We start from the raw sequence: 57,671 nt of genomic DNA, 5'->3' as shown, positions 1-57,671 counted from the left end.
AATCCGAAGCGATAAAAAACTCATAGGGATTTCCATCGCTATTTATTCAACGTCGGATAATAAGAAGGATTTGGAAGAAACCTTCCTCAATGGGGCGAATATATACATTATCAAGCCAAGTAGCTTTAGTAAGCTCAAGACCGTATTGGAAAAAGCAGTAATGACCGCTTTTCAATATCAGGACGAGAAATTGAAAAGAGAAAACTTTTTGCTCCTGGTCTAAAAACGCCAAAAGGAAGGCCATTCCGACGGAGCAGATAGGTGTCTTTAGAGGCTATCCACAATATCGTAGAGTTTCTGTGAGGTAATTGGTTTAAAAATAAAATCAGAAACTTCACTGATGGATTTTGCCCGGGCCACGTCGTCCGGAGAAATAGAGGAAGAGCAGATATAAATCGTGATTTTTTTACTAAGGTCCAGTTTTAACCTGCTAAACTCATCCAAAAATTGCCAGCCATCCATGATGGGCATGCTTAGGTCCAAAAAGATTACTTCCGGTAAATTATCCTGATTGCCCAGGTTATTCTTAATGAAGTTCAATGCATCCAAACCATTTTCAAAGACCCTAATATGGTCTACCAAGTTGGTTTTATTCAAAGTTTTTCGGGTTAGGTAAACAAAGACTTCGTCGTCATCAATCAGGGTTAGGTTTTTAATATTGTTCATGCTTCTCCATTTAAAATTTTTACAAAAAATGTACTCCCTTTATCGGGTTGGCTTTCCACCCAAATGTCTCCTCCCATCGCCTCAACCTGCGTTTTTATCATAAAAAGACCAAAACCTTTGGCATCGGGATGCTTATGGAATGTCTTGCGGATTTTAAACAGATGCTGTTTGTGCAAGTCCAGGTCAATGCCCATACCGTTGTCGGCAAAAGAAATCACTGTTGCCCCGGACACCGGGGTAGATTCGATGTAAATTTCCGGATTTCGTTTGGGGGATTTGTATTTTAAGGCGTTGCTTATCAGGTTAGCAAAAATACTTTCCAGGTATTTTTGAGGAAAAATGACTAATGGCGCTTTACTGAAATCTGCCCCTATATTTGCCTGGTACTTTTTGATTTGAGTTTCAAAACCCACCTTGATTCTTTCGAGGCAATCTTCCAGGCATACCTTATCAGCGGCAATACCCGTATCCTGTTTAACCTGAATGGACTCTACCAGCTCGTTAAAGACTTCCATCAAGTGGTTTACCACCGGTTTCATTTTAGACTGAATCTCATTTTTTTCTTCCTCGGACTCGCTATTATCCGTGAAGTCGATTAACATGGAAATGTTAATCAACGGACCTCTAAGGTTATGGGAAACAATATTGCAAAAATCCACCAATTGCCTGTTTTTGGATTCCAGGGCTCTGCCGTGTTCAATAGCTTGATGATTGATCTTTTTTATGTGCGCTTCCCCTTTTTTCCTTTCCGTGATATCGGAGCGAATGGCTACGTATTGGTAGGGTTTACCGTCTGCTTTCAGAAAAGGCACAATGGTGGTATCCACCCAGTAGTAGGTTCCATCTTTAGCTCTGTTTTTCAGCTCTCCTTTCCACACCCTGCCATTGGCGATGGTGGTCCACAATTCACGTATATAGGCTTTAGAATGATATCCGGAGTTGATAATGCGGTGATCCTTGCCGATTAGTTCCTGTGCACTGTATTTTGAAATCTTACAAAAATTTTCATTTACATGCCTGATAATGCCCTTTTGATCGGTGATGGCAACGATTGCCGATACATCCAGGGCATATTTATAATCGGAAATCTCCTTTAGCGATCGGTTCAAGTCCGCTTCGCCTTTTTTCCGATCGGTAATATCAAAGCGAATGGCTACGTATTGGTATGGTTTGCCCTCTTTATTAAGAAAGGGTACGATGGTGGTGTCCACCCAGTAATAGGCACCGTCTTTAGCCCTGTTTTTTATTTCACCTTTCCACACCTTGCCGTTAGCAATGCTGGTCCAAAGGTTTCGAATAAAAGATTTTGGATGGTAACCTGAATTAATGAGACGGTGATCCTGACCGATAAGCTCCTTTCTGTTGTATTTTGAAATTTTGCAAAAATTATCATTCACATAGGTGATTATGCCTTTTTGGTCCGTAATGGCGACGATTGCCGACTCGTCAAGGGCGTACATATAATCAGCTATTTTTTCCATAGTAACCGTTTGGATTTTGGAGCTGTTTATTTCAATACCAAAATAGTAAAAAGCGATTAACTCCTGAATGCCTCCCATAGCTGCTGCAAACTACTTGGAACGAAGGCAAAAAATTAACCGTCCCCTTACTCGCTTATACAACGAATGGTACAAATATAGGTTTAAAATAAATTATTAAAGGTATAAGTGAAATAAATTACTACTATTTTAGGACATTAGGAAGAGTCATTCCCCATTTTTAGCCTATAGGGTTTAACCTAAACTCAGGGAGGGGTTAGGGAGCTTTCTTCCCGATGCTGGATGCCGCTGCATTTATGGTAATACCCTGCCTGGAAATTCGAATGCTATCAAATCTAAATTAAAGAGAGAATTAGGTCAAGTTCATAGTGGGCTTTCGCAGGAATCCGGAAAGAACGCGTACGGATAAGTAAGTGAATACATAAAAAATATTTATGTTTTTCATGCTAAATCAAAATGAAAACTTATGGAAAAACTTTTTAAAATTTGCATCCACATTCAATTCTTAAGGAAGATAGCATGGCCTATCAACATGCTTACTTGAATTCATTTAAAGAAACCATTCATGTCAGAAAACTTTCTAACCTTACTTGCCACGCTTTCGCCTGCTGTGTTTGTAGCCACCGCCGTAGCCTCATGGTTTCAGCCAGGATGTAAGCCAAAACAAATCATCGCCATAAGCAAAACCGCAACGATAGTTAGCATATTAGTTGTCGTTTTGAGTAGTATTTATGTAACAAAGCAAGGCCTGTTAGAATCCGGGTTATTAGGCATTAGCGGGATTGGTTTCAGTATTCGCCTGGATGCACTGAGCATTCTTATGTTGGGGATGATCGCGCTCCTGGGTTTTATCATTATCAAATTCAGTAGTAATTACCTGGATGGTGATCAAAGACAGGGGGCATTTATTGGAAAGCTCGCTGCCACCATCGCTTCAGTACAGTTGCTGGTAATTTCAGGGAACATCGGTTTGCTATTTATTTCCTGGGTTTTGACCAGTATTTCGCTGCACCGTTTGTTGGTTTTTTACCACGAACGACCGGGTGCGCAAGTTGCCGCAAAAAAGAAATTTATTTTGGCCAGGTTGGGCGATGGCTGCTTATTGGTAGCCATTGCCTTGCTCTACAACCAATTCGGATCCGGGAACCTTGAGGTGATTTTCTCGGCTATCAAAGGGGGATTATCTGCAGAAAGCAGCTCCCTTCCCCTGGAACTTTCAGCATTGTTTTTAGCCCTGGCAGCAATCCTGAAATCCGCCCAATTCCCCACTCATGGCTGGTTGATTGAGGTGATGGAAACGCCCACCCCCGTATCAGCCTTGTTGCATGCAGGCCTGCTTAACGCGGGCCCCTTCCTGATTATCCGCATGGCTTTTGTAATGGATGCCAGCACGGTGGCTCCCATTTTGTTGCTGAGCCTGGGAGGATTTACGGCACTCTTCGCTTCGGTGGCTTACCTGACACAAACGTCCATCAAAACTGCTTTGGGGTATTCAAGTGTCGGCCATATGGGTTTTAGTTTAATGGTTTGTGGATTGGGTGTATACCCGGCGGCCATGTTGCATCTGGTAGCACACTCGTTTTATAAAGCGCATGCTTTTCTTTCTTCCGGAAGTGTGATTGATTTGGTACGCGCATCAAAGATAGCAGAACAGGCTCAAACACTTAGCCCAATAAAAGTAACATCTGGCATTGCAATGGCCCTTCTGTTGTACACTGGCTTCGCACTGCTTTGGGGGATCGATCCGCAGAGAGAACTGTCTCTTTTGTTTATCGGTGCCGTTATTGTCATGGGCTTATCCCGCATTTTTACAGCAGCGATTGCCCGCTCATGGAACCCGGGATTGATGGCTCGGGCAGTGCTTCTGGCGTTGACGGTTACTGCGGCCTTTTTTGCGCTGGAATCTGGGACCCACCTGCTGCTTGGATCGCAAGTTCCGGAGCTAAGGGTCCCGGGATTAGGCAAAATGCTGTTAGTAAGCGTCATTTTACTGGGATTCGGGCTGGTTGTTTTCATGCAGATCATAGCGCCACAGCTTTCAAAAAAACCATTCTATCAGGAGCTGGCCATTCATGTTCGAAACGGTTTTTACGCCAATGCCTGGTTTGACAGGTTGATACAGGCCTTAACCATTCTATCTCCGGAAAGCAGGCAGGAATTGGTTGTTATTGCACCCACCAATTCCCATTCGGGATCAGGGCTAACAACGAGAAAAAAATAACAGCCCCCAAAAAACCTTTAGAAATTTTAAAGAAAAACGAATTGTTGATTTTATGAAAATAGAAGATCAAGTTTTAGTACGACCTAAGGAAGTAAACAAAACCACGCTTGCAGACACACTTCGCAAGGCCTGTAAAAAAATTGCACCTGTTTGGCCCTTGGAAAATTTTGTGGCCGTGAACCCTTACCTCGGTCTTACCGACCGGAATTTTGAAACAGTGGCCCAGCAGTTGGCTACCGTGGGCGGTATTCAAATGACCTTGCCGGTATCGTTTTACAGAAATAAAATCAAGGAAGGGAAAATCACGCCCAAGGACCTGAAGGCTGCATTCGAAAAGAAATTTATTTATGAAGCAGATGTAGACCTATTTATTAATCAGTTGGAAAATAGGGAGGATGTGGAGCAAAAAGGCACTACCATCGCTTCCGTTAGCGACGTAGCCATGCAGGTTTCGAAACAAGACTGGACGCGTTTTGTAACGGGCAGAATTTCAACCTGGGCGGCATCCTATTTTGACAATGACCAGGCTATTTGGAAGGCAGCAAATCAACAAGCCGGGGTTTTTGAATCCTGGAAAGCAGAGGCCGAAGTGGATTTAACGAGCGAAATCATGGGATTGAAGGGCTTTAGGAAAACGGTAAAAGCCTTACCGAATCATCCACTGAAGGCAGCTCAAAAAGCCTTGGATATACTTGCGGTCCCCGAAGAAGCCCTGCCTACCTACTTGCATCGGTTGCTGTTGGGGGTAGGTGGCTGGTCGGCTTATGCCGCGCGATTGGACTGGGACAACGAATTGTATGGCAAAAAAGGAGGAGCGTCCATCGAGTTTCTGGCGGTTCTTATTTGCTGGGAAGCCTGTTTGCTTCTATGCCTGGACGGGCAGCAACTTCGGTCCCTTTGGTTAAAGGCAAGAAATGACCTTGTGGAAGCAAGTGGGAATACCGAAATAAGCCAGGAGCTATCTGAAAAACTGGTCTTACAAGAGGCATTCGATCTAGCTGTTCAACGAGAAATCATCGAAAAATTTCAGGTTTCTAAAACCAATCCACCGCAAAAACCAGATCGGCCAAACGCACAGGCCATTTTCTGTATCGACGTGCGCTCCGAAGTTTATCGAAGAAATTTGGAACAAGTAGACCGGCGAATAGAGACCATTGGGTTTGCCGGATTTTTTGCTTTCCCTATTCATTTTGTCCCTATTGCCCATAATAAAGGAGAGGCACAGTGCCCGGTGCTCATACCAGCAGGTCCGACCATCCTGGAAGAAATTGCAGATAAGGTGGCCAATAAGGCCGCGTATAACAAACGCGTCCTTGGCCATCAGGTATCGGAGGTTTGGAAATCCTTTAAATCCGGAGCCGTGACTTGTTTCAGTTTTGTGAGCCCCATTGGTTTGTCCTACCTCCCGAAACTCTTCACCGATTCGTTTGGACTCACGCGCCCTGTTCCTCATCCCGATCAGGCTGGACTGAACGCCAAGGTGTCGAAGCAAAAAGGTATTTCGCTGAATGTGGCCAATCATCACCGCGAAACAGTGGGCATACCGCTGGAAAAACAGGTTGAAATGGCTAAAAACGCATTGAATGCCATGTCGCTTACCGATAATTTCGCTGGTTTCGTGTTGATAGTAGGTCATGGGGCTACCACTGTCAACAATCCCCATGCCACCGGACTTGATTGTGGCGCTTGCGGAGGCCGTTCCGGAGAGGCAATGCCAAAGTAGCCGCAGCTGTATTGAATGCCAAAGCAGTGCGTAAGCACTTACAGGACGAAGGAATCGCTATTCCGGAGGATACGGTATTTTTAGCCTGCCTGCACGATACGACCACGGACACAATCCACATCTATAACGAACAAGAGGTCCCTGCTACGCAATTTGAAGCACTAGCAGACCTTAAAAGTTCTTTGGCAAAAGCAGGGAAGACCGCCCGCGCAGAAAGATCCTTGAGAATGGCCATCCATAAAAATGAAGACAAGGCGATCATCGCCCGAAGTAAGGACTGGTCGCAAGTCCGGCCGGAATGGGGATTGGCGGGTTGTTCCGCCTTTGTGGTGGCTCCGCGTGAGCGTACAAAAAACCTGAACTTTAGCGGCCAATCTTTCTTACATTCTTATCAGTGGAAAAAGGACAAGGGGTTTTCCGTTCTTGAATTGATTATGACCGCCCCCATGGTGGTGACAAGCTGGATTAACCTTCAATATTATGGATCGACGGTTGATAACAAGAATTTTGGTTCCGGAAACAAAACCCTACATAACGTAACCTCCGGGCTAGGCGTGCTGGAAGGGTATTCCGGAGACTTACGGGTAGGATTGCCCATGCAGTCGGTGCACGATGGCGAAAAATACCAACACGAACCGCTGAGGCTCAATGTGATTATCGAAGCACCCATTGATGCCATGAATGCCATCCTAGAAAAGCATCGGTCAGTGAAGGAACTGTGCGACAACGGGTGGATTTACCTGCTTGCCATGGATGAGCATGGTGAAGTTGCCTATCGGTACGTAGGAAATTTACATTGGGAAGCACTTTAATACGCTCGATTTTTTTTGACATTCCTGGTAGGGCGGCTGCCGAAGGCAGAAGCCGCCTCATCACTACCAATACATGGCAAAAGAATAGTGATTTCAGCAAAAGTAGTCTGCGATCTGAGAGTAAAGCCTTTTATTTAGACTGGATTGCGGGGTATCAATGGTGCACTGAGTCCGATAGTTATGCCTCAAACGTTTTCAGTAATCATCTATACTTGTATTGAATTGTTTGCCGGAGGAAAAGAAAACTAGTAATCATACAACTTATCAAAGAAAACCATGAAGGAATGTCACCGTTATTTTCTACCCATTTTAGTCCTATTTCTACTATCTTCTTGCGGCGATTTAAGAAAAAAAGCTGAGGATAGGCTTAACGACCTACAAAACAAAGCGGCATCTTTAGATTCGTTGGTGAATAAAGAAATTGATAAGGTTTTGACGCTTGACTCAATCGTTAATAGGGAGGGTGAAAAAGTTAAAAAACTGGATTCGCTACTAAATAGAGCTTCATCAAAAATGGATTCGATTTCAAGCGAGAAGCTGAGACTTTTGGAAAAAATCATCCAATAAAAGGGAGTAGGGTCTCTTTATTTTGGTAGTTGAAGATGATTGTATTGACCTTTATGCCTGCTTTTTAAACCAACCTTTTTCAGGCTGAAATGGATAAATACAGACAGGGAAAGCAATATGAAGAATGGCTGGGTTTTTCTTACAGGACTTTGCCCGCTGCTCTCATGATGCGGCAGGCAGATAATAGCAAAGGTGTATAACCAATAAAGGTGACCTGAAAGCAAGTCACCTTTATTGATTGTATTTGGTATGGAAAGACGGTTAGTTTTTCAGTTCGAAGCGATCCAGGTTCATGACCTTGTCCCAGGCAGCTACAAAATCCCGAACAAATTTTTCCTTGCCATCATGGCAGCCGTACACCTCTGAAATCGCCCTTAATTCAGAATTAGAACCGAAAATAAGGTCCGCGCGGGTTCCGGTCCATTTGCGTTCCCCCGTATGGCGATCCCTTCCTTCAAATACTTTGTCTGAATCGTCCACGGCTTTCCAACTTGTACCCATGTCCAACAGGTTGACAAAGAAATCATTGGTAAGCACACCGGGCTGTTTGGTGAATACACCGTGTCCGGATTGGTCAAAATTCGTATCAAGCACGCGCATTCCGCCTACCAGTGCGGTCATTTCCGGAGCGGTCAGTGTCATTAATTGCGAACGATCTACCAACATCTCTTCGGCAGCTACCTGATGTTGAGCATCCTGGTAGTTACGGAAGCCGTCGGCTGCCGGTTCCAGAATCGCAAAAGATTCCACATCAGTCTGTTCCTGGGAAGCATCTGTGCGTCCGGGAGCAAAAGGCACCGTCACATCCTGTCCGGCATCTTTGGCTGCTTTTTCGATGGCAGCACATCCCCCCAGAACGATCAGGTCGGCAAGGGAGACTTTTTTATTTCCGGACTGAGATCCGTTAAAGGTTTCCTGAACCCCCTTCAGCTTATCCAGTACCCTGGCGAGCTGTGTCGGGTTGTTGACCTCCCAGTCTTTTTGGGGTGCCAGTTGGATTCTTGCCCCATTGGCACCACCTCTTTTGTCCGAACCCCGGAAGGTAGAGGCAGAAGCCCATGCGGTACTGACAAGCTCCGAAACCGAAAGACCAGTATCCAGGATTCGTTTTTTAAGGTCGGCAATATCCTTGCTGTCCACCAATTCGTGGTCCACTGCAGGGACAGGGTCTTGCCAGATCAGGTCCTCCTGGGGTACTTCAGGGCCCAGGTACCGGGCACGTGGTCCCATGTCCCGGTGGGTAAGTTTAAACCAGGCCTTCGCAAAGGCATCGGCAAATTCATCCGGATTCTCATAGAAATGGCGGGAAATTTTTTCGTATTCCGGATCCATGCGCAAGGCCAGATCGGTGGTCAACATAAACGGTGCATGACTTTTAGAAGGATCGTGCGGATCGGGAACGGTCCCGGCACCGGCACCGTCTTTTGGCCGCCATTGATTGGCACCTGCGGGGCTTTTGAATAGTTCCCAATCGTAGCCGAAGAGGTTTTCGAAGAAATTGTTACTCCATTTGGTAGGCGTGGTCGTCCAGGCACCTTCCAACCCACTGGTGATGGTGTTGTTTCCATTTCCGGAACCCAGAGTGGTTTTCCATCCTAAACCCATTTCCTCGATTCCAGCGCCTGCCGGCTCGGGACCTACGTATTCGGTTGGATCTCCGGCACCGTGCGTTTTTCCAAAGGTATGCCCACCGGCAATCAATGCTACGGTTTCGTAATCATTCATGGCCATCCGTCCGAAGGTTTCACGAATATCCCGGGCTGCAGCTACGGGATCCGGCTTTCCATTGGGGCCTTCCGGGTTTACATAAATAAGCCCCATCTGTACGGCTCCCAGTGGATTTTCAAGCTCCCGGTCACCGCTGTACCGCTTGTCTCCCAGCCATTCGGCTTCCGATCCCCAGTACACATCTTCCTCCGGCTCCCATATGTCTTCCCTTCCTCCGGCAAATCCATAGGTTTCGAGCCCCATCGATTCCAGGGCCACATTTCCCGCCAGAATCATCAGATCTGCCCAGGAAAGCTTTCTTCCGTATTTTTGCTTGACGGGCCATAGTAGTAGACGGGCTTTATCCAGGTTGGCATTGTCAGGCCAACTATTAAGTGGAGCAAATCGCTGCGTCCCGGTGCCACCGCCCCCACGGCCATCCGAGATCCGGTAAGTACCGGCACTGTGCCAGGCCATTCGGATGATAAAAGGTCCGTAATGTCCATAATCAGCTGGCCACCACTCCTGTGAAGTGGTCAGTGCTTCGTGCAAATCCTTTTTGACCTCCGCAAGGTCAAGGGAGTTAAATTCTTCCGCATAATTAAACTGTTCTCCCATGGGATTGGAAAGGGAAGAATGCTGCCGAAGTATGTTTAACTTTAATTGGTTCGGCCACCAGTCCCGATTTCTGGTTCCTCCTCCGGCACTTTGTTTTAGAGCTCCTCCATGAAAAGGACATTTCGCCACGCTCTCATTGAAGTCTGATAGTTTTGCATTTGGGTTTGTGTTGTTTTCCATAACGACTTATAAAATTTATTTCTTTTTTCTTCAACAAGATACCAAATTTTGCAATTATCAAAAATTAAAATCCATTGAAAAAATCTATGGGTCTTATCTGTTCTCTATGGCTGGATTGAATAGGCAAATTTTACGTATCCAAATCCCCCTTAAAGGGGGATTTGCTGAAATGCTTTTTTAAAGCGGAATTGGAGCCATTGCAACGGGCTGAGATAGTTCTCCGGTAATACCGTGACCGTTAATCCATCCGTATCCAAATCCCCCTTGCCAAGGGGGTAAGGGGGATTTTTAGGGAGTGGAAAATCGATCGATAAATATAATTTAGACTCTTAAAACCAATTTTTAAAGAAGAAATCCTGGACTTTTAATCTATTATGATTAAATTTTTTCATGCGATATGTCCCTTACAACAAGAATTTGAAAGAATTCTCAAGAGAATTGAGGTCTCATTCTACTCTTTCCGAAGTTTTACTTTGGCAAAAGCTAAGAGCAAGTCAATTTCGAGGGTATGCTTTCAACCGGCAAAAACCATTGGGAGATTTTATTGTGGACTTCTATTGCAGGAAACTTAAATTGGTAATCGAGATTGATGGGGATAGCCACTTTTATGCTGAATCTGTTGTTGAAGATCAAAGAAGGCAATTAATATTAGAAAAAATGGGTTTATGTTTTCTAAGATTTTTGGATAGCGAAGTTAAGAAATCCATGCCTTTTGTTCTTCAGGAAATTGGAGCATTTATGGATGATTGGGAAGTAAAAAATGGTGGTTCCAGAACGGATTTTTAAGCATCTAAATGACTCGAAAAAATCCCCCTTGCCCCCTTAAAAAGGGGGAATTGCTGAAATGCCTGTTTAAGGCTGATTTGGAGCCATTGCAACGGGCTGAGATAGCTCTCCGGTAATAAAGATGAATCAACTAAGCGCCGCCTGAAATCGACCTCAGGTTACTAGACAAAAAAAAGCGGCTGTTCACTGAGAACAGCCGCTTTTGCTTTTTACTAAAAAGCCACAAGGCTTAACTCCCGCACATTTCACAGTCATCCGGATTGTCAAGCGAGCAGGCGATGGCATCCTGCTGCTGTTTTTTGTCATCAGGTGCTTCTGGTTCGTGCTTTTTGTCCAGTTGCGATTTATCTACGGTAAATTGGATGGCGCTGCTGGCAGCTTTGGAACGCAGGTAATAGATACCTGTTTTCAAACCTTTTTTCCAGGCGTAAAAATGCATGGAAGTCAATTTTCCAAAGTTGGGTTCCTGCAGGAAGAGGTTCATGCTCTGGGATTGACACACATAAGCACCCCGGTCGGCAGCCATATCGATGATTACCTTTTGAGAAATCTCCCATACGGTTTTGTACAGGTCTTTTAGATTCTGAGGAATTTCAGGAATGTTCTGCACTGAACCGTTGGCACCGATCAACTTGTTTTTCATATTATCGTTCCAAAGGCCCAAACGGATCAGATCCCTCATCAGGTGCTTGTTCACCACCACAAATTCTCCGGAAAGGGTCCTGCGGGTGTAAATATTGGAAGTATACGGTTCAAAGCACTCGTTGTTACCCAATATCTGAGAAGTAGAGGCAGTAGGCATAGGAGCCACCAACAGCGAGTTGCGAACCCCATATTTATTTACCTTTTGCTTTAACTCAGTCCAGTTCCATCGGCCTGATTTCGGGGTCACTCCCCAAAGATCAAACTGAAACAAGCCCTGTGATACCGGGGATCCTTCATACGTTTCGTAGGTTCCATGAAGTTTTGCCAATTCCATAGAGGTTTCCATGGCGGCGAAATAGATGGTTTCGAAAATCGCTTCGTTCAGGCCTTTAGCTTCTTCTGAATCGAACGGCATGCGCAACAGAATAAAGGCATCTGCCAGCCCCTGTATCCCCAAACCAACCGGACGGTGTCTGAAATTGGATTTTCGGGCTTCGGGTACCGGATAGTAGTTGACATCGATCACCTTGTTTAGGTTTCGGGTCACCACCTTGGTTACTTCATAGAGTTTTTGATGGTCAAAATGCCTTTTTCCATCTTTTGCGGTAGCGACAAATTTGGGCAGGGCAATGGATGCCAGATTACAAACGGCTACTTCATCCGGAGAGGTGTATTCCATGATTTCGGTACACAGATTGGAAGATTTGATCGTCCCCAGGTTTTTCTGGTTGGATTTTCCATTGGCTGCATCCTTATACAAGATGTAGGGAGTACCGGTTTCTATTTGGGATTCGAGGATTTCAAACCAGAGTTCCTGAGCTTTGATGATCTCTCGTGCCCTGCCTTCTTTCTCGTATTTTTCATAAAGTCTTTCAAACTCTTCTCCGTGGCAATCCGCCAGACCGGGAGCCTCATGCGGGCAAAACAAAGACCAGTTTTCGTTGGCTTCGACTCTTTTCATAAAGAGGTCGGAAATCCAAACCGCATAGAATAGATCCCGTGCACGAAGTTCTTCCTTGCCGTGATTTTTCTTCAGGTCCAGAAAATCCTTGATATCTGCATGCCAGGGTTCCAGGTAAATGGCAAAGCTGCCTTTTCGCTTACCACCGCCCTGATCCACATAACGGGCGGTCATGTCAAAATTCCGCAACATGGGGACAATTCCATTGGATACCCCGTTGGTCCCGCGAATGTAGGAACCTTTGGCTCGTACATTATGAATGGACAGGCCAATGCCTCCGGCGGATTGTGATATTTTTGCACACTGCTTTAGGGTATCGTAGATGCCATCGATGCTGTCGTCTTTCATGGTTAACAGAAAGCAGGAAGACAACTGAGGCTTTGGTGTACCGGCATTGAAAAGCGTAGGAGTGGCATGGGTAAACCATTTCTGCGAAAGCAAGTGGTAGGTTTCGATGGCCGCATCGATGTCTTCCTTGTGAATGCCAATGGAAACGCGCATCAGCATGTGCTGCGGGCGCTCTACTACTTTACCGTCAAGTTTGATCAGGTAACTTCTTTCCAGTGTCTTGAATCCGAAAAAGTCATAATCAAAATCGCGATTGTAATCGATGACTTCATCCAGCTTGGCGGCATGTTTTTTCACAATACCATACACATCAGGAGCGACCAGGGCTGCATTCTCATCCGTTTTGGGATTGATGTAGGTATACAACCTTTTCATGGTATTGGAAAAGGACTGGCTGGTGGTTTTGTGCAGATTGGAAATAGCGATTCTGGCAGCCAGGACTGCGTATTCCGGATGCTTTACGGTAAGTGATGCGCAAACCTCTGCGGCCAGGTTATCCAGTTCGGTGGTGGTCACCCCGTCATACAGCCCGTCGATCACTTTTTTCGCGACCTCTATGGGCTGAATGTACCGTGCATCCAGGCCATAGCATAGATTTTCTATGCGGGTAGTGATTTTGTCGAATCTGACGGACTCTCTTCTGCCGTCTCTTTTGATTACTAACATACTGATTGGTTATTAAAATGGTTAAAAAGTATCAAAAATCCTCTTCTACGGAAAATTTCCCTGAACCGTTGGCGACGTCTTTGTTTTTCATTACGCCTGCTTTTTGATAATCCCCAACCCGCTTCTCAAAGAAATTGGTCTTTCCTTGCAGGGATATCATGTCCATGAAATCAAATGGATTGGTACTGTTCCAAACTTTGGGACAGTCCAATTCCTGTAGCAGCCTGTCGGCTACAAACTCTATATACTGACACATTAGTTCTGCATTCATTCCGATAAGCCTCACCGGCAATGCATCGGTCACGAATTCTTTTTCAATTTTCACCGCATCCTTGATGATACCGATGATGGTTTCTTCAGGTAACCGGTTAACCACGTGCTTTGTGTACAGGTGACAGGCAAAATCGCAATGCAATCCCTCATCCCTTGATATTAGTTCGTTTGAAAACGTCAGCCCTGGCATCAGCCCTCTTTTCTTTAGCCAGAAAATAGAACAGAAGGAACCGGAGAAGAAAATGCCTTCTACGGCGGCAAAGGCAATCAACCGCTCCTGAAAGTCTCCCTGATCAATCCATCTCAAAGCCCACTCCGCCTTCTTTTTGACGCAATCCAGGTGCTCGATAGCATTAAATAAGCGATCCCGTTCATCTGGGCTTTTGATGTAGGTGTCAATAAGTAAGCTATATGTTTCGCTGTGTATGTTTTCCATGGCTATTTGGAAACCATAAAAAAACTTGGCCTCGGTATACTGCACCTCGGACACAAAATGTTCAGCAAGGTTTTCGTTTACAATTCCGTCACTAGCCGCAAAGAAGGCCAGAACGTGAGATATGAAGTGTCTTTCGTTATCACTTAGATTTTTCCAGTCATTGAAATCCTGACCCAGATCGATCTCTTCCGCGGTCCAAAAACTAGCCTCGGCTTTTTTGTAGTATTCCCAAATGTCATCATGCTGAATGGGGAATAAGACAAAACGGCTGTTATCTCCTTGTTCTAATATTGGTTCTGACTTCATTACTCCAATTGGTTTATTAAATTAAATAGATGGCTAAGGTGCCTTTTGTTCGCTTTAACTTGGTATGGTTCGTTTTCGTAACAACACCTTAACAAATATGGGCAAGAAAATTCAAAAAGTAAAGCCCAAAACAGTGCCAAAGGCCTAATTATTGACTACTGGTCAAATACATGTAATATACTAGTAAACAATTAAATATGTATGCTATAATAAATCAAAACTTTAATCTAAAATGCCCTGAATCGTTGATCCAACTTTTTTCAAATTATTTTAATCAAAGTGAAAAAGCCCGAAATAACCTCTTTTTTTGACCGATGGTCAATTAATTTTCAAAATTAGCCTGTTCTATATGTGTTTACCTGTTGAAATACAGGTAGATAGGTGGTTACTGTGAATTTTGTAAAATAAAATTCGAAATACATACTGCTAAAAATGCAGCTTCCTTTATTTTCCAGGCAGCTACAGGCAGAAGCTAGCGGCTTGTTAATTAATATTCCGTTATTATTTTACGAATCTGTGATTTTTTCTTATATTTGCACCTCAATTTTGATAATTGTAATCTATCAAATTATTATGTACGCAATAGTTAACATTTCCGGTAAGCAGTTCAAAGTAACAAAAGAGCAGCAGATCTTTGCACCCAAAATGCAAGGTGAAGTTGACGCTTCCGTAGAATTCGATCAAGTGCTGTTGGCAGATGACAACGGTACCGTATCGGTAGGCGCACCCCTGTTGGAAGGTGCCAAGGTATCGGGGAAAATCCTCGATCACGTAAAGGGAGACAAAGTAATTGTTTTCAAGAAAAAGCGGAGAAAAGGCTACAAGAAGAAAAACGGCCATCGTCAACAGTATACAAAAATCGTAATCGAAGATATCGTACTTTAAGTATCCGACCAGGAAACTCTAAACAAATAAAATTATGGCACATAAGAAAGGTGTAGGTAGTTCCAAAAACGGAAGAGAATCAGAAAGCAAGCGGCTTGGAGTGAAAAAATTTGGTGGTGAGTCGGTTATTGCTGGCAACATCATTGTCAGGCAACGAGGAACAAAGCATCATCCCGGATTGAATGTAGGTTTGGGAAAAGATCATACTTTGTTTGCGCTGACCCCCGGTACAGTGGCTTTTGCCAAGAAACACGATGGAAGATCCTACGTGAATGTACTTCCCAGTGAAGCATAACATTCCTTTTGAGGAGTAAATTACATAAGGCCTCTACCAGGGGCCTTTTTTTGTGTATAATCCCTTGGAAAAGGCATATACCATCAATAAACTATTCGTTTTATTTCCGGTAATCCGCCGGGTTCAAATTTTGTTTTTGTCATGAACTATACTGAAAATTACAGAGGAATAAAGATCGACGTGCAGTCGGTAAATCTAGACATCAATGGCGCGGTGCAGGAGGAAATCCGGTCGTCCATAGACAAGTTATCCAAATTCACTCCGGATATCAATGCGGTGGACATTTACTTCAAAACCGAAGGACATGGAGGTACGGCAAAGCACGTGGTAGGCGTGCGGGTAGGGATACCCGGCCCGGATGTATTCGCCGAAGATAAGGGAGACCATTGGATTCCTTTATTGAAAGACGTAGTGGATAAATTGGTCAAGCAATTAAAGAAGAACAAATAATCCCTTTCCAAAAAGCTTCCGTTAGAACAAACGGAAGCTTTTTATTTCCTCCCAAAAATACAAGGCATTTTGAGGAGAGATCACTACAATGACGGCAATCCCAAATACTGCCCCATAGAAGTGGGCATCGTGATTGATCGCATCGTCGCCCATTTTTCCTTTGTAAAAGGCGTATCCTAAAAACAATAGTCCCAGTATAAACCCGGGAAGGCAGAAAATACCAAAAATACAGATGTCAGATAAGGGCATTAGCACGATGCTGGCAAAAACCGTCGCCGAAGTACCTCCCGATGCTCCCAGGGCATGATAGGAGGGATTATCTTTTTCTTTAAGATAAGTAGGGATGTCCGCCACGATAATGGCCAGCAGGTAAAACCCGATAAATGCCAGGGCTCCCACACCTTGTCCAAAGGTATACATCAGGTATTGCTCTACCACATTTCCGAAAAAATAGAAGGTAAACATATTGAAAAGCAGATGGGTGCCGTCCTTGTGAACAAAGCCGGAAGTTATAAACCGCTGGTAGGATTTATTGCGCTGTATCAGGTAGGGAGTAAATAACTGGTTTTGCAAAAAACCAGGGTTGTTCCATCCATAGTAGGATACCAGACATGTGATGGCGATGACAATGATCGTTAGCGATAGCTCCATGGGTTTTATTTTTCGCGGTTAGCCAGGTTGCGTGTAAGGTTCCAAAGAACTTGCAGTCCCTCGGGCCTTTGTACTTTTAGGCTGCTGAGTTGGCTAAACCCCTTTTCAAAAAAATCAGTCGTTATGTTCAGCGTGTGCTCCCGAATCTTCAGCCGATCATAAAGGGCCGTCACTGCACGGACCTTTTCGTCCGGGTCCGGAGCGCTCGCCTGTAGCCATTTTTCTAATTCTATTTTATCCTCATCCCGGGCCAGTTCCTGGGCCTTGATGAGCAGGTACGTTTTTTTATTGGCCAATATGTCTCCTCCTACTTGTTTTCCAAACTTTTCCTGATCGGCATATACATCCAGAAGGTCATCTTTTAATTGGAATCCCAAGCCTATGTTGACACCAAAATCATATAGATGCTGCACATCTTCTTTACTGGCACCAGCCAATAAGGCACCCAATTGCAGGGAAAAGCCTATTAGCACCGCCGTTTTCAACCGGATCATATTCAGGTAGTCTGATTCCGAGACCAGGGCCACACGTTCGAAATTCATGTCCAGTTGCTGCCCTTCGCAAACCTCCGCTGCTGTCTTGCTGAAAAGTGCCAGGCTTTGGCGCAGGTACTCCGGCGAAACATCCATCAGTAATTCGTAGGCTTTGACCAGCATGACATCCCCGGATAAGATGGCCGTATTGGCATTCCACTTCTCATGGACCGTAGCCATGCCTCTACGCAGGGGAGCCTTGTCCATGATGTCGTCGTGCATCAGGGTGAAGTTATGGAACACTTCAATGGCGGATGCCGGGGTTAGGATGCGTTGGTAATCCTCCTTATACAACCCATAGGATAGCAAGGCCAGTAACGGCCGAATTCGTTTTCCTCCCAGACGCATTAAATAGTCAATGGGATCGTATAATTCCGGTGGTTGGCCTTTTAATTCGAGTTGTAGAATATGCGCTTCCAGGGAAGCTTTGATTTCTTCTAGTTGTTTTTCATTTATCATCGTTGACAAATTCCAGGTCTATGGTTCTGCGGTCAATGTCGGTTCGGGTGACACGAACCATGACCTTGTCTCCCAGCGTAATGATTTTCTTGTTTTTGGATCCAATCAGACGCATGTTTTTTTCATCAAAATCATAATAGTCGTCTGTCATGTCCTGCACGCGAACCATTCCTTCGCATTTGGTTTCGGTGATTTCTACGTACACGCCCCATTCGGTTATCCCGGTGACGATCCCCTCGTAATCCTTTACCTCTGCCAGTTTCATGTATTCCACTTGTTTGTACTTTATACTGGCCCTTTCGGCATCAGAAGCCCGTTTTTCCCGTTCCGAAGCATGCACACATTTTTCTTCCCATGCCTGGTTTTCGGGTGGCTTTCCCCCGTCCAGGTAATGTTGCAACAGGCGGTGAACCATCAAATCCGGATACCGCCGGATCGGGGAGGTGAAATGCGTATAATGTGGGAAAGCAAGTCCAAAATGAAGTTTCGGTTCAGTGGTGTATTTGGCCTTCGCCATGCTTCGGATAGCTAATTGTTCCAATACATTTTGTTCAGGCTTACCAACGATTTCGTCCATCAGCTTGTTCAGGCTGTTGGCTACTTTTTTCTCATCACTAATCTTTAAGTCATGACCGAATTTTCTCGCAAAATTAGCAAAGGTGTTGAGTTTCTCCAGGTCCGGGTAATCATGAATCCGATAAACAAAGGTGCTTTTCCCTTTATTTTTATCATAAATGAATTCTGCCACGGTTTTGTTTGCCAGCAACATAAACTCTTCGATCAGCTTGTGAACGTCTTTTCGCTCTTTGATCAGTAGGCCCACGGGCGTGCCTTTTTCGTCCAGCTTGAACTTAACTTCTACCGTTTCAAAGTTAATGGCTCCTTTCCGAAATCTTTCTTTCCGGAGCTTTTTGGCGAGGGTGTTGATCTTGATCAGTTCATCGGCGAATTCTCCCTTGCCCTGATCCATGTTTTCCTGGGCTTCTTCATAGCTAAACCTACGGTCGGAATGAATAACGGTGCGCCCGATCCAAAAATCCTTCACCTGGGCTTCATTGTCTATTTCAAAGACACAGGAAAAGGTGAGTTTATCCTCATTAGGTCGAAGGGAACAAAGCCCGTTGCTTAGCCTCTCGGGAAGCATGGGAATGGTTCGGTCCACCAGGTAAACGGAGGTGGCCCGGTCGTAGGCTTCTTTTTCCATGATGGATTTTGGCGTGACATAGTGGCTGACATCAGCGATGTGCACGCCGATTTCCATGTTTCCGTTTTTCAGATAGCGAAAAGATATCGCATCGTCAAAATCCTTGGCATCAGCCGGGTCAATGGTAAAGGTATCAACCGCCCTGAAATCCCTTCTTTTTTCCAGTTCGCGGGGGGGAATGCTATCCGGTATCGCATCGGCTTCCGCAATGGACTCCTCCGGGTATTCAAAAGGAAGCCCGAATTCTGCCATGATGGAATGAATTTCCACCTCGTGATCACCAGCTTCTCCCAGTACGCGGATAATTTTGCCGGTTGGGCTTTTGTCTCCTTCTTTCCAATCGGTTAGTTTGACAACCACCTTCTGGTTATGTTGTGCGCCGATCAGGTCTGATTTTTTTACAAAAATATCCTGATGCATCTTTTTGAAATCCGGAACCACAAACGCAAACCGTGGCGAAATTTCCACCCTGCCGACAAATTCATCCCGATTCCGTTCCGTGATTTCCAGCACTTTTCCTTCTCGCTTATTACCACGGCCCTTATGGGGCAAAATCATCACACGTACCTTGTCTCCATCCAAGGCGGTTTTGAGGTCTGCCTCCTTTACCAGGATGTCATTTTCTTTTTTTTCCTGATCCTCCGGAATGATGAAAGCAAAGCGCGCATTGACAAAATCTACTTCACCAATGATGAATTCGGGATCGGCCGCTGAAGAATAGAGGTTTCGGGGGCTTTTGGAAATGCTTCCGGAGGCTACCAATTCCTGCAAGGCTTCGTCCAATGATTTTTTGGCGGTAGCGTCCCGCAGCGATAATTTTTTGATCAATTGTTTTACTGCGAATTCTTCTCCGTAATGGCTATCTAAAAATTGCGTTAGTTGGCGTTTTACCTTTGGCAATCCGGTAGGATCCTCCTTCTTGTTTTTAAAACCTGATTTTTTTCTTCCTGAATTTCTTCCCATAAAAGTAATTTAATGCATTAAAGGTACGGATATTTATTTTAAATTATTCCGGGCTTTGTGTTTCCATTGGTTCGTCCAGATCCAGATTGATGGTTTCAAATTCCAAATTCCCCGGAAGCCCCTGATAGGCAAGGTAGATTCTTGCCGTAACGGCTACATCCCGAAGGCAATAGTGGCGGATAGCGGGTAGGTCATTGTCGGCATAGTAGGCGGAATTGACACCACTACCATCGATGCCATCCTTGGAACTAGGGATGTCAAACAGTGCTGCGAGCAGATCCAGGCGCGTGTAATGCTTGTAGTCTCCAAATTTCCACAGCTCCAAGGTATCCAGGTGGCGGATTTCCCAGGGGCGTTTACCAGCAAGTTGCAGCACCTCCGGCAGGGGCAGTTGATTGATCAGCATGCGCCTGCACAAATAAGGGATATCAAATTCTTTGCCATTATGTGCACAAAGGGTCCAGTCCCTTTTACAGAGAAGCTCCCGGAAGGCCCAAAGCATTTCATGCTCTGTTTCAGCAGCAAAAGATTTGGTACGGTACTGAAGCAGGTCTTCCTCTTTGCGATAGGTGAAATAGCCTACGCCAATACATATAATTTGACCAAATTCGGCATAGATACCCGCTTTTTCGAAATACAAATCCCCTGGATCTTTTTCCTCCTGCCCGGGGATAAACCGTGCCTTTTTCTTCCACTCTTCCTGCAATCGGGGAGGAAGTTCCTCCAGGCTTTTGGCTCCCGAAATGGTTTCCAGATCCAAAAACAGAATATCATTTAGATGTTCAAAAAAATCAGCCATATGCGTTAAGTATGTACAATGCCGTGCAAATCAAGTTCAGGAATATAACTCATGTGATTTTCCTGAATACTGCCTGCTACAAAGATAAACTTTTTGTCAAAAATCTGATCCACAATATAATAACTTATCCAAAATTCGTTTGTCAGTGCAAAAAGATCGGGGTCAATCCCTTCAATCCGGGCAAAACTAGTGGGTTCCAGCCGTTCTATCATATGCCTTAAAACGGAGGATTTTTTTCTCTTACCCTCCATTTCTCCATAAGCCCGGGAGGTAATCAGCAAGGTGGTCAGCTCGATCAGGTTATTATTGATAAGGTATGCGGACCATCCATCACCATCTTTTTCCCTGGCAATGGCCAACTTGACTCCTGTGACCGGGTGAAATTCAATATCCTTCTTCATATCAAATCCTCGAGTTCCATTTCGAAGAGCCTGGCTAAATGTCGCTTTAAGCGCTCTTTTACCTCCCACTCATCTATCGGCCGGCCCAGTTCCACATGCATGGAGGTGACGGCCTTGTCCCGAATGCCGCAGGGGACGATGTGCTCAAAATAACTCAGGTCGGCATTGACATTAAAGGCAAAGCCATGCATGGTCACCCAACGGCTGGATTTTACCCCCAGCGCGCAAATTTTCCGCGGATTTTTTTGGTGCAGGTGGTCCAGCCAGACACCCGTAAGCCCGTCAATTCTCCCCGCATCTATTCCGTAATCCCCCAGTGTGGCGATGACGGCTTCTTCCAAATACCGCAGGTACCGGTGAATGTCGGTAAAGAAATTGTCCAGATCCAAAATAGGGTAGCCTACCAGTTGCCCAGGGCCGTGGTAGGTAATATCGCCGCCGCGATTGATGGGGTAATAGCTGGCACCGTATTTTTTTAATCCTTCGGCATCCAGGAGCAGGTTCTCGGCTTTGCCGCTTTTGCCTAAGGTATATACATGCGGATGCTCGACGAAGAGCAGGTAATTTTTGGTGACTTGCTGCTTTGCAGGCTCTTGCTGCCTGTTTTGGACCTTAATCGCCACGATATCGGCAAACAATTGCTCCTGATAATCCCAGGTTTCCCGGTAATCTTTTCTGCCCAGATCCTGAAAAATAACTTTTTTATTTATAAATTCATTCACGTTTATCCCATCGTTTTTTCAAATATAGTCAATATCACAGAATGGCCGAACACAATGACAAGGGAAGAGAGGCGGAACAGCTCGCCAAAACCTGGCTGGAAGGAAAGGGCTATGCGCTGGTGGAAGAAAACTTCCGGTACAAGCATGCCGAAATTGACCTGATCATGACCTTTCAGGGCCTATTGGTCTTCGTAGAAGTTAAATTTCGTAGCGGAACCAGCTATGGCTATGCCGAGGAATTTGTGGATTATAGAAAACGACAATTGATTATCCGGGCAGCCGATTATTTTATCCATAAAATAGACTGGCATCAGGATATTCGTTTTGATATTGTGGGCGTGTACCGTGACCGCCACGGCAATATCGCCTTTAAACACTTTGAAGATGCTTTTTACTAATTCGTTGTCCGGTAAATGAGATTCCCTTCCTGATCCCATTCTGCGCGGATAAAAGGCGTAAAGTTATTGGTAAAGGCTTCTGCCTGGTATTGGATTTCGCGTTTTCTTACCCGTTTTTCATCTTTGCCAGGCCAATATTCCGTCCACAATCCAACTTTTTCTCCAAACTGGTACTCGCCCGTCACAGCCACTTGCCCGTTTGGAAAAAAATGATAGAAATTCCCTTCTTCCAGTTCGTATTCGATCGGAGTCAGTTTCTCAATTTTCCTTTCTCCCCGGTTATAATAAGTGATTCTGGAGTCTTTAGGCCAGCCTTCTGCGTAATGCCGTTTGTCCAGTAGGATGTTTTTACCATCATAGGACATCCACCTTCCGTGTTTGGTCCCGAAATAATACATGCCGGATTCGACCACATTTTCACCGATTCGCTTTTCGTAAGGACCATGTAGCAGGTAGCCTTTAGAAGCTTCATAGCCAGAGTTCTTGATGGCTTTGTTTCTGGAATCGTACCAATAAATATCACGGATGTAAGGATCGGGTTGCTGGTGACTTTGGGTAAAATGAAAAACCTGATAGGTTACCTGATCCCTAAAACTCGTCTTAATCAGTGTTTTTTTCGTTTTTTCTCCGAAATAAACATTTTTTTTACGTTTTTTCTTTTTGCTTTTTTTGTCCTCTTTTTTCTCATCCTCTACGGATGAGAAAAGCAATACGGGCGTGGAGGTAGGCAGCAAACGGCTATTGTCCACACCCGAGGAATCCGGATCCTGAACCGGAGCGTTTTCCTGACCATACCCAGGTGTAAAACCGGTTAGGATAAGCAGTCCAAGCAGGTAAAAATGCGTTTTCATATCAAGTAGATAACGTTAGGATCTTTGCTTTATTTTGGAAGGCTAGCAACCTCCTTAATAGAAATCAGGAACAAGCCCTGCGACCCGAGCAGTCAAAACTGGTAAAAGATTTAGGAATCGTTGGCTTTATCCTTATTTTTGCAAAATTAAAAAATGTACCGAAAGGATCATACGATCGCAGGTACTATTTCCCTTCGAACGCATAGATATAATACTGATAATCATACATAAATAAACATACCCTAAATGAAATCCATCCTATCCGATCGCATCAACAACATGGAAGAGTCAGCCACGCTGGCTATGGCAAAAACGGCCAGGGAGCTAAAAAATCAAGGCATTGATATCATTGGACTTAGCCTGGGAGAGCCAGATTTCAAAACCCCAAAACACATACAGGAAGCCGCCAAGGAGGCCATTGATGAGGGGAAGTATTTTTCGTACCCACCAGTGGCTGGATACCAGGATCTTCGGGAGGCTATTGCCAAAAAACTCCGTGAACAAAACCATATTGGGGAGGCCAAAGCTGAGAATATTGTGGTCTCTACTGGTGCCAAGCATTCCATTGCCAATATTTTTATGTGCCTGATCAATGAAGGGGACGAGGTAGTGATTTTTGCGCCTTATTGGGTTTCCTATTCTGAAATCATCAAACTGGCCGGAGGCGTGCCGGTGTTGATTGAAGGGAATTTGGAAAATAACTTCAAAGCCACGGCTGCCCAGTTGAAGGAGGCCATTACCGACAAGACCAAGGCAGTGATTTATTCCTCTCCCTGCAACCCATCCGGATCTGTTTTCAGTAAAGCAGAACTGGAAGCCATCGCAGAGGTGGTGAAATCGAAAGAAGACCTGGTGGTGATTGCCGATGAGATTTATGAATTGATTAATTTTACCGGTCAGCATGCCAGCATCGGGTCCTTCCCTGGAATGTTTGACAGAACCATTACGGTTAATGGTTTTTCCAAGGGGTATGCCATGACTGGATGGCGGGTAGGGTACATTTGTGCTCCTTTGGCCATAGCCAAAGCCTGTGAGAAAATTCAGGGACAGTTTACTTCCGGCGGCACGGGCATCGCGCAACGGGCAGCTTTGGCAGGTCTGGTAGGCGATCAGGGACCCACCGAAGAGATGGCAGCCGCCTATCTGAAAAGAAGGGACCTGGTGTTGGCGTTGCTGCGGGATATTCCGGGCATCAAAACACATGTACCTGAGGGAGCCTTTTATTTCTTTCCGGATATTTCTGCCTTTTTTGGCAAATCCACTCCGGAAAATAAAAAAATTGAAAGTGCCGATGACTTTTGCCTGTATTTGCTCAACGAAGCACACGTTTCCCTGGTGACGGGGGCGGCTTTTGGTGCTCCTAATTCCGTCAGACTTTCTTACGCTGCTTCGGAAAGCGAGCTTAAGGAAGCCTTGAAACGAATCAAGGAATCATTGGCTAAATTGAAATGATCACTTGGCCCCGGAGATACCATCCGGGGCTGTTTTAGTTTTCGGACAGATGCAAGCACTCGTAGTCACACCCGTAAAAGATGCCGTGGAGGCTTCCCTTGAGACCATCCGGGCGGTGAAGCAGTCTACGGGCCGTTTTGCCTACTGGGTATTTAATGATTTTTCCTCTGACGACACCAAATCGGCATTGCAGGCAGCTAGTCAGGAGATGGATTTTAAGTTGATCCACCTGGAAGAGCTGACCGATCACCCTTCTCCCAATTATGATAAGGTGCTGTGGATGTCCCAGAAAGAAGCACTGGAAGCCAAGGTGCCGCTGATCATCATTGAATCGGATGTAACGGTACAGCCAGACACCATTGAACGGCTTCTTTCTTTTGCTCATAATACTCCCAACGCGGGCTTGGTGGGGGCCATTACCCATGATGAACAGGGAAGGGTAAATTTTCCGTACCTTAAATTTAAAAATGAAAAGAGGAAGGGTGCTATTGAGACCAATCGTAGTCTTAGCTTTTGCTGTACCTTGCTAAGTATTGAATTTTTGAAACAATATGATTTCGCCGATCTGGATCTCGAAAAAGACTGGTACGATACTCATATTAGTCACAAGGCACTGGATGTCGGCTTCGAAAATTACATTCTAATGGACCTTCCCGTTGGACACAGGCCCCATGGCAGCCGACCCTGGAAGCACCTGAAATATTCTAACCCCTTGTATTACTACTTTAAAAAGTGGTTTTCCGGAAAAGATAAGATTTAGGGAATTACTCAACTCAATTTTCTAATCTACCTGACGAAAGGATTGATTGTGAAGAGGCTAATGGTTTTTCCATTTTGAGGCGTTCGCCATTTAATTTGGGCTGAGCAACGACGGAAAGTACCGGGAAACCGTATTGTTAAACTTTTTTTAATTGGATTATTTAAATATTAAATTTTTTTCAAGCATACCCGTTAATAACAACAGACATAAGAAGGTGATTACGCAGAGAGGTATTCCCGTTTAGGAATATCCTAGATCAATGGGAAGGAATGTAAGGTTCTAATAAAATAAAAACAAATGATAATTAAAATAATTAAATTATGCTGGGTAATACCCGTCTGGGATTCTGTTTTCCTGTAAATTACCCCGTACTATTACTAATAATTTCTGAGAAAGGTTAGGAAGTTTTTATAAAAAATGGACATTCTAGAAGTTCTTCATTGTAATTATTTCTTTATTTTATCGAAACCTACTAAGAAGAATTGATTGCTTTATTGGGATTAATTTCCTTACCTTTGTCCTGGGTGATTAAGCAACTTTTTGTACTTATCTTTTTCTCATATTTAAAGAGGAGGTTATTTCGAAATTATTTTTACTGACCTCCTTTTTCCTTATTTGAACCTTAAACTCGTTCCTTATTGCAGCTACTTGTTCCTTTCCATATTGGTTTTAATTTACGGCCATGAAGCATTGCTTGTTCATACTAAGTGCATGGATCCTGTTTATTACTCATTCTCCTGCGCAGGAAACCGAACAAGATAGCTCCTATTACCGGGCCTATCCCACAAAACTCACCGGTAGGTATTACTTCTCCCGAAAATATACCGGGTTGGGATTGGAAAATGAAGGATATAAGCTCCTCTACATGCCCAACTCCACATTGAATATGGGGCTGGGCGTGACCTATCAGAACCTGACCTTAAATCTGGCTTATGGCTTTGGTTTTATCAATCCCGAAAGAGAGAGGGGGGAAACGAACTACCTGGACCTTCAAGCCCATGCCTATCCCAAAAACTGGGTCATTGATTTATTCGGTCAGTTTTACAACGGTTATTACTTGCACAGGAGTGATGGGCAGCTCCTTGATGGGGAGTCCAGACTTTTTCCTGACATGAAGCTACGAAAGGTGGGAGCTTCTGTACAATACCTATTTAACGGTGATAAATTTTCCTACCGGGCTGCCTTTTTACAAAATGAATGGCAGCAACGATCTGCGGGATCATTTTTGGCTGGAATGGAACTATACGGTGGTCAAATTCGCAATCAAAAAGGAATTCTCCCAACTACCTTGGGCCGGGAGGCGGATCTTAGACAGGTTAAATACATGGAATGGGCCCCCAATATCGGCTACGCGTATTCATTGGTGCTTAAAAAACATTTTTTCATTACCCTTTCGGCGGCTTCGGGACTTTCTTTAGGGCGTACCTCCCTGCACTTTGCAGATGGAAATGAGGAGCGAAATTGGGCGGTTCGACCAAATTATTTTTTACGCGGATTTACCGGTTACAATTCAGAACGCTGGTCGGTTAATATTAACTACGTTTACAATCAGGTAAACCTGGCACCCGTAGCGGGCTATCGGGTGAATACGGGTACCGGAAATTATCGATTTAACTTCGTTTATCGCTTTGCTCCCGGCCCGAAGCTATCGAAAAAGCTGGGATGGATAGACCGAACCCTTAACAAGCTCTCGGGCAAGTGAAAAGCCTGATTTTTTACCTACACGCTTAAGATTGCGGTTTTTTATTAATTCCTTCCAAATATGCTATCCTTATTAATTAATTAACACAATAGATATATTTTCTTAACGAAAAGTGTATGTGTTAACGTTGGATTATTCTGCTATTTGCCATAAAATAGATTCCTATAAGGGGTATGTTTTTGATTCTTAGAGTACTATAAGAAATCAGGTTAAAAACGATAAGGCGGAGTTTATGGTAAAACAGTTACATCCAAACAGGTTTAGCATGGGGCTGCTCCTGTTATGGTTCCTATCGGGAACCTTTAATTTCGAAGTGCTGGCGCAAAGCCGGCAGGTGAGCGGGACCGTCATCTCTTCAGAAGATGGGTTGGGGATTCCGGGGGTAAATGTCCTGATCCAAGGCAGTCAGAAAGGCACTGCTACGGATGTCAATGGTGCTTATTCCCTTGAGGTTCCCGGAGCAAATACAGTACTTGTCTTTTCCTACATCGGTTACGAGTCGGTTGAGGAAGCGGTAGGGAACCGATCGGAAATCAATGTGCAAATGAAACCCGATGCAGCGGCCTTGGGCGAAGTAGTCGTAACGGCACTGGGTATCCGAAGGGAGGAAATTTCATTGGGCTATTCGATCGAGCGGGTGGCAGGGGAAGAAATGACCCGCGTAGCGCAGGAAAGCTTTCTAAATGCCATGGCTGGAAAAGTAGCCGGAGCTACCATCAGTTCCACCGGAGCCACGGGTTCATCCGTAAGCATGGTCATCCGAGGTGCGACCTCCCTGAGCTCGGATAACCAGCCTCTTTTTGTTGTAGACGGGGTTCCCATTGCCAATACCCTGAATAACGTCTCTTCGGTGGGTACGGAAAATAGGGTGGATTATGGGAATGCAATTTCTGGCCTCAACCCCGATGATATTGCCGATATTTCCATTTTGAAGGGACCGAGTGCAGCAGCATTATACGGCTCCAGAGCAGGTAACGGCGTGGTACTCATCACTACCAAGCGGGGAGATGTGGACCGGTTGACAATAAATGTGACCTCCAATACTGTTTTCGATGTGCCGTTTAAATTCCTGAAGTGGCACAGTGATTTTGGTTCCGGGCAATTTTCGGCCATCCCGCCGGATATTAGTGGAACGCCGCTATCCATGCCTTTTGGGAGCCTGGTTCAGGAAAATGTAAACGCCGCTTTTGGTGCTGCGCTGGATAAGGGATACGAAGCCGTGCAATGGAATAGTCCGCTGGATGAAAATGGTAACCCGATTCCCATTCCCCTGGTATCCTATCCGGATAATGTGCAGAATTTTATGCAAACTGGGATTACCTCTGCCAATAGCTTCTCCATCGCAAACAGTACTAGCGCCATGAATTACCGGGTTTCTTATTCCAATATGCGTAACAGAGGCATCATCCCCAATGCAGACCTGTTTCGGAATACCCTGAACTTCAATTCTACCATGGAACTTGGTAAGGGCTTGCGCCTGAGCACCAATCTGGATGTTAGCCGAAACAATTCGAATAACCGGCCCGCCGGAGAGCGAGGTACTAACCCCCTTCAATGGGTGTATGAAACCTCGCCGCATGTGAACATTCTGGATCTGAAGGATTACTGGATGCCCGGACAGGAAGGCCTGGAACAAAAAACCGTGGATGCCGACCAGGAAGTGCGTGTCACCAACAACCCCTACTTTTTGGCCAATGAGGTAAACAATAGTTTTACCCGGGACCGGGTTTTTGGAAACATGAAGCTCGACTGGCAGATTTCTCCCTCTTTTAGCTTCTTTGCCCGGTATGCCATCGATTTGTACCGGGAAACCAGGGAAAGCAAAATTGGCAGAAGCTATAGTCAGGAACCGGAAGGAGCTTATGGTATTACCGAGTTGCAGGGGTTTGAATCCAATACCGATTTTTTGCTTACCTATAGCAAAGATGTCGGTGATATTAGCCTTTCACTTTCCGGAGGAGGTAATATCCGCTACCAAAATGGCAGCAACTTCTTTGCAGGCTCCAAGGCAGGTGCCGGTCTGATTACACCGGGTGTCTACACGGTACAAAATATTGCACCCGATAATATTGAGTATTCCAATAGCAGGTTTGAGCGGGGTATCCATAGCTTATACGGACTGGCGAATCTGGGGTACAAAGACATGGTTTACCTGGATTTAACTGCCCGAAACGACTGGTCCAGTACCTTGCCGGATGCGGCACCGTATTTTTACCCCTCTGCTTCGCTTAGCTTGCTCTTCAATGAAATATTGGCCCTCCCTGAGCCCTTTAGCCTTGTTAAATTAAGAGGCGGTTATGCTTCTGTTGGTAACGACGCAGATCCCTACCGGCTTATTGCTGCGCTGTCTAATGCCGGAGCCTGGGGGAATGTGCCCCGGCTTTCTCTTCCGGGGACGCTGCTAAACCCCTCGCTGAAGCCCGAAATTGCGACTTCTTACGAAGGGGGAGTGGATCTGCACCTATTCAACAATCGGATCAGGTTTAGTGGTACCTACTACATGGTAGAAAATCGCAATCAAATTTTCAGCACCGGACTTCCGCCCTCTACCGGTTATTCTGCCAAAAATATCAATGCCGGACTTCTGCGCAGTAAAGGCATAGAACTAACCCTGGGAGCAGACCTGGTACAGGGTCCAAACTGGAACTGGACTACAAATTTCAATCTTACCCGTAATCGCACGCGTATAGTGGAGCTGGCCGATGAACTACCCTATTATACCTTGTGGACCGATGCCAGAGGCGGGGCCTGGACCTATGTGGGAGAAGAAATCGGTGATATTTACGATGCGAAAGTAGTGACGGTAGAAGACCCGGAGTCGCCTTATTTTGGGTTTCCAATCCTGGATCAGACCGGAAAATGGCAGGATGTGGACGCGGTAAACAGCCGTAATAAAATCGGAAATTTCAATCCTGATTTTATTTTGGGTATGCAAACCTCCCTGTCCTACAAAAATTTTCACCTTAACCTGACCTTTGACTGGAGAAATGGAGGTGATTTTGTGTCGCAAACCTACCGTTTCGGAGAAGAACACGGCAGGTCTCAGATTTTTCTGGATAAATTGATCCATCCGGGAGACCGCTCCGGAGCCGCCCTGAAAGACTACCTGCTGGAAAATAGGGAATCCATGATCCTTATCAATGGAAACAATTTCCCCCTTGTGGGTGGGCCTACTCCGGATTATGGAGGGTATCCTTTCACCTTCGGGCCTTTCACGCTGCCTTATGGCGGGGTGTTTATCCCCGGAGTGTATGCAACAGCCTTTGATGAGGATGGGAATCCTACCGAGTTTGCCGAAAACCTTGGCGAGAATATTGGAGAGGACGGAGGTACCCTTACCCTTCCCTATGCCGGTAGTACGGCCTGGAGTTTTGCAAGGGCTTTCCTGTACGATGCTTCTTTTGTAAAACTGAGGGAGGTTTCCTTTGGATACGATGCGCCGCAGAAATTTGCCCAGGCATTACGAATGCAACAGTTGAACTTCTCGGTTTATAGCCGGAACATTATCCTGTGGACAGCTGCTAAAATCAACGTGGATCCTGAAATGGCCTTTCAGCCTTCCTCCGGAGTCCAGGCCGGGTCTCAGTTTAAGCAGGGCATTGAGCGATGGAATGTGATGCCCTGGGTGATGCCCATCGGTTTTAAGGTAAACGCAACGTTTTAATCAGGGTTTGGTGATCACAATAAAAGAAATGGCTATGAAAATCAATAATAAATTTATTCTCGGATTTATACTGACCTGCCTGTGTACCTTTTCCTGCACGGAAGAATTGGTGGAAATGAACATCAATCCCAATGGAGCAAATCCCGAAACAGCTAATCCGAATCTGGTGCTTTCTACCGTTCTGACGGAAGCGGGCAAAACCATTGTTAACCTGGGTTACCAGGATATTGCGGGTGTCATGCAGCATACCCAAAAAGACGGTTGGTCCGGGGCGCATAACCTGTATGACTGGAACCGTAGTAATAGCTGGACGGGCTATTATGCCATTCTCCGAAACAATCAATTCGTTTACGATAAAGCTGTGGAATTGGATCAGGAGCTGCATCAGGGCGTGACGCTGGTCATGAAGTCCATGATGTTTGGCCTGATTGCCGACTTGTGGGGAGATGCCCCTTACTCGCAGGCGTTGAGAGGAGCAGAAGGCACACCGGAAGCTACCTTTCCGGCATTTGATACGCAGGAGGACATCTATCGCGGGGTACTGGCCGACCTGCAGGCAGCCAACGAGCTCCTTTCTCAACCAGCCGGTGCCTATAACAGCAGCATTGAGGGCGCGGATGTGTATTTTAACGGAGACCCTGCAAAATGGAGGAAGATGGCCAATTCGCTGAGATTGCGCTATTACATGCGGGTATCCGAAAAGCTGCCCGAATTTGCGCAGCAGGGAATAGAGGAGATCCTTTCCAATCCAGACGGCAACCCCCTGATTCTAAACCCGGCGGATGATGCCAGTATGGGTTTTGCTGGTATCAGTGAAGACACTTCCTGGCCGAATACTACCCGTTACGATGCCGATGCCAGCAGTTATCGCCGAATAAAGATGTGCCGTACCCTTGTGGAGGCCATGCGCTCGAAGAAAGATCCCAGGCTGTCCGTTTGGGCCAACCCGGTTCAAATACCGCTGGTGGTGGATGAAACGCTTCCTTCCGGAACGGATCAAATTGAAAATGGCAGGCGCTTGCTCTCTCCGGATGTGCTGGAAGAACGGAATGTAGCCCTGGAAGACATCAGCCAGAATCCCGACTACGTGGGTATTCCTCCGGGCATCCCCGGTCCGCAAGTGTACAACCTCAGCCCGGATGCCAATCAAGCCGCTTTCAATCCCCATGTTTCCTGGCTGAATGACAGGTATCGTGATGCCACTGGTCCCCTATTGCGGGCGCGGATTATTTCTGCCTCGGAAGTGAATTTTATTTTGGCGGAGGCCGCTTTGAACGGATGGAGCGTAGGAGACACCCCTGAAAATTATTACAACGCTGCGATTCAGGCTTCTTTTGCCACCTGGGGGCTGTCAGATCAGGTAGAAAGTTACCTGCAAGAGGATGAAGTTCAATTTGACGGATCGCTCGCCCAGCTGATGGAGCAAAAATGGATTGCTTCCTGGACAGCCGCCGCCGAATCCTGGTTTGATTACCGTCGGACCGGATTCCCGGAACTGGAAGCGGGTCCCTTTGCCATCCGATCGGCCATACCGGTACGATTCTATTATATGATCCAGGAGCGGAACCTGAATGCCGCCGAGACAGAAGAGGCCATTTCCAGGCTGGAGGCAACCAGCTTTTCAGAAGTAGATGGTCAAAACAGTGCCTGGTCCAAGCCCTGGGTCATTCAGGGAACCGGGAAGCCCTGGTAGTTTGCAATAACACACGGTTACGGGGCTATTTCGATTTCGGGATGGTCCCGTATTTTTTTTCGATTATTTTTGAACGTTAGCACCATCAATTCCGTAAATTTGACGAAATTTTAAAACGATCTATGGAAGCTTCAACAAAATGGATTTCAGGCAATTCGGTTTTTTTTATCCTCTTTTTTCTACTGTTATCCTGTACCAAAAACGTTTCCCTTACACGCTTGATGCCAGCGGAGATCCCGGTTCCTAACCATGTTCAGCGTTTGCTACTGGTGGACCGAACGGTTCCGGAAAGTCAGGGCGTTGCCATTATTGAAGGCATCCTGACCGGAGAGGCTCCTTTTGAAATTCGTAATGCCATCGATGCGACCATGGCGACCATTCAGCAGGAACTGGCTACATCTCCCCGCTATGAAATCATCCGTGCAGGCGAAAGACTGAAAGGGGGGCTTTTCGGGCAGGTTTTTCCGGAACCACTGTCATGGGATCAAATTGACTATTTATGCGACAAATACCAGGCAGATGGGGTGCTAACACTGGAGAAATTCGATTCGGATTTTGTGGTGACGGAAAAAAAAGTAACCCTGAAAAAACAAGTTGGTTCCGGGAATGAGGAACGTACCATTGAAGTACCGGGAATTCTGGCAGAAGGACTCGCCTCCGTGCAAGTGGGCTTTCGCCTGTATGACCCTGCCTCGGGTACGCTCGTAGATCAGGCGGACTTTTCAAAAACCAATACCTGGTCAGCCGAAGCCGAGACCAAAACCCAGGCACTGGCCCTGCTGATCGATAAAGTGCAGGCCACCCGCTACGTGGGGCAGTTGGCAGGAGCGGCCTATGCCCGGAGGGTCGCACCCATGTATGTGGCCATCAACCGTTCGTATTATGGCAAATCCAAAGATAATCCGGCGTTGGAAGTAGGAGCCCGGTATGCGGAGGTAGATCAGTGGGAAGATGCGATCTTGGCCTGGCAAGACGGCCTTTCACAGCCATCCGACGCCAAAACACATGGGAAAATATGTTATAACCTGGCGTTGGCCTATGAGGTTTTAGGGGATTTGCCGCAGGCTAAGGAATGGGCAGGAAAGGCCTATACCCAATTTGCCTTCAAAGGCGGACGGAGCTATGCCTGGGAACTGGATCAGCGAATGATGGAAGAGGACCAACTGCGCCAGCAATTAGCCTCACCTGCAACAGAATAGAAGGCTGGGCTACTTTCCGAAAAAAAGCACTTGGTCTAATGCCCATCTGCCGCTACCCTTCAGGATTAAAAACAAACTACCCAGGAGCATCGCCCAATCCGTTCGGCTTCCGTGCATCATAGGCCAGAACCCCTCCTCAGCGTAAACCTGGGTTTTGGTGCTGGCAATGGCAACGATCATGATTATCAAGGTAGGAATAGCAGCAAGGCGTGTAAGCAAACCTACCAAAATAAACAGCCCACAGAGTATTTCCATACCGCCCACGAAGTAACCGAGGAATTCCGGATTAGGAAGTCCGATTCTTTCAAACCGACCGGCTCCGCGAAGGGCAGGAAAAAGAAATTTTTGCCATCCTTCGGAAAAGAATACCGCACCAACCATCATTCGGATCAGCAGGGTGGATTTTTCATTGGTGGGGGAAAGGAATGATTTCATATGTTTATAATTGTCTTTAAGTGGCCATATGGAATCTCGCATGCTTTATAATCATCCCTCTGTGTGTCGCCTCCATCATGCTCGATTTCATGTGTTAATAATTGATTTTAGTAGTCATATGCCTAAGCCCTGCTAGCTTTTATTAGCCTTCATTACTCAATCCATCTGCCTACGCAATAGTTGGGCATTGGCGGCGACGATAACAGTACTCAAACTCATAAAAATCGCACCGATGGCAGGATTGATCAGCAGGCCGGGAATAAACCCGGTAGCCAAAGGCATCGCGACAGCGTTATAGCCGGTGGCCCATACCAGGTTCTGAATCATCTTTTTATAGGTAGCCGTGCCAAACCGGACCAATTGGGCAATGTCCTTGGGATTGCTGTTCACCAAAATAATGTCTGCCGTTTCTGCGGCCACGTCTGTACCCGAACCTACCGCGATGCCTACATTGGCCTGGGCCAGGGCTGGTGCATCGTTGACCCCGTCTCCCGTCATGGCCACAAAATAGCCTTCCTTTTGCAGTTTTTTAATCAGTTCGACTTTTTCATCCGGCAGCACCTCGCTGTAGTAATCATCCAAACCTAATTCCTCACTCACCGCTCTGGCGGTTTTTTCGTTGTCTCCGGTGGCCATAAATACCTTCATTCCTGCCTCTTTAAGCGACTTAATGGCCGGTAAGCTGTCTTCCCTGACCTTGTCTGCCAGTGCCACAAAGCCTACCAGGTCCTCTCCTTTGAGTATAAAAACGATGGTTTCCGCTTTCTCGGACTGGGATTTTTCCGGTAGAGAGATGTTTTTTTCTTCCAGGTAGCCGGGACTGACCACTTTCCAGGATTCGCCATCAATCTCTCCCTGTACTCCTTTTCCGGTAAGGCCTTCAAACTGGCTGACTTCGTGAAGATCCAGTTTTTCTTCCTTTGCCTTTTTCACGATTCCCTGTGCGATGGGATGTTCCGATCCTTGCTCCAGCGAGGCGGCAAAAGCCAACAACTGCTTTTCGCTGAGATCTTCCGAAAGGCTTTCGTAACGGGATACTCCGAAGTTGCCCTCGGTCAGTGTGCCGGTTTTATCAAATACCATGGCCGTTATTTTCCGGGCATTTTCGAAGGCCGTACGGTTTCGGATCAACAGGCCTTTTCCGGCCGATACTGAGGTGGAAATGGCCACCACCAAAGGGATGGCCAGGCCAAGTGCGTGGGGGCAGGAAATGACCATCACGGTGACCATTCGTTCCAGGGCATAATCCCAGGGCTTGCCCATCAGCAGCCAAACCACCAGGGTAATGGTTCCGGCACCCAAAGCGATAAAGGTGAGCCATTTGGCTGCCTGGTCGGCAAGGTGTTGGGTTTTGGATTTGCTGGATTGGGCTTCCTTGACCAGGCCGATTACTTTGTTTAGGTAACTTTCTTCCCCCGTTTTCTGGACTTTTACCTCCAGGGATTGGTTGCCGTTTACAGAACCGCCCACTACCTCATCTCCTTTGGAGCGCTTTACGGGTTTACTTTCACCGGAAATCATGCTTTCGTCCAGATGGCTTTCTCCCTTCTCAATGACTCCGTCTGCGGGGATTTTTTCGTTGGCCTTGACTAAAATCCGGTCTCCTTTTTTTAATTCGCTTACCTTTACCTCGTTGACATTCTCCCCGTCCATGAGGTGCGCCTCTGCGGGCATTAGTTGTACGAGTAGTTCCAGTGATCGGGAAGCTCCCATCACCGACTTCATTTCTATCCAGTGCCCCAGAAGCATCACCACGATCAGGGTGGCCAGCTCCCAATAAAAATCCGTGCCATCCAGTCCAAAGACCACCGCGCTGCTGTAGCCGTAAGCCACGATTATCGCTACGGCTATCAGTGTCATCATCCCAGGATTTTTTTTACCTAGCTCGTCAAACAGGCCTTTCAAAAATGGCCATCCCCCGTAAAAAAACAAGACGGTGGACAAGCCAAATAGTACGTATTTGTCTCCCTCAAAGGAAATGGTGAACCCCAGCCATTGCTGGATCATTTCGGATAGCACCAGGATCGGAAGGGTCAGCACCAGGGAGATCCAAAAACGTTTTTTGAAGTCTTTGATCATCATGGCGTGGTGATCGTGGTGGGAGTGGTTATTTTGATGCGTTTCGTGTTGCTCGTGTTCGTGCTTTTCTTGGTTCATGATCGCTTATTGGTTTATTACTGGATTATTCAACTCGTTGGGCCAATGCGTTTAGTGGTTGTGCCCGCCCCCGCCCGGGCTGCCGGTGTTGGGGCTTTTCTCCATTACCGGTTTCCCTCTTTCGTAGGTTTCCCGTACTTCTCCACAGCGCAACATATCAGCACCAAAATAGGGATTACGGATTTCTTCAGTTTCGCTCAGCCAATAGGCACCCTCGTCACCAAAAGCCATGGGGCAATATTGGCGGTATACCTTGTCTTTTTCCAGGCCAAAAGATTCGGTCATCTCCAGCATGCTTTCCGAAAGCAGCATAAATTGCTTGCGGACCGGCTGAAGACCATCAGCTTCCGCAATGCCTTCCAAGGCCTTTTCGGCTTCCGCTTTTAATTCCATCCAGTGTGCGTGTGCCGCTCCTTCTACCAATTCCATATCCACCTGATTCAACGCTTCTCCAACCTGTTTGCCGGCGTTTCGTGCTGCTTTGGCATCGTCGGCTACCAGCCCATTTTTAAGCTCAAAATAGGCTTCTGCCAAAAGGGTAAGCTGTTCTTGAAAGGTGGACGAGACCTCCATAGTCTTGCTTTCCGGTCGGTTTAACAGGCTGTAATTACCGGCCAGCTGTGCCGCGGCATCAATGGAGAATACCCCATTGCTCACCACTTCTTCTCCCGCCTGTAGCCCGGCCAATACCGGGTAGGTTTCGCCGTTTCTGGGACCGATGCTTACTTCCCTCATTTCGTAGGCCGGGTATTCGGAATCCGGAACCTGCACATAAACGACGGATCTTTTTCCGGACCAGAGTAAAGCGGTCCGGGGTATGCTGAGGACCTGCTCATCCCGGTTTCCATGCGTTTGTATGCGAGCATTTACAAACATTTCCGGCTTCAGGCGGTCCCCTGGATTATTCAGCAAAAGTCTTGCCTGAGCCGTTCGGGTGTCGGGATTTATAAACGGATCCAGGTAGGAAATCGGGGCCTCAAAGGTTTCGCCCGGAATTCCTTCTACTGTCAGTGAGACCAAATCGCCGTTCCGAACGAAGGGAAGTTGCGTTTCGTAAATGTCCAACATGACCCAAACCGAGCTCAGGTTTACCAGGTCAAAAAGGGCAGTACCGGTTCCTACATAATCCCCTTCCGCTACCTTTCGTTGGATGACGATGCCCGATCGGTCGGCTAAAACAGCAAACCGGTCCAGCAATGTCCCGCCGGATTCAATGGACTCGATTTGCTCCGAAGTGATTTTCCAGGATTGTAGTTTTTGTCGCGCGGCTGCGTACAAGTCGGGGAAATCGGATTTGGTTTTGGTAGCTTCCAATAATTCCTTTTGGGCGTTTACCAGTTCGGGGGAATAGACCTCCGCCAATTTTTCACCTTTTTGCACGGCTTGTCCGGTGAAATTTACGTAAAGCTGCTCGATCCTGCCGGGAAAATTGGCCGTAATGGTAGAGCGGCTTCGTTCATCGGGCTGAACTTTGCCGGTCGTGGTTATCTCTTTCCCGGTTTCATTTTCCTTTACAGTAAATGTTTGAACCTCTGCCATCGCAATGGCCGCCTCGCTCATTTCCAGCACAGCAGGAGAGGAACTGCCATTGCCTCCGGCGTTGGATGCAGGGATCAGGTCCATACCGCAGATGGGACATTGCCCCGGTTCCGGCTGCCGTACCTGAGGATGCATGGAGCAGGTCCAGGTTTGATGATCTGATGATCCGGTGGTTTGGTGGTCTGATGTGTTGATTTGATGATTTGATGATGTGTTGATGTGTTGATTTGCTGATGGGCTGATTAGCATCGCTACCAGGAAACCCAGGATGATTCCAATCGCTGTAAATACCAACACCTGTTTATTAAGCTTTTTCATGGTTTATTTTTATCTTCTATTATTCGCACGGGAGGTCGTAATAATTTTATGCAGTAACTTTTGTATGCTAAGAAGCAGCCCATCCATCGTCTCTGGGGGATCCGGATAAGCGGCTGCTTTGGAGCATAAAAGTAGCCAGTATTCCGTTTCTTGAACCTCTTTATGGGAAATCTTGAGCTTGTGAATGAAGTCTGCCCTACTTTCGCAACTTTGAGCTTCCCTTATACTGGCACCGATACCTGTGCCTGATTTCATTAATTGCCGGGCTATTACGAATTTTCTTTTTTCCTCCAACAATTCTGAAAATTCGATGACCTGCAACGCAAATTCAAAACTCAATTCCAAAACTTCATTTCTCTTTTCCATTTCATTAAGGTTTTTCCTATTGATTACAATTCCCACATCCTCACATTATCACATCCCCACATCAGCTACCGGCCAAATTTTCCAACCGTGCTTCCAGCAGGTGCAGGTCGACGATGGTGGCGAGCAACTTGAACCGGTAATCCAGTACTCTTCGCTGGGTTTCCAGCAGGGCCTCAAAATCCCCTCCGTTGTTTGCATAGGCATTGGTCAGCAATTCCAGGGTTTGGTTCGCCAGGCGAATCTGTTCCTGATAGAGAGCTACCGAGCGTTCTGCATTTTCCCAGTCGCTACGCGTTTGACTCCACTGAGCGAGCAATTCGTTGCCTGTATTTTCTTTTCGTTGGCGGATCGCCTCTTCCCGGTATTCACTTTCCTGTTGCAGGGCCTGGTATTTTTTCCGGTAAATAGGCAGGCTGATTTTGACCATGGGCATTACCATGTCCCGGCCGCCCATGTTCATTCCGTTTTCGGTTCTAGGGCTAAAAGGCATGTAACTGATCCCTGCACCCATCATGGGTTTTCCCTTTAATGCCTGTAATTCCGTTTGGTACTGCAGAGCGGCCTCGGTGGCTTCCAGTTGCTTCAATCTGGGATTCTCTCGGGTAAGGATTTCCGGGTTTTCCGTAAGGTCTTCGGGGAGATTTGTTGCGGGTAAGGTATCGGGTAGGGCTACCACTTCTCCCGGGTCCCGGTTGAGTATCTGGTTAAAGGCTTCGATCAGGGCCTTCTGTGTGCTTTTTAGATTGGCCAGATTGGTTTCGAGTTCGTTGATTTCCATCTTCAATCGCAACACCCCGCTCATGCCATTGGATCGTCCGGATGCCGAAGCGGGATTTTCGGTAGCCCCCTCCGATTGGTACCGGACCAATGCCAGCCGTTCCAACCGTTCCAGAATAGCGACGTGCGCTGTGGTGATCCGGATTTCTTCCTGGCGCCGGTAGAGTTGGTGCCAGGAGGATTTTACCCGGTAGATCAGCTGGTTTCTAGCTCCCCTGAATTCCTGGAAAATGGCGTGTGCCTGTTGGTTGGCGGCCTCTTTTTGGGTGCCCAGGGTCCCGAACCAGGGAAAGGACTGCATGAGTTGCAGGTCTGCGTGCTGCCGGCCCATCAGCCGATCCATGGGGGCTGGAAAAATCCCAGCGCTGAATTCCGGATCGGGCAGGACACCTGCCTGGGAAACCGTCTCCAGGCTGGCCTGGTAGTCCTGGTCGTAAGCCTTGAGTTCGGGGTTGTTTTCCAGAGCGAGCTGCACGTACTCCTCCAGCGTTTGTGCCTGGAGTGCCTGGCCAACGAAAAATGCCAAAAACACCATGCTTCCGAACCGCTTCACCAGGCGCTGCCAGCTGCCACCCGCTACCGTCCAATCACTAAATTTCATATGCTTTTCCATTATTTCAGCTGGTTTGTGATCATTTTACCTATTAGTTGCGATGTATAAACTTCTTTCTTAGGAATAGATCGGCTCCATTCAAACACCGGCAAGACCCAATCAAATGGCCCTACGTACACCGCTACATCTTTCAATTTCTGTATCATTGTTAATCCTTTATATCGTGCCAAAACCTCTAATTTCTAACCTTCAATCAAGCTTTCGCAACTCCTTCCTGACTAACCTTGCTCTCCGCTCTCCAGCAATACAGTACGGGAACCAAAAACAGCGTAAGCAGGGCGATGGACATGCCACCAAATGCCGGGAGTGCCATGGGAATCATGATATCCGAACCCCGGCCGGAAGAGCTGAGAATGGGCAATAGGGCCAACAGCGTGGTAGAAGTCGTCATCAGGCAGGGTAGTATACGTTTCTGTCCGGCCTCCATGACCGCTTTCCGGACTTCCTTAATGGTATCCGGCTGGTGCTTTTCAAAGCTCTGATCCAGGTAGGTGGCCATGACCACCCCATCATCCGTGGCAATCCCAAACAAGGCAATAAAACCCACCCACACCGCTACGCTCAAATTGTAGGTCTTCATCTGGAACAGTTCCCGCATGGAGGTACCCAGGATGTCCACATCCATAAACCAACTTTGGCCATACAGCCATAGCATCAGAAATCCACCGGCAAAGGCCAGGGCGATGCCGGCAAATACAAACAGCGAGGTGAAAGCGGAGCGGAACTGGAAATACAGGATCAGAAAGATGATAATTAAGGACAGGGGAATGACCAGGGACAGCCGTTTTTCTGCCCGGATCTGGTTTTCGTAATTGCCGGAAAATTCATACCTCACGCCGGAAGGGACAGTCAGTTCATCGTTGTCGATTTTTTCCTGCAGGTAGCTCTGCGCATCTTCCACCACCGTCACTTCAGCAAAGCCGGGCATTTTGTCCAGTAAAACATACCCTACCAAAAAGCTATCTTCACTTTTAATCATCCCTGGTCCGGGCCGGTAGCTTACGGATGCCAGTTGATTGAGGGGAAGGTAGGCGCCTCCGGGCGTGGGTACCTGCAGGTTTTCGATAGCCGTGGGATCGTCCCGGTATTCCCGGGGATAGCGTACCCGGATTGGGTAGCGCTCCCTGCCTTCCACGGTTGTGCTGATTTGCATGCCTCCAATGGCGGTCTGGATAAAATCCTGCACCTCACCAATCGTTAATCCGTACCGGCTGATTTTTTCCCGGTCAATGTCAATTTCCAGATAGGGTTTGCCCACCACCCGATCTGCAAAAACCGCCTCCTTTTTGACAGAAGGAACCTCCTTCAGGTATTTTTCCACTTCGAAGCCAAAGGCTTCAATCGTCTCCAGATCGGGACCGTACACCTTGATTCCCATGGGTGCCCGCATGCCGGTTTGCAGCATGATCAGCCGGGTCTCTATGGGCTGAAGCTTGGGAGAAGAAGTGACGCCTGGTATCGTAATCCTTGCTACGATTTCATCCCAGATATCATCCGGACGTTGAATGTGCGTCCGCCATTGTCTGAAATAGGCTCCTTTCGGATCCGGAATAAGCTGGGAAAGCGAAACGCTTTCCGGCCGGTCGGATTCCGGGTCGTAGGTTTCTCCGTTTTCCAGGAGGAAGTGATTTTCATCGTCCACCCTGAATCGGAGTCGTTCGCCATTTTCATCGCTGGCGTATTCGCTTTTGTATTGGATGGTGTTTTCAAACATGGTCATGGGAGCGGGGTCAATGGCCGTTTCGGCCCTACCTGCTTTTCCCACCACCATTTCCACCTCCGGGATGGCGTTGACCAGCATGTCCAGTTTTTGAAGGATTTCCCGGTTGGCTTCTACCCCGGCATGGGGCATGGAGGTCGGCATCAGGAGAAAGGTGCCTTCGTCCAGGCTGGGCATAAACTCCTCCCCCAGGCCTGGGAAGGTAGCGGTGATACTTTTCCATGGGGAGCTGTCCCGAATATTCCAGCCTATTTTTTCCAGGGCGGTTGGTATCAGGGAAAAGGTACGGTCAAAACCCAGCCAAATGGTAATTCCGGTCAATAGTACCAGTAATGGAGCTATGATAAATTTTCCTTTGTTGTCCAGGCACCAGCCCAGGATACGGGAGTAGTAGTGCATAAACAGCAGGAAGGCACCCAGCACCAGTCCGATGATCACGGAGATAAACAGAAAATTGGTCAATTGGCTACGCGATACGCCCAGGGGCATCCATTCCCCGGCAAGAAGCCAGGCGATGGAAAGCAAGGTGAAGCCCACCTTCAGGAAATTCCGCCAGGTTTCTACCTTTTCCGGGAAATAGTGCAGGGCCAGGTTGATGAGTCCAAAACCGACCAGCACCCATCCCGCCCAGGACCAGACAAATATCCAGGTGAGAATCCCTGAAATCAGCAGGATACCATTGAATATCCGGGTGGATTTTCCGGATCCTTTGCGAATGGAAAATATCCAATGGCTAAAGGCTGGCATGATAACTAAGGTAAAAATAACGGCAGCGATCAGCGCAAAGGTCTTGGTATAGGCAAGGGGACCAAACAGCTTCCCTTCGGCTGCTTGTAACGTGAAAACCGGAAGAAAACTGATAATGGTTGTACTTACCGCGGTGAGTATGGCCGATGCCACCTCGGTAGTGGCGGTATAGATGATTTTTAGTTTGGATTCGGAAGGATCGGATTCTTTGAGATGGCGCAGGATGTTTTCATTCAAGATGATCCCCAGGTCCACCATGGTACCGATGGCAATGGCAATACCGGAAAGGGCGACGATATTCGCGTCGACGTTCAGGTATTTCATAAAGATAAAGCACATCAGGACCGAAAGGGGCAGCAAGGCCGAAATCAACAGCGAGGCCCGGAGGTTGTACACCATGACCATGATTACCAAAATGGATATCAAAACCTGTAAGCTGATGGCCTGATAGAGCGTGCCCAGGGTTTCGTAAATGAGTCCGGTCCGGTCGTAAAACGGGACTATCGTCAATTGGGAAACCCTGCCATCTTCCAGGGTCTTGCTCGGTAGACTTCCGGAGAGTTGTTCGATTTTTTCCTTTACCCCCTGTATGACCGCGAGTGGGTTTTCTCCGTAGCGGGCAATGACCACGCCGCCCACTGCTTCGGCACCTGCTTTGTCCAGGATGCCTGTCATATTGCGGGGTTGGGGACCGATGGTAACCCGGGCAACATCCTGAATGCGTATGGGGACGTTATCGCTGACTTTTACTACGGTGGCATCCAGGTCGCTGAGTTGTTCCACATAGCCCAGGCCACGAACAAAATAGTCCACCTTATTGATTTCAATCGTATTGGCACCTACGTCCAGGTTGCTGTTTTTTACTGCCCGGACCACGTCCGTCAAGGCGATGTTGTGGGCTTTAAGGGCTGCAGGGTCTACGTCTACCTGGTATTCCTTGATATAGCCCCCTACCGAAGCCACTTCCGCCACACCCGAGGCACTGCTAAGGGCATAGCGAATGGTAAAATCCTGAACGGCTCGCAGTTCATGCAGATCCCAGCCGCCTGCGGGATTGCCGTCTTTATCCCTGCCTTCCAGGGTGTACCAATACACCTGTCCCAAAGCCGTGGCATCCGGGCCCAGACGGGGCTGCACCCCTTCCGGAAGCAGGCCAGCGGGCAGGGCATTCAGTTTTTCCAGGATGCGGGAGCGGCTCCAGTAAAATTCGATGTCTTCTTCAAAGAGGATATAAATGCTGGAAAAACCAAAAGCGGAGCTGCTGCGCACCGTTTTTACCCCGGGCAAACCCAAAAGGGTGGTGGTTAGAGGGTAGGTGATCTGGTCCTCCACATCCTGCGGACTGCGGCCCATCCATTCAGTAAAGACGATTTGCTGGTTTTCACCGATATCGGGAATGGCGTCTACCGGCACGGGATCCCTCGGCAGGAAGTCGATCTGCCAGTTGAAGGGTGCCGTAGCGATCCCCCAGCCAATGATAAGCAGCAGGAGCAGAACGGTAACCAACTTGTTCTCCAAAAAGAACTTGATAATTCGATTGAGCATATTTTACTAATTTGATGATCGATGGAAATGGCCGAAAAGGATCCCCGGATTGGAAAGGGAGCGGCATGGGAATTCGGGAAGCCGGGATAAAGCATCCAGGCAGGTTTCCGATTACATCAAATGATCAAATAAGGAAGGATTGAATGAGGACCGGGATGTCCCGGGGAAGAAGTGGAGGGATGTAGACCTCCATGGCCTCCATAAGCGGTAGTTCAGTATTGGCAGTAAAGTAGGAAACAAGCAGGGAAAGAACGGCGACAAGCTCGGGTTGGGTTTTCTGGAAAACAGGCGATTTGCTCAACTCGTCTTGTCCGTGGAGGATTCGTTGCTCATCCTCGCAGCAATCTTCCTTGCTGTTTTTGTCCGGCTCGGGCGCATGACAGGACTTGCGGTGCATGTCGCAGGCGGGTGCATCAGTCAGTATGCCCACACTTTCCAGCTCTCCCATACAGAGGTGCAGGTTGACCGTAAAGGTCATGGAACTGAGCACGACCAGCAGGGAAAGGAAAAGGGAGGCTATGTTTTTCAGTGCGTTCATGCAATTTCCCGATCATCAGCAATACCGTATTGATTGATTTTCGGCAGTTTTATTATTTTCACAGCAAATATACTGGTATTCCGATTCTAAAAGTTACGTAATTTTTTCAAATTTTTATACTGTTAGCGATTATTTCCGCATACCGCCGTCTAAAAGGTAATCCGGCAAACCCAGGATTGTAAATCCCCTTTTTCAGAGTCTGCCGGATTAATCGGGGATGAGGGACCCACCAGGTTAAGACGAGGTAAACGCTTTCCTTAATTCACTGGCTGCGGCCACCATACGTCGCAGCGCCTGTTCGGTTTCCAACCAGTTCCTGGTTTTCAGACCACAGTCAGGATTGATCCAAAGCCTATCGACAGGAATTACCTGGATTGCTTTTTTTAATTGAAAAATCATTTCCTCTTTTGAAGGAATACGTGGTGAATGGATGTCGTAGACTCCCGGCCCAATTTCGTTGGGATAATTGAAATCCGCAAATACATCCAATAGCTCCATTTGCGATCTCGAGCACTCAATGGTGATTACATCGGCATCCATGGCGACGATGCTTTCCATGATATCATAGAATTCGGAGTAGCACATATGGGTGTGGATCTATGTATCGTCCTGAACGCCGGAGCTGGCGATACGGAAAGCATTTACTGCCCAGTCCAGGTAAGCTTTCCAGTCTTCTTTTTTCAGCGGGAGTCCTTCCCGGATGGCAGGTTCATCTATTTGAATGATCTTAATCCCTGCCCTTTCCAGGTCCGTAACTTCATCCCTGATGGCCAGGGCAATCTGCCTGCACGTTTCGGAGCGGGGCTGATCATTCCGGACAAATGACCATTGCAGGATGGTGACCGGTCCAGTGAGCATTCCCTTAACCCATTTTTTAGTCAATGACTGGGCGTGGCTGGACCAGAATACGGTCATGGGAGCCGGACGGTCAATATCACCGTAAATGATGCGGTTGGAGCCTATTTTCTGGTTGGCAAGCTGCAACATGTTAAGAGAATGCTGGAAATCATTTTTCCAAATGTTCCGGCCTCCTGTTGCATTCTCCAGTTTTTGATCCGGATGTTCCATCCGGTCCGGACGAGTTCTTCCTGTGGGATTTGGCCTGACCAATACTTTTCACAGGCTTTCTTGAGTTCTCTTTTGGCACCAATACGCGGGTAACCAAGATTGTGCGTTTGCATGTTCTTTTAACTTTTAAAAGATTAAAATTGAGTTAAAAGCCCTTTTGCTTTATTTCACAATGCCTTGAAAAATCGAAGTTGGTGGAGCAATTCAAATGCAAAAGTATGGACACACCGCTTCAGTTCAGAAACAGCTGTCCTCTTAAAAATGCACCAAACATGACACCGTGCTTCAAATCGCGAAAGCATTGTCAATCCTGTTTGACGGTAAACAGGGCGAAACAGGCAGGTCTCCTGACTTGTAACATTTTTACCATCCGTCCCACCCCGCTGGATGCGGGACAGTGGATATCTAGGGTAAAAACCTTGGGCGTTACTTACAGTTGCGCGACAGTTCGTGATTTGCACACGATTCCCTATTCATTCACCATTAAGTAAAACCCGTTTCGGTTGATAAGAAATAAAAAAGAACTTATTGAAAAACCTTTCCCCGGATCAACTCGATCCTCTCGTCCAGTTGCCAGGAAAGGTAATCCGCATAGGAATAGTGACCATATACGGAAAAAGGTTCTTTGACTTTATCGAGGGGCTTTTCCATTTTTGCTACAGGAATCAGGAACTTTTTCTAAAGATAATAAGATTTGGGCAAACCCTGATAAGCTATTCAAACGTACGCAATTACCGCTTTTCCGAAGGTATTCGGGCGATTTATTGGGATAATTCCCTATGTTGTGTTGGCGATTGGGTAGCATTTCTTTCCGCATTGACACCGCTGGAGTCAAAAATACCGGAGTGGCTGTCTTATGGAGTCATGCCGATTGCCGGATTTTCTGATCAGGGAACCAAACAAAACCCAATCAAAAACGGTTTCTTTAGGAGAAAAAACCAAGTGGAAGCGTTAGTAAAACAAGTAATGGAGGCCTTTGACGGGATACTCACTTCGGTTAGTTACCGTCGAGGAGAGCTCATCCACGCGTCAAATGCCACCTGCAATAGCCTATTTATTGTGAAGTCCGGCATTTTGCGGTCGTATTATTTTAAAGACGGTAAGGACATCACGGCTCATTTTGCCATGCGCTAGGGAATGCGACCTGATTTTTTGACATTCGTCAAAAGTAAAGAGAAGCCAAGTCATTACTTTTGTGTGTTCGCCTACGATACGAGATGTCATGACAATTTCTGCGAAAAACCTGTTGTTGCTGGATGGCCTGGGGGCCTTGATGACGGCCACCCTGCTACGTCAGGTAGTGGCATGGTATGAACCATTATTTGGGATGCCAAAGGCGACCGTCTACGTACTTTCGGTCGTTGCATTGGGCTTTGCGGCTTTTTCACTGGGCAGCTACTTGCTGGCAAAAAGCGGTTTTACCCGCTATCTTGGAATCATTCTTTTTGCGAATCTTGCATATTGTGTGTCAACTGCTGCATTGCTGTTCGTTTATCGTGAAAAAATAACCTGGTTGGGGATTGCTTATTTTTATCCATTGATCGGTTTAAAATTTAAATGTCTGGAATGGTAAGGCTAAAATGTAAAAACGGTTTTTTTTAAATCAAATCCCCAAGGTCAGTTGGTCTTTGACTTTGTGGTATCGTAAAGCCGCTTTGATGCATTCTTTTAGTTCCGGGACCGGGATTTGCTGGTTTATTGCAAATATAATGGCCCGATTTCCCTCGTAGTGAAAGGTACGGTCAAAGACCATTCGAAAGGTATCCACCAGGCGACTCGAGCATTGGAAATACAAGGCATATTGCTCTGGTGTTTTGGTTTTCCAATCCATTCGGATGGTGCTGCCATTTTTTGTCAGGAAACTAGGTTCGCCCCATTTTAACGTTTCCACCAGTTCGTCAACCCCCTCCGTTTCTTCGGCCGTTTCGATAATCAATTCCCGTAAAAAAAGCATTTTTCCCCGAATGGGGTCAGGATACCGGTCAAATACCTCCTTTACGTTGGGATTTGTTTTCCTTACTAGCTTTTCCATGGTCTATTTTTATTCAGCATGTCCCAGACTGATTACCACCTTGCCCTGATGCTTTCCCTCACCAAAATACTGAATCAGTCTGGGGGTATCCCGGAGTAAATAGGGCCCGTCAATGAAGATCTGAATCTTCTTTTGGCTAAAGAGTTCCAGGAAATAGTATAGATCTTTATTGGGTTTCAAACTTACTATTTCCGATTCAGGGTACATCTTATTTCATCGCTGTAATTCCATTTGATGCGATCGCCGACCAAGCCGCCAGGCTCCGATTTTAGAAACCTAAAGAGGGGATTCGCTTGTTTTCCATTCACGTCAACTTTACCCGACATAACAAAACTCACCCCATAGGTAAGCTGGCAAAATGCGTCGCTTCGAAATCATAAAACATTTTTTAGGTTCTATTTTTATTTTTCTGAGTCCATTTATTGAAAGCGCCGGTGGACCAAAGAGCCCATAAAACCAATACAGGTTGGAAAAATAGCCGTATCAATCGTTTTTGGTCGGTATCCAAGCCAAAAGCATCGATACCATTGGTGTACTGAGATAGGTTTCCAGGGAAGATAAGTACGTAAAAGACCGCCAACGCAATCCCCACGTAATAGGCATACCCGGTTAAAAAGATCATAGCAAGTCCCAGCGATATTTCTATAATGCCAGAGGATATGACGACAAAATCCATAAACGCTGGATCCTCAGGTAACCATCGTGGAACCTGGGCCTGGAATTCCTCCCGTTGAAAAGTCAAATGACCGAGTCCTGCCAGTACCATTAGGCCACCCAGCAGGATTCTCATTAGCTTTTGAATAAGCGTTGTTTTCATTTTGACTATCGTTTAGGATTAAATCGTTTACGATAGAAAAGTACCCAACATTTGTCGCATGATCAAACCAATGTGAATCATTTACTAAAAACCTTACGTCCGCCTGCGGATTTAACCCAGGTAGTGGTTGGCCGCTCCCAAAGCGACATCAATGGAATAAATTGGACAAAGCGCAGGTGCATAGGATAGGCGTGCAGCGCCTCCAACCTACAGGCAAGTAACGATGCTAACGACATATTTAGTTCTATAATGCGTCCTGGTATTTTTTCATTTGGGGTGTTGCGCTCCTCATTTTTTGTAGATCATTGAATTTTAATTAATTTAAAACGATGGCAGGTATGCAGGGTCGATGCCTATTGACTAGTCCAATGATCACTGCAGCTGCTTTATTGCCAAATTCGTAACCGATCTGTCCGTTTTTTGCGGCACGCGCTGGCAGGTCAATGCCCTGATGATTCCTATCCCAAGATCCTACGGGGAAGCATTCCTGATGCCGGTTGCCAAAGTGATGAAACTCTACAGAAAATACAGCGGCACCAACTACTGCGCAACCACACAAACGCCCGCCTACCTGGACGTTACGGCAAGTAGAAAAGGGAATACGTTATTTGCGCACGTAGTGAATACGCATCGAACTTCGCCCGTAAAAACCACCTTATCCCTAAAAGGGGAAACGATAGCCTCGATCAAGGTGCACGAAATCCCTTTTCTATCCGGCGAAATTGAAATGACATCATGCCCTTCAGCGGACAACCATTTTGCAGCAGTCGGGCCGGTACATTCATTCACAATAAATTTCATTTTGAATGTGCAAAAGGAGTGAAAAAGTTATTTTCCATAACTTCATTGGCAAAAAGCAAACAGGACCGAATATCTTTTTCTGTTATATAATTGTACTCCTCAATGATTGACTGGGGAGTTTCGCCATGGTCAAGCAATCCAAGAATGAACTGAACGGACAATCGGGTGCCTTTTATGAAAATTGGGATTGGATCACTGATAACCAGCGGCCTGTAAATTGAATAATTCTGAATATAATTGCCCGTTTGCCATCAATTCCTCGTGCGTTCCAATCTCCAATACGCTTCCGCCCTTGAGTACCATGATGCGGTCTGCAATCCGTACGGTACTAAAACGGTGTGAAATGATCACGGCTGTTTTGCCATAAGTTAAGGATATAAAACGATTGAATGTTTCCGATTCGGCACGTGCATCCAGTGCTGAGGTGGGCTCGTCCAAAATCAGCACATCGGCATCTTTCATGTAAGCACGTGCCATTGCGATTTTTTGCCATTGCCCTCCGGAAAGGTCTTTTCCGTCTTTGAATCGCCTTCCCAGTTTTTGGTCGTATCCGTTTGGCAGCTCCTGAATTACTTCCACAGCAAGACTTTTCTCAGCAGCTTGACTGATCCTACTTTGATTTTCCAGCTCCTGAATCTCGCCAACTGCAATATTCTCTCTCAGACTCAGGTCAAACTTCACAAAATCCTGAAAAATAACACCAAACCGGTTATGATAAGCCACAGGATCAAATTGATGAATGGGGATGCCGTCTAATAAGATCTCCCCTTCGGTGGGCGCATAAAATTGCAAAAGTAGCTTAATAAGTGTTGATTTGCCAGCTCCATTTTCCCCTACCAGGGCTAGTTTTTCACCCACCAGCAGCTTGAAGCTAACCTTGCGAATCACCCAACTTTCGGAATGAGGATATTTAAATCCAACGTTTCGAAATTCAAAGCCCTCCTTTATCTTTTCAGGCAAGGGCAGTTTTTCTTCGGATGCTGATTTAGAAATCTCATTTGTTCTTTGGCCAGTCCGCAAATCCAGAAACTCAAAATAGTCTTGTAGGTATAAGGCCCGCTCAGTGATGTCCGTGAATCGTATGAATAAGCCTTGAAGTTTATTGCGCAGGCGGTTGAAGGAACCGGAAAGAAACGTAAGATCCCCGATGGTGAGCAGGCCTGCAACAGTGCGAAAAACAATGAGTATATAGGCACCATAATAAGCGCAGGTACTGATTATATTGAAAAAAGACCCCCAGATAGCGCGTTTGTAAGATAGCTTTTTGCTTTGTTCATAATATTGCTGAGACAGCAAACTAAATCGTTCTGCAAGGTAACCGGATAGTCCAAAAAGTTTCACCTCTTTTGCTGTGACATCGCTTGCGCCCACATACCTTAAATAGTCCAGTTCCCTGCGCTCCTGCGTCCAGCTTCTGGCCAGAGAGTAACTTGTGCCGCTAAACTTGATTTCATTCACTATTGTCGGTATGATAGATAGCACCAATAAAATGATCAACCAGGGTTCGAATACCACCACCCCCGTCAGCAGTGAGGCAATCACGATAATGTCCTGCCCCTGGGTAAGTATATTGGACATCAGCCCTACACGGCCCGTTGTTTGTTGACGCGCGCGTTCCAGTTTGTCGTAAAACTCGGAATCTTCCAGTTGCGAAAGGGTAAGTTCAGCTGTCTTTCTGATTATCTTCACCGATGAACCAATGGAATATTGGTCTCCTAAAAGGGCATCAGTATGTGTAGTAAGTCTGCTGAGGAGATCTGAGGCAATTGCCAGAGAAAGTTCAAGGAAGATCAAGAGCCATAGCTGGTCCATATCCTGGGTTTCAGCATTTATCTGCAATACAATTTCATCAATAATCAGCTTGCCTACCCATAGCATACTTACAGGTAGCAGGGCACTTATGATTCGGCAGATCAGGTTGGTATAAAAAAGAGCGGGGTTCACCTTTCTGATTTCGCCAAAGAAACGAGGAATAAACTTGAGGGTGGCGAAACTCTCTTTGAGACTAACACGCTGCGGTTTGAAGGATTGTAATGGCAATTGCGAGTGATTTAACAATTAAGACGATCTGCGAAGTTAACACTTTAATGCAGCGCTGTCTCGCCTGAAATACTTAATTTTTGTAACGCATCATTTCCAGTGGAGGATAAGAAATGTTCATTTAAAGAGGATAAAAAATTCGTAGTGCTTTCGTTTACGGAATCTATTATAAATATTTCATACCCACCAATTCTTCTGCTACTTCCCAGAGACGTTTTGCCACATCTTCATCATTTGCTAATGCTGTGCCGGAGACTTTACCGGGCTTTCCTTTGAACTCGTTAAATCCTGTTGGACCAAAATAGTCTCCCCCTGCTGCATCACCAATTGCCGCTACCATGGTAGGTTTTGCACCTTCTTTTGGCGCATGCGTTAGAAGTGGAGCAACTGTGTATTTCAATATACCATAAACAATTTTCGGCATATGCCTGGCCAACTCGGTAGTGGCAATACCTGGATGTGCAGCCGTTGATATGGTTTGATCATGCCCGGCTTTTTCTAACCTCCTTTGCAATTCAAAAGCAAATAATAAGCATGCCAGCTTTGACTGCCCATAAGCGGCTGATGCGGAATAATTTTTCTCACTTTGCAGGTCGTCAAAATTGATCTTCCCATTTTTATGGGCGATGGAGCTTAAGTTTACTATCCTGGAATTGGGTGTTTTTAGGATTGTATTCAATAGTAAGCCAGTGAGCAGGAAATGTCCCAGGAAATTGGCCTCTATCTGTAATTCATAGCCATCTTTCGTCTTGGTATAAGGAGGCATCATCACACCGGCATTATTAATCAAAACATCTAAGCGGTCATATTTTGATTGATAGGCTTTGGCAAAATTCCGCACAGAATCTAAACTACTTAAGTCAATTTCCATTACTTCTACATCTGCCTTTGGTACTTCTTTTTTTATGTTTTCTTTAGCGGCATTGGCTTTTTCCAGGCTCCGGCAAGCCATAATCACTTTCGCTCCTTTTTTTGCCAAGGATAGGCTATTTTCATAACCCAAACCTGTATTGGCTCCTGTTACGATAAAGATGCGTCCTTTTTGTTCCGGTAAAATATGCGTCTGGTCCATGTTTTGTGGTTTTTATTAAAGCTAGTCAATCTATTTTACCAACTGCTTCCAATTTCAGGAATTTTGCTGCATTTCCATAAAATATCCCTTCTTTATCTTCCTCAGTGAGGAAGTCTAGACTGTTTAAAAAATCAATAGATTTCTCTATTGAATAAGGCCAAGTCATTTGGTCGGAGCCAAACATGACCCGATCAAGATAGCCCGCATGCTTAATATTTCGGAGAAAATCCGTCACGTATCGTTGCGTATTGGGTTCTACCCAGAGCAATACAGCGATATCGGTATAGAGTTGGGGGTAGTAGGCCATCAATCGAATGGCGTGCTCTGGCCAATCTTCTCCTCCGGCATGCATTAAATAGACACGGAGTTTGGGGTATTTTACCAATACATCTTCAATGAGGTAAGGATCGCCTAATGAGAGTCTGGCTTTGGGTGCCCAAGAGTAGGTTCCCATTGGATCGCCTCCTCCCGTATGCACCGCCACAGGGATATCATATTTTTCGCAAATCTCAAGATAGGGCTGCCAAATGGAATCGCTCAAGGTAGTGCCGCTGTAATAGGGACCCAGTTCTCCAAAAACTTCAATTTCACCGGCTTTAATCATTTGCTCAAACTTGACGATATCCATATCATGATCGTCTGGCAAAAAACTCAGAATACCCCGAATCACCCTGTTCTCTCTATCATTTTCTTTCCAGATTCTTACACTTTCGGGATTTCCACTGACCATGGCTTTCACAATATTCAATCGCTCCATTGCCGCAAAAGTCTCTGTAAGATGCGCTTTCGCATTAGCAGACCCTTTGACTCCATAGTGATCAGTAACAGGCTCCCGTTCGCCAAAATCACTCTCTGTATAGGAGTGAATATGCATGTCGATAATTCGCTTTTGTGAAAAAGCTTCCAGTGTGGGTAAAACTGCAAAAGCTAAAAGGGCTAAGATTTTTTTCATATTGTTTGATGTTACTGATTCAACCTATTGTATTTCCTCAGCACTTCCACTCCTTTCACATCGTCCTTTACTAATACCTAATTCGAATACGCACATAGCCATGAAAACTGAAATCCATCAAGGACGAAAGGGCGCATTTTCTTTCCCAATTCAGGGATTTATTTTTCTAATTTTACCGGCATGCTCCCCAGTTTCCCCATTAAATTTACTCGTGACTTCCGGGGAAGTTCCAGTTTCTCTATTGTCCCATGAATCCATTGCCTCCTTCAGTTCCTTTGAAGGTTCCTGACCCGAAGCAATAGCAACCTCAGCTTATTGCACCTTAGCAAACCATTCAGGGTCTTTTCGGTTCCAGGCAGTTCCAATACAGAAAAGTATAATTGCAGTGAGGATAAGATTTTTGGGAGCCATATTCCGAAAGGAATAAACCAAAAATCCCATCAAAGCATAATTATAAAATATCTCTCCTACCCAAAGCAATAAATACCCATGAATCAATCCAAAAATCAAGTTGTTGGCTTTGTGGCAGCATTCACCAAATCCCAGAATTCTTCCCGGTTATTGGTGCGGGGAAACGCTGTTTTGGGGGCCTCTACGTTTAAATATGCGCACAAAGGTTCCCATCCTTCCTTTACCTGATATACCAGCAGTTGGTCGGGCGGGATTAAAGCCACGACTGCTTTATTATGTGCTTCGTATCTTTCTGCCAGGCCCTCAAAATCAAGACCCATTGGAAAACCTGATTTTTCAATCACCTTCACCACCATATTGAGCCACTCTTGAACGGGCGCAGGTGCGTTTTCCCGACCGGTAAGCAATTTGTAGATCGTAGAACCAAAGCTTTCCGCCCAAGATTCTTTACTTCGGTGTGTTAAAATAAATCGAGCATTCGGATACGTTGCATAAAGCTCTTTGTAAAAGGCAGCGGTTGGCCAATCCACGGCGCTTTGCATGCCTTCATAAACAGCGTCAAAATTGGCCGGATGATTCAATAGCTCATTCCAAAGGGGCAGTTGAACGGGCATGTTTTGCGCCACACGCTCCATGTGGTGGCAAGGACCCAGTTGCAGTTGTTCCAGTGCTGTTTTCAACGAATAGGTGCCGGTTCTTCCCAGACCTAATCCAATAACTTTTAATTCCATAAATATTCTTTTTGTTTACTAACTACCTACGCTAAATCGGTTTTCGGCCCACCTTTCCTACTTGCTCTTAATTTCCAGAGGATGGAGTTCGGTTGCCTTGATCAGGATTATTGGTTATCCGGCCTGTAATCGGAATGTTGCCAGGACATCAATACCCACTTGTTGTTTTGATCGGCCCAAACAGCCGTAAATACGCCTTTGTATTCAAAAACATCTGAAGGATTCTCTTTTTGACTTATTTTTTGGTCGATAATACCCGAAACGATTGCAGTACCACCTGATTGATTAACGGTTAGATCTGAAAACTCATTTATAACGCTCATCGTTGAGGTTGCTTCCTTTATCGCTGTGCGACCCATTTTCTGGCCATTACCAGTAATAAATACAAAGTTTTCATCGGTATTTTCTAATGTAAACATCCGATCTTCAGCTATAGCCATAAATTCATGGAAGGTCTTTTCCGTAAAAGAACCTTGAGAATAGGCATTGAGTGTAAATGCCATAAGGACAATAAGAAATGCTACCTGTTTCATTTTTTTTAAGTTTTTAGCCTACTCTAAATCGGTTTTCGGCGTACCTTTTTTTGAAAATTGTTCCAATGATAGGATAGTTGAATCTCCTAGTTTTTCAATACAATTCGGAAACGGGCCTTTCCGGATTCCAGATGTTCCAAAGCTTCATTTACCTTTGACATCGGGAATTCTTCTGTAATCGGATAAATGTTATGTCGCACACAGAATTCCAACATGGTTCGTGTCAAGGCTGGGCTCCCGAGAGGACTTCCTGCGACAGACTTTTCTCCCATAATCAGAGAAAATGCAGGAATAGCCATCGGTTCTAATACCGCTCCCACATTGTGAAACTTTCCTTTAGGAGCTAAAGCGGTCAAATACGAATTCCAATCCAACGTAACATTGGTCGTATTCAGAACGAAATTCAGACTTCCGGCGATTTTTGCCAGTTCCTCTGGATTAGTAGAATCCACCACCTGGGTGGCTCCCATTTCGATAATGGACTTCTTTTTATCCGGTTTGGAGCTAAAAGCGATGACTTCACAGCCCCACTTGTTTAGGAATTTGAGTGCCATATGGCCCAAGCCCCCGATGCCGATGACGCCAACTTTATCCGTTGCTTTGACCCCGGCGAGAATGATCGGATTAAACACGGTAATGCCACCACAAAGCAAAGGTCCGGCTTTGTCCAGATCGATACCCTCTGGTAGCGGTATGGCCCAGGACCAATGGCTGCGAACGTAGTCAGCAAAGCCACCATGCCTGCCACCAATAGTGAATTCGGCAGAAGCGCACAGATGATGCGCGCCATCCATACATTCATGGCAGGACATGCAGGAACCCGATAACCAACCCACACCTACTTTATCCCCTACTTTTACATTTTTGACAGCATTGCCTGCTGCGACTACCTCGCCAATAATCTCGTGGCCCGGGACAATCGGATAGGCCGTCATTCCCCAGTCATTGTTCATCATGCTGAGATCTGAGTGGCAGATTCCGCAGTTGATCACCCGGATATCGACTTGTTCAGCACCTAATTCTCCCATTTCGTAGGAAAAGGGGGCAAGTTTTTCATGTGGGCCATTGGCGGCATAAGCGGATACGTTCATAGTTTTAATTAAGCTTAAAGTGTGGAAACTTGGGTTGATACTTTTGAAGTATTGGATTTTAACCGATGATGATTTTCTTTCAAGCAAGAATCAGGTTGATGAACTGAAGTAGATTTGTTTGCATGACCTAAGCTTAATGCGATCCCACCTCTTTCCTAGGATTGTTTGTGCTAAGTGTCCTATCCGAAGTTGAAGTTTCCATGGCCCTTTGCCTGACATAATGCCGCAAATCCTCCAGCTCTCTGTCCGTAATTTCAGGTTGTCCCGGCATCCCACTTCCTGCTAAAATGCCATCGCGCACAACAGAAGAAAAAGCTTCTTTGTTTAAAACAAGAGCCGATGCCCTCAGGTCCGGTGCCATGCCTCCGGCAATTAAACCAGGTCCATGGCAACCACCGCAGCTACCGTATACTATGGCTCCTCTTGCTGCCATCTCATCGTTGATTGTAAAATTAGGATCATTCAGAGGTTCGGGAAAATAGGGCGGTGGAAGAGCGGCCATCTCTGCAGAACCCTCCAGCGAAAAGCTGATCAAGCGCCGGCTATGGATGCCATACGACCAACCCAGTTCGGCAGCATCCGCACTCAGCCCGGCAAAACCGCCGCCAAAGCCAACCAGCAGCGATATATATTGCCTTCCGTTAATCGTGTAGGTGATTGGTGGAGCAGAAATACCCAGCCCGGCATCAAACTCCCACAGGATTTCTCCCGTTGATGCTTCATAAGCTAATAATTTGCCGTCCGACCGCCCCTGGAAAACCAGGTTTCCGGCCGTGGTCAATGTACCGGCATTCCAAAATGTCTCCTGTGGCAGATGCCAGGCCACCTCTTGTTTAACTGGGTCCCAGGCTTGCAGAGATGCACTATATTCCCTGGGTTGTTTATCAGAAAATCTATAGCGCACTCCAACTCCACCGGTAAATTCCCGGGCCTGCCAGTTCTCAAGCTCGATCTCTTCATCGGAAAAATTTGTTGAAAGATGATGGGTGGGAATATAGGCCAGCCCGGTTTGCGGATTGTATGACATGGCCTGCCAGTTATGAGCACCCCACGGGCTGGGGGTGATATCAGCTGGTCTGTCCTCATACCGTGAACCTTCCACTTCTACGGGACGGCCTGTTTTCATATCAATTTGGGAGGCCCAGGTAGTTTCAACATAGGGTTCTGCGGAAATCAATTTACCCGTTTTGCGGTCAATTACATAGAAAAAGCCATTCTTTGGTGCGTGCAGAATAGCTTTTCTCTCCTCCCCCTCAATATTCAGGTCAGCCAGAATAATGTCCATATTGGAGGTATAGTCCCAGGTATCTCCCGGTGTGGTCTGGTAGTGCCAGATGTATTCGCCCGTATCCGGGTTCAGCGCCACGATACAGCTTAAAAAAAGATTATCACCACCGCCTGGGCTTCTGATTTTCCGGTTCCACGGCGATCCGTTACCCGTTCCGATATAGAGCATATCCAGTTCGGCGTCATAGGTAAACCCGTGCCAGGCATTTCCGCCCCCGCCGTGCTTCCACCAGTCGCCGGTCCAGGTCTCAGCCGCCATTTTCATGGCTGCATTTTCGAAGCCGTCGGCCGGGTTTCCGGGAACAATATAGAATTTCCACGCCTCCTCACCGGTATCCGCATCATAAGCGGTAACCCAGCCGCGGGTCGGGCCATTTTCCGTTCCGCCGTTGCCGATCAGCACTTTCCCCTTGAAAGCCTTGGGAGCTCCCGTAATGTATAGGGAACGCTCCATATCATAGGTACGAACCGACCAGATCTCGGCACCGGTGTCGGCATTAATGGCAATCAGCCTGCCATCCCAGGTGGCGGCAAAAATCCTGCCTTCATAAAACGAGATCCCCCGGCTGTGAGCCCATCCAATTTT

Annotated in this window: 48 protein-coding genes, 3 pseudogenes and 1 riboswitch (2 of these 52 running past the window's edge); of the genes and pseudogenes, 18 read left to right on the top strand and 33 right to left on the bottom strand. The window is 46.4% G+C overall.

All coding sequences use genetic code 11. The features are described 5' to 3' along the window. Positions 1 to 223, top strand: the final stretch of a protein-coding gene (locus GJS45_RS18290; protein WP_162343315.1) for a response regulator. 224 nt of this gene lie to the left of the window's left edge; only the last 223 of its 447 coding nucleotides appear in the window; its start codon lies off the left edge, out of view; the stop codon is at positions 221 to 223. Between the two features lie 44 nt (positions 224 to 267). Here GJS45_RS18290 and GJS45_RS18285 read toward each other — a convergent pair whose 3' ends face one another. Further along, positions 268 to 666 carry a response regulator gene (locus GJS45_RS18285; protein ID WP_162343314.1) on the bottom strand — a complete coding sequence of 133 codons (399 nt, stop codon included), beginning with the start codon at positions 664 to 666 and terminating at the stop codon, positions 268 to 270. After that, the gene (locus tag GJS45_RS18280; RefSeq protein WP_202928121.1) at positions 663 to 2,147 is read right to left on the bottom strand and encodes a PAS domain-containing sensor histidine kinase; all 1,485 of its coding nucleotides are present in this window, start codon (positions 2,145 to 2,147) and stop codon (positions 663 to 665) included. The genes GJS45_RS18285 and GJS45_RS18280 overlap by 4 nt, the downstream gene beginning before the upstream one ends. Before the next feature lie 583 nt (positions 2,148 to 2,730). Here GJS45_RS18280 and GJS45_RS18275 point away from each other — a divergent pair. From GJS45_RS18275 to GJS45_RS18265, 3 genes and pseudogenes are all read left to right on the top strand, one after another. Next, on the top strand, positions 2,731 to 4,386 hold the full coding sequence (locus tag GJS45_RS18275; RefSeq protein ID WP_162343312.1) for a proton-conducting transporter transmembrane domain-containing protein: 1,656 nt from the start codon (positions 2,731 to 2,733) through the stop codon (positions 4,384 to 4,386). Between the two features lie 52 nt (positions 4,387 to 4,438). Continuing rightward, a pseudogene (locus tag GJS45_RS18270) lies at positions 4,439 to 6,921 on the top strand (YbcC family protein). A 276-nt stretch (positions 6,922 to 7,197) separates the two neighbouring features. Next, positions 7,198 to 7,488 carry a hypothetical protein gene (locus GJS45_RS18265; protein WP_162343311.1) on the top strand — a complete coding sequence of 97 codons (291 nt, stop codon included), beginning with the start codon at positions 7,198 to 7,200 and terminating at the stop codon, positions 7,486 to 7,488. A 261-nt stretch (positions 7,489 to 7,749) separates the two neighbouring features. On the opposite strand, the gene katG is transcribed toward GJS45_RS18265, so the two are convergent. Beyond that, entirely contained in the window at positions 7,750 to 9,993 is a 2,244-nt protein-coding gene (katG, locus tag GJS45_RS18260; protein WP_162343310.1) for a catalase/peroxidase HPI, read from the bottom strand. Between the two features lie 417 nt (positions 9,994 to 10,410). Between katG and GJS45_RS18255 the strand changes: the two genes are divergently transcribed. Then, positions 10,411 to 10,779: an endonuclease domain-containing protein gene (locus GJS45_RS18255; protein WP_235941872.1), complete on the top strand. Its 369-nt coding sequence runs from the start codon at positions 10,411 to 10,413 to the stop codon at positions 10,777 to 10,779. A 229-nt stretch (positions 10,780 to 11,008) separates the two neighbouring features. On the opposite strand, the gene GJS45_RS18250 is transcribed toward GJS45_RS18255, so the two are convergent. Then, positions 11,009 to 13,399 carry a ribonucleoside-diphosphate reductase subunit alpha gene (locus tag GJS45_RS18250; protein ID WP_162343308.1) on the bottom strand — a complete coding sequence of 797 codons (2,391 nt, stop codon included), beginning with the start codon at positions 13,397 to 13,399 and terminating at the stop codon, positions 11,009 to 11,011. A 31-nt stretch (positions 13,400 to 13,430) separates the two neighbouring features. Continuing rightward, positions 13,431 to 14,414, bottom strand: coding sequence for a ribonucleotide-diphosphate reductase subunit beta (locus tag GJS45_RS18245; RefSeq protein WP_162343307.1), 984 nt, complete (start codon positions 14,412 to 14,414; stop codon positions 13,431 to 13,433). Positions 14,415 to 14,987: 573 nt separating this feature from the next. Here GJS45_RS18245 and rplU point away from each other — a divergent pair. The 3 genes from rplU (at position 14,988) to GJS45_RS18230 (ending at position 16,044) form a co-directional block, all read left to right on the top strand. Continuing rightward, on the top strand, positions 14,988 to 15,299 hold the full coding sequence (gene rplU, locus GJS45_RS18240) for a 50S ribosomal protein L21 (RefSeq protein ID WP_162343347.1): 312 nt from the start codon (positions 14,988 to 14,990) through the stop codon (positions 15,297 to 15,299). Positions 15,300 to 15,333: 34 nt separating this feature from the next. Then, positions 15,334 to 15,594, top strand: a complete 261-nt coding sequence (rpmA, locus tag GJS45_RS18235; RefSeq protein ID WP_162343306.1) for a 50S ribosomal protein L27 — start codon at positions 15,334 to 15,336, stop codon at positions 15,592 to 15,594. A gap of 141 nt (positions 15,595 to 15,735) precedes the next feature. Continuing rightward, positions 15,736 to 16,044 carry an HPF/RaiA family ribosome-associated protein gene (locus tag GJS45_RS18230; RefSeq protein WP_162343305.1) on the top strand — a complete coding sequence of 103 codons (309 nt, stop codon included), beginning with the start codon at positions 15,736 to 15,738 and terminating at the stop codon, positions 16,042 to 16,044. Between the two features lie 21 nt (positions 16,045 to 16,065). On the opposite strand, the gene GJS45_RS18225 is transcribed toward GJS45_RS18230, so the two are convergent. Genes GJS45_RS18225 through lipB form a run of 6 tightly spaced genes read right to left on the bottom strand, consistent with a single transcriptional unit; the run spans position 16,066 to position 21,776 of the window. After that, positions 16,066 to 16,695 carry a rhomboid family intramembrane serine protease gene (locus GJS45_RS18225; RefSeq protein WP_162343304.1) on the bottom strand — a complete coding sequence of 210 codons (630 nt, stop codon included), beginning with the start codon at positions 16,693 to 16,695 and terminating at the stop codon, positions 16,066 to 16,068. 5 nt (positions 16,696 to 16,700) lie between these two features. Continuing rightward, positions 16,701 to 17,687, bottom strand: a complete 987-nt coding sequence (locus GJS45_RS18220) for a polyprenyl synthetase family protein (RefSeq protein WP_162343303.1) — start codon at positions 17,685 to 17,687, stop codon at positions 16,701 to 16,703. After that, positions 17,677 to 19,854 (bottom strand): ribonuclease R, encoded by a 2,178-nt coding sequence (gene rnr, locus GJS45_RS18215; protein ID WP_162343302.1) that lies wholly within the window; start codon positions 19,852 to 19,854, stop codon positions 17,677 to 17,679. The genes GJS45_RS18220 and rnr overlap by 11 nt, the downstream gene beginning before the upstream one ends. A gap of 43 nt (positions 19,855 to 19,897) precedes the next feature. Next, positions 19,898 to 20,653: a 3'-5' exonuclease gene (locus GJS45_RS18210; protein ID WP_162343301.1), complete on the bottom strand. Its 756-nt coding sequence runs from the start codon at positions 20,651 to 20,653 to the stop codon at positions 19,898 to 19,900. Positions 20,654 to 20,658: 5 nt separating this feature from the next. Continuing rightward, a complete protein-coding gene (locus GJS45_RS18205; protein ID WP_162343300.1) occupies positions 20,659 to 21,054 on the bottom strand; it encodes a hypothetical protein in 396 nt (131 codons plus the stop codon). Then, on the bottom strand, positions 21,051 to 21,776 hold the full coding sequence (lipB, locus tag GJS45_RS18200) for a lipoyl(octanoyl) transferase LipB (protein WP_162343299.1): 726 nt from the start codon (positions 21,774 to 21,776) through the stop codon (positions 21,051 to 21,053). The genes GJS45_RS18205 and lipB overlap by 4 nt, the downstream gene beginning before the upstream one ends. 41 nt (positions 21,777 to 21,817) lie before the next feature. Between lipB and GJS45_RS18195 the strand changes: the two genes are divergently transcribed. Next, the gene (locus GJS45_RS18195) at positions 21,818 to 22,174 is read left to right on the top strand and encodes a YraN family protein (RefSeq protein ID WP_162343298.1); all 357 of its coding nucleotides are present in this window, start codon (positions 21,818 to 21,820) and stop codon (positions 22,172 to 22,174) included. Here the strand turns inward: GJS45_RS18195 and GJS45_RS18190 are convergent. After that, entirely contained in the window at positions 22,171 to 23,025 is an 855-nt protein-coding gene (locus GJS45_RS18190) for a toxin-antitoxin system YwqK family antitoxin (RefSeq protein WP_162343297.1), read from the bottom strand. The genes GJS45_RS18195 and GJS45_RS18190 overlap by 4 nt on opposite strands. Positions 23,026 to 23,271: 246 nt before the next feature. Here GJS45_RS18190 and GJS45_RS18185 point away from each other — a divergent pair, with 246 nt between their 5' ends. The 6 genes from GJS45_RS18185 to GJS45_RS18160 all read left to right on the top strand — a co-directional run bounded on the left by GJS45_RS18185 (position 23,272) and on the right by GJS45_RS18160 (position 33,495). After that, positions 23,272 to 24,477, top strand: a complete 1,206-nt coding sequence (locus GJS45_RS18185; protein WP_162343296.1) for a pyridoxal phosphate-dependent aminotransferase — start codon at positions 23,272 to 23,274, stop codon at positions 24,475 to 24,477. Between the two features lie 49 nt (positions 24,478 to 24,526). Continuing rightward, positions 24,527 to 25,237, top strand: a complete 711-nt coding sequence (locus GJS45_RS18180) for a glycosyltransferase (protein WP_162343295.1) — start codon at positions 24,527 to 24,529, stop codon at positions 25,235 to 25,237. A 682-nt stretch (positions 25,238 to 25,919) separates the two neighbouring features. Continuing rightward, positions 25,920 to 26,939 (top strand): DUF4421 domain-containing protein, encoded by a 1,020-nt coding sequence (locus GJS45_RS18175; RefSeq protein WP_162343294.1) that lies wholly within the window; start codon positions 25,920 to 25,922, stop codon positions 26,937 to 26,939. Positions 26,940 to 27,171: 232 nt separating this feature from the next. Further along, positions 27,172 to 30,603 carry a SusC/RagA family TonB-linked outer membrane protein gene (locus tag GJS45_RS18170; RefSeq protein ID WP_162343293.1) on the top strand — a complete coding sequence of 1,144 codons (3,432 nt, stop codon included), beginning with the start codon at positions 27,172 to 27,174 and terminating at the stop codon, positions 30,601 to 30,603. A gap of 34 nt (positions 30,604 to 30,637) precedes the next feature. Then, on the top strand, positions 30,638 to 32,296 hold the full coding sequence (locus GJS45_RS18165; protein WP_162343292.1) for a SusD/RagB family nutrient-binding outer membrane lipoprotein: 1,659 nt from the start codon (positions 30,638 to 30,640) through the stop codon (positions 32,294 to 32,296). Between the two features lie 122 nt (positions 32,297 to 32,418). Then, complete coding sequence (locus GJS45_RS18160) at positions 32,419 to 33,495, top strand: DUF6340 family protein (RefSeq protein ID WP_235954851.1); 1,077 nt, start codon at positions 32,419 to 32,421, stop codon at positions 33,493 to 33,495. Positions 33,496 to 33,504: 9 nt separating this feature from the next. Here the strand turns inward: GJS45_RS18160 and GJS45_RS18155 are convergent, their stop codons facing one another. The 10 genes and pseudogenes from GJS45_RS18155 to GJS45_RS24130 all read right to left on the bottom strand — a co-directional run. Then, complete coding sequence (locus GJS45_RS18155; RefSeq protein ID WP_202928120.1) at positions 33,505 to 33,930, bottom strand: DoxX family protein; 426 nt, start codon at positions 33,928 to 33,930, stop codon at positions 33,505 to 33,507. A gap of 156 nt (positions 33,931 to 34,086) precedes the next feature. Continuing rightward, positions 34,087 to 36,087 (bottom strand): copper-translocating P-type ATPase, encoded by a 2,001-nt coding sequence (locus GJS45_RS18150; protein ID WP_162343291.1) that lies wholly within the window; start codon positions 36,085 to 36,087, stop codon positions 34,087 to 34,089. Between the two features lie 51 nt (positions 36,088 to 36,138). Further along, positions 36,139 to 37,944: an efflux RND transporter periplasmic adaptor subunit gene (locus tag GJS45_RS18145; protein WP_162343290.1), complete on the bottom strand. Its 1,806-nt coding sequence runs from the start codon at positions 37,942 to 37,944 to the stop codon at positions 36,139 to 36,141. Positions 37,945 to 37,953: 9 nt separating this feature from the next. After that, a complete protein-coding gene (locus tag GJS45_RS18140; protein WP_162343289.1) occupies positions 37,954 to 38,310 on the bottom strand; it encodes a four helix bundle protein in 357 nt (118 codons plus the stop codon). Positions 38,311 to 38,371: 61 nt separating this feature from the next. Next, entirely contained in the window at positions 38,372 to 39,700 is a 1,329-nt protein-coding gene (locus tag GJS45_RS18135) for a TolC family protein (protein ID WP_162343288.1), read from the bottom strand. Between the two features lie 193 nt (positions 39,701 to 39,893). Beyond that, a complete protein-coding gene (locus GJS45_RS18130; RefSeq protein ID WP_162343287.1) occupies positions 39,894 to 43,712 on the bottom strand; it encodes an efflux RND transporter permease subunit in 3,819 nt (1,272 codons plus the stop codon). A gap of 124 nt (positions 43,713 to 43,836) precedes the next feature. Then, the gene (locus tag GJS45_RS18125) at positions 43,837 to 44,250 is read right to left on the bottom strand and encodes an HYC_CC_PP family protein (protein ID WP_162343286.1); all 414 of its coding nucleotides are present in this window, start codon (positions 44,248 to 44,250) and stop codon (positions 43,837 to 43,839) included. Positions 44,251 to 44,484: 234 nt separating this feature from the next. Beyond that, positions 44,485 to 45,198, bottom strand: a pseudogene (locus GJS45_RS18120) (5-methyltetrahydropteroyltriglutamate--homocysteine S-methyltransferase); the annotation flags it as partial. An 11-nt stretch (positions 45,199 to 45,209) separates the two neighbouring features. After that, a complete protein-coding gene (locus GJS45_RS18115; protein WP_162343285.1) occupies positions 45,210 to 45,431 on the bottom strand; it encodes a hypothetical protein in 222 nt (73 codons plus the stop codon). Between the two features lie 207 nt (positions 45,432 to 45,638). Then, a riboswitch (cobalamin riboswitch) is annotated at positions 45,639 to 45,831 on the bottom strand. A gap of 15 nt (positions 45,832 to 45,846) precedes the next feature. Continuing rightward, positions 45,847 to 45,969, bottom strand: a pseudogene (locus GJS45_RS24130) (Uma2 family endonuclease); the annotation flags it as partial. Between the two features lie 165 nt (positions 45,970 to 46,134). On the opposite strand from GJS45_RS24130, the gene GJS45_RS24125 reads away from it, so the two are divergent. Further along, a complete protein-coding gene (locus GJS45_RS24125; protein WP_235954850.1) occupies positions 46,135 to 46,452 on the top strand; it encodes a cyclic nucleotide-binding domain-containing protein in 318 nt (105 codons plus the stop codon). An 88-nt stretch (positions 46,453 to 46,540) separates the two neighbouring features. After that, entirely contained in the window at positions 46,541 to 46,891 is a 351-nt protein-coding gene (locus GJS45_RS18105) for a hypothetical protein (protein ID WP_162343283.1), read from the top strand. 30 nt (positions 46,892 to 46,921) lie between these two features. Here GJS45_RS18105 and GJS45_RS18100 read toward each other — a convergent pair whose 3' ends face one another. The 3 genes from GJS45_RS18100 to GJS45_RS18085 form a co-directional block, all read right to left on the bottom strand. Beyond that, positions 46,922 to 47,350, bottom strand: a complete 429-nt coding sequence (locus GJS45_RS18100; RefSeq protein WP_162343282.1) for a DUF1801 domain-containing protein — start codon at positions 47,348 to 47,350, stop codon at positions 46,922 to 46,924. A gap of 9 nt (positions 47,351 to 47,359) precedes the next feature. Then, complete coding sequence (locus GJS45_RS18095; RefSeq protein ID WP_235954860.1) at positions 47,360 to 47,557, bottom strand: hypothetical protein; 198 nt, start codon at positions 47,555 to 47,557, stop codon at positions 47,360 to 47,362. A 181-nt stretch (positions 47,558 to 47,738) separates the two neighbouring features. Then, positions 47,739 to 48,167: a DoxX family protein gene (locus GJS45_RS18085; protein ID WP_162343279.1), complete on the bottom strand. Its 429-nt coding sequence runs from the start codon at positions 48,165 to 48,167 to the stop codon at positions 47,739 to 47,741. A gap of 451 nt (positions 48,168 to 48,618) precedes the next feature. Between GJS45_RS18085 and GJS45_RS18080 the strand changes: the two genes are divergently transcribed. Next, a complete protein-coding gene (locus tag GJS45_RS18080; RefSeq protein WP_162343278.1) occupies positions 48,619 to 48,990 on the top strand; it encodes a hypothetical protein in 372 nt (123 codons plus the stop codon). Here GJS45_RS18080 and GJS45_RS23850 read toward each other — a convergent pair. From GJS45_RS23850 to GJS45_RS18040, 8 genes are all read right to left on the bottom strand, one after another. Next, positions 48,965 to 49,144 carry a DUF433 domain-containing protein gene (locus GJS45_RS23850; protein ID WP_262887952.1) on the bottom strand — a complete coding sequence of 60 codons (180 nt, stop codon included), beginning with the start codon at positions 49,142 to 49,144 and terminating at the stop codon, positions 48,965 to 48,967. The two genes, GJS45_RS18080 and GJS45_RS23850, sit on opposite strands and share 26 nt — an antisense overlap. Positions 49,145 to 49,160: 16 nt before the next feature. Beyond that, positions 49,161 to 51,008 carry an ABC transporter ATP-binding protein gene (locus tag GJS45_RS18070; RefSeq protein WP_162343277.1) on the bottom strand — a complete coding sequence of 616 codons (1,848 nt, stop codon included), beginning with the start codon at positions 51,006 to 51,008 and terminating at the stop codon, positions 49,161 to 49,163. Between the two features lie 166 nt (positions 51,009 to 51,174). Beyond that, positions 51,175 to 52,080 carry an oxidoreductase gene (locus GJS45_RS18065; protein WP_162343276.1) on the bottom strand — a complete coding sequence of 302 codons (906 nt, stop codon included), beginning with the start codon at positions 52,078 to 52,080 and terminating at the stop codon, positions 51,175 to 51,177. Positions 52,081 to 52,105: 25 nt separating this feature from the next. Further along, on the bottom strand, positions 52,106 to 53,032 hold the full coding sequence (locus GJS45_RS18060; RefSeq protein ID WP_162343275.1) for an amidohydrolase family protein: 927 nt from the start codon (positions 53,030 to 53,032) through the stop codon (positions 52,106 to 52,108). 506 nt (positions 53,033 to 53,538) lie between these two features. Continuing rightward, the gene (locus GJS45_RS18055) at positions 53,539 to 54,174 is read right to left on the bottom strand and encodes a sulfotransferase family protein (RefSeq protein WP_162343274.1); all 636 of its coding nucleotides are present in this window, start codon (positions 54,172 to 54,174) and stop codon (positions 53,539 to 53,541) included. Between the two features lie 107 nt (positions 54,175 to 54,281). Then, on the bottom strand, positions 54,282 to 54,707 hold the full coding sequence (locus tag GJS45_RS18050; protein WP_162343273.1) for a nuclear transport factor 2 family protein: 426 nt from the start codon (positions 54,705 to 54,707) through the stop codon (positions 54,282 to 54,284). An 86-nt stretch (positions 54,708 to 54,793) separates the two neighbouring features. Next, entirely contained in the window at positions 54,794 to 55,798 is a 1,005-nt protein-coding gene (gene ahr, locus GJS45_RS18045; protein WP_162343272.1) for an NADPH-dependent aldehyde reductase Ahr, read from the bottom strand. A 133-nt stretch (positions 55,799 to 55,931) separates the two neighbouring features. Then, on the bottom strand, positions 55,932 to 57,671 hold the 3' portion of the coding sequence (locus tag GJS45_RS18040; RefSeq protein ID WP_162343271.1) for a PQQ-dependent dehydrogenase, methanol/ethanol family. The gene runs 378 nt beyond the window's last position; 1,740 of the gene's 2,118 nt are visible here — the last part of the coding sequence; its start codon lies off the right edge, out of view — the gene reads right to left on this strand; it ends in the stop codon at positions 55,932 to 55,934.

The sequence above is a fragment of the Cyclobacterium salsum genome, from assembly GCF_010119245.1.
Classification (GTDB): Bacteria; Bacteroidota; Bacteroidia; order Cytophagales; family Cyclobacteriaceae; genus Cyclobacterium; species Cyclobacterium salsum.
This window is presented reverse-complemented; position numbering and strand designations above follow the sequence as displayed.

Excerpts from the sequence above, each read along its gene's own strand:
- GJS45_RS18285 (WP_162343314.1), bottom strand. The coding sequence starts at position 666 with ATGAACAATATTAAAAACCTAACCCTGATTGATGACGACGAAGTCTTT.
- GJS45_RS18280 (WP_202928121.1), bottom strand. The coding sequence starts at position 2,147 with ATGGAAAAAATAGCTGATTATATGTACGCCCTTGACGAGTCGGCAATC.
- GJS45_RS18275 (WP_162343312.1), top strand. The coding sequence starts at position 2,731 with ATGTCAGAAAACTTTCTAACCTTACTTGCCACGCTTTCGCCTGCTGTG.
- GJS45_RS18265 (WP_162343311.1), top strand. The coding sequence starts at position 7,198 with ATGAAGGAATGTCACCGTTATTTTCTACCCATTTTAGTCCTATTTCTA.
- katG (WP_162343310.1), bottom strand. The coding sequence starts at position 9,993 with ATGGAAAACAACACAAACCCAAATGCAAAACTATCAGACTTCAATGAG.
- GJS45_RS18250 (WP_162343308.1), bottom strand. The coding sequence starts at position 13,399 with ATGTTAGTAATCAAAAGAGACGGCAGAAGAGAGTCCGTCAGATTCGAC.
- GJS45_RS18245 (WP_162343307.1), bottom strand. The coding sequence starts at position 14,414 with ATGAAGTCAGAACCAATATTAGAACAAGGAGATAACAGCCGTTTTGTC.
- rplU (WP_162343347.1), top strand. The coding sequence starts at position 14,988 with ATGTACGCAATAGTTAACATTTCCGGTAAGCAGTTCAAAGTAACAAAA.
- rpmA (WP_162343306.1), top strand. The coding sequence starts at position 15,334 with ATGGCACATAAGAAAGGTGTAGGTAGTTCCAAAAACGGAAGAGAATCA.
- GJS45_RS18230 (WP_162343305.1), top strand. The coding sequence starts at position 15,736 with ATGAACTATACTGAAAATTACAGAGGAATAAAGATCGACGTGCAGTCG.
- GJS45_RS18225 (WP_162343304.1), bottom strand. The coding sequence starts at position 16,695 with ATGGAGCTATCGCTAACGATCATTGTCATCGCCATCACATGTCTGGTA.
- GJS45_RS18220 (WP_162343303.1), bottom strand. The coding sequence starts at position 17,687 with ATGATAAATGAAAAACAACTAGAAGAAATCAAAGCTTCCCTGGAAGCG.
- rnr (WP_162343302.1), bottom strand. The coding sequence starts at position 19,854 with ATGGGAAGAAATTCAGGAAGAAAAAAATCAGGTTTTAAAAACAAGAAG.
- GJS45_RS18210 (WP_162343301.1), bottom strand. The coding sequence starts at position 20,653 with ATGGCTGATTTTTTTGAACATCTAAATGATATTCTGTTTTTGGATCTG.
- GJS45_RS18205 (WP_162343300.1), bottom strand. The coding sequence starts at position 21,054 with ATGAAGAAGGATATTGAATTTCACCCGGTCACAGGAGTCAAGTTGGCC.
- GJS45_RS18195 (WP_162343298.1), top strand. The coding sequence starts at position 21,818 with ATGGCCGAACACAATGACAAGGGAAGAGAGGCGGAACAGCTCGCCAAA.
- GJS45_RS18190 (WP_162343297.1), bottom strand. The coding sequence starts at position 23,025 with ATGAAAACGCATTTTTACCTGCTTGGACTGCTTATCCTAACCGGTTTT.
- GJS45_RS18185 (WP_162343296.1), top strand. The coding sequence starts at position 23,272 with ATGAAATCCATCCTATCCGATCGCATCAACAACATGGAAGAGTCAGCC.
- GJS45_RS18180 (WP_162343295.1), top strand. The coding sequence starts at position 24,527 with ATGCAAGCACTCGTAGTCACACCCGTAAAAGATGCCGTGGAGGCTTCC.
- GJS45_RS18175 (WP_162343294.1), top strand. The coding sequence starts at position 25,920 with ATGAAGCATTGCTTGTTCATACTAAGTGCATGGATCCTGTTTATTACT.
- GJS45_RS18170 (WP_162343293.1), top strand. The coding sequence starts at position 27,172 with ATGGTAAAACAGTTACATCCAAACAGGTTTAGCATGGGGCTGCTCCTG.
- GJS45_RS18165 (WP_162343292.1), top strand. The coding sequence starts at position 30,638 with ATGAAAATCAATAATAAATTTATTCTCGGATTTATACTGACCTGCCTG.
- GJS45_RS18160 (WP_235954851.1), top strand. The coding sequence starts at position 32,419 with ATGGAAGCTTCAACAAAATGGATTTCAGGCAATTCGGTTTTTTTTATC.
- GJS45_RS18155 (WP_202928120.1), bottom strand. The coding sequence starts at position 33,930 with ATGAAATCATTCCTTTCCCCCACCAATGAAAAATCCACCCTGCTGATC.
- GJS45_RS18150 (WP_162343291.1), bottom strand. The coding sequence starts at position 36,087 with ATGAACCAAGAAAAGCACGAACACGAGCAACACGAAACGCATCAAAAT.
- GJS45_RS18145 (WP_162343290.1), bottom strand. The coding sequence starts at position 37,944 with ATGAAAAAGCTTAATAAACAGGTGTTGGTATTTACAGCGATTGGAATC.
- GJS45_RS18140 (WP_162343289.1), bottom strand. The coding sequence starts at position 38,310 with ATGGAAAAGAGAAATGAAGTTTTGGAATTGAGTTTTGAATTTGCGTTG.
- GJS45_RS18135 (WP_162343288.1), bottom strand. The coding sequence starts at position 39,700 with ATGGAAAAGCATATGAAATTTAGTGATTGGACGGTAGCGGGTGGCAGC.
- GJS45_RS18130 (WP_162343287.1), bottom strand. The coding sequence starts at position 43,712 with ATGCTCAATCGAATTATCAAGTTCTTTTTGGAGAACAAGTTGGTTACC.
- GJS45_RS18125 (WP_162343286.1), bottom strand. The coding sequence starts at position 44,250 with ATGAACGCACTGAAAAACATAGCCTCCCTTTTCCTTTCCCTGCTGGTC.
- GJS45_RS18115 (WP_162343285.1), bottom strand. The coding sequence starts at position 45,431 with ATGCAAACGCACAATCTTGGTTACCCGCGTATTGGTGCCAAAAGAGAA.
- GJS45_RS18105 (WP_162343283.1), top strand. The coding sequence starts at position 46,541 with ATGACAATTTCTGCGAAAAACCTGTTGTTGCTGGATGGCCTGGGGGCC.
- GJS45_RS18100 (WP_162343282.1), bottom strand. The coding sequence starts at position 47,350 with ATGGAAAAGCTAGTAAGGAAAACAAATCCCAACGTAAAGGAGGTATTT.
- GJS45_RS18095 (WP_235954860.1), bottom strand. The coding sequence starts at position 47,557 with ATGTACCCTGAATCGGAAATAGTAAGTTTGAAACCCAATAAAGATCTA.
- GJS45_RS18085 (WP_162343279.1), bottom strand. The coding sequence starts at position 48,167 with ATGAAAACAACGCTTATTCAAAAGCTAATGAGAATCCTGCTGGGTGGC.
- GJS45_RS18080 (WP_162343278.1), top strand. The coding sequence starts at position 48,619 with ATGATTCCTATCCCAAGATCCTACGGGGAAGCATTCCTGATGCCGGTT.
- GJS45_RS18065 (WP_162343276.1), bottom strand. The coding sequence starts at position 52,080 with ATGGACCAGACGCATATTTTACCGGAACAAAAAGGACGCATCTTTATC.
- GJS45_RS18060 (WP_162343275.1), bottom strand. The coding sequence starts at position 53,032 with ATGAAAAAAATCTTAGCCCTTTTAGCTTTTGCAGTTTTACCCACACTG.
- GJS45_RS18055 (WP_162343274.1), bottom strand. The coding sequence starts at position 54,174 with ATGGAATTAAAAGTTATTGGATTAGGTCTGGGAAGAACCGGCACCTAT.
- GJS45_RS18050 (WP_162343273.1), bottom strand. The coding sequence starts at position 54,707 with ATGAAACAGGTAGCATTTCTTATTGTCCTTATGGCATTTACACTCAAT.
- ahr (WP_162343272.1), bottom strand. The coding sequence starts at position 55,798 with ATGAACGTATCCGCTTATGCCGCCAATGGCCCACATGAAAAACTTGCC.